The sequence below is a fragment of the Nocardia pseudobrasiliensis NBRC 108224 genome (assembly GCF_001613105.1).
In the GTDB taxonomy this organism is placed as follows: Bacteria; Actinomycetota; Actinomycetes; order Mycobacteriales; family Mycobacteriaceae; genus Nocardia; species Nocardia pseudobrasiliensis.
On record NZ_BDBS01000067.1, the window covers coordinates 1 to 53940 of the forward strand.

Here is a 53940-nt window from a genome sequence, read left to right on the forward strand (position 1 = left end):
CTAGACCACGCGAGCGACGCTGCGGCACAACGTCGTTACGGACCCGCGACGGTGGGCGCCTCGATCGCGTCGAAGGCGATCAACTGCCGGATCGGATCGTGATAGGTCGCCCATTCGGCGATCCGGCCGTCCCTGAAGCGCAGGATCGTCAGATAGTCGTTGCGATAGTCACGCCCGGTGCTGAGCACCGTCAGATCTCCCTTCACCGAGACCAGCCAGGAATTCGGATCCAGCATCGGCTCGATGCGGGTCACGATCTGCCGGTAGGAGCCGTACGCCTCGAGCGCCGCCTTGCCCGCGACGCGCACGATTTCCTTTCCGACGACCTCCCGCACCTCTTCGACCGGATCGAACGGAATGCGCATCCGCAGATCGTCGGTGCACAGTTCGAGCACACCGTCGATATCTTTCGCGGAGGTGCGCTCGTAGAACGTTTCGATGACCGCACGCATCCGCGCCCGATCATCGGCGAGTGTCGTATCGGTAATGGTCATGATCCGAGCGTAGACAATAAATGCGACCAGTCGGTCATATTGTTGCACAGGTCACTCCCGATCCTCTCGAATCAGCCCGCCACGATTTCGAATTCGACGAAAACACGTGCCGCGAAACGCTTTTCGTAGTGACATGGTCGACATGTTCACTTACACCGTGATCGCGGATTTCGCCGACGACCAGGCCCGCGAGGACTATCTGACCTGGATGCGAGACGGCCACACGGCCAAGGTGATCGAACTCGGCGCGGCCGTATCGGGCCAGGTCGCCCGCCTCGACGACGGCAGGGTCGAGAGCCGGTACATCTTCCCCGACCGGGCCACCTTCACCGCCTACGAATCCGGTCCGGCGATCGAACTGCGCGCCGAGGGCGCTCGGTTCACCGTGGCCGGGAAGGTCACCCTCACCCGCCACACCGGCGAGATCGTCTTCGACGGCTGAAAACCAGTTGCCCCTACGAGCATTAGTTTTTAACCTAATATTCGTAGGAAGGAGACGGTAGTGAACCCCATTACCGAACACGACATCAGAGCGTCGTTCGTCAACTGTTCCAAGGGAGAGGCCAAGCGCCTGCACCTACCGCGCGGGCTGCGCGATCTGCCCTGGGACGATCTGGATTTCCTGGGCTGGAGTGATCCATCGTTCGCCGGACGCTGCTATGTGGTCGTCCCCCAACATGATCGGCTCGTCGGGATCGCCATGCGCTATCAGCCCGGCGGATCCGGCCGCGCCCAGATGTGCACCATTTGCCTGACCACCCACACCGGCCACGGCGTCTCCCTCATGACCGCCGCCAAATCCGGTGAGGCGGGCCGCCAGGGCAATTCGATCGGCACCTACATGTGCACCGACCTGGACTGCTCGCTCTATGCCCGCAACAAGAAACGACCCGCCCTGGGCGTCCGCTATCGCGAGGACCTGACCACCGAACAGAAATCCGACCGCGTGCTGTCCAATATCGGAGCCTTCATCACCAGGCTGACCGCCGACTATTCCGGACTGTAGACCTGCGTTCCGCCGACAAAGGTGCGCAGCACCTGGATGCGGGACAGTTCGGCAGGGTGGGTGGTGAGCGGATCACGGTCCAGGACAACGAGATCGGCGGTCTTGCCTACCGTGAGACTGCCCGCGATGTCGGCGACGCCCAGGGCGGCGGCCGAACCCATGGTGTAGGCGCGCAGGGCCTGGGTGACGGTGATCGCCTCGCCGGGGGCGTGCACCGTGCCGTCGGCGGCGCGGCGGGTGGCCGCGGCCTGGAGGGCGGGCAGGACCTGGTATCCGGCGCTGGGGTAGTCCGAACAACCCGCAAGGGTCACGCCCGCGGCGGTCAGGGTGCGCAGCGGGATCGGTCCGAGATTCGGCAGCGGGGGCACGGGTTCGAACGCGGCGCTGAGATCGTCCAGCCAGATCGGCGAGACCACCGCGATCGCACCGAGATCCGCGATTCGGGCCGCGAGCGGCGGTTCGCAGAACACGGTGTGTTCCAGCCGCGGCCGCCCGGGTAACGGATCCAGGCGCGCGCGAACGCGGTCCAGCGCCCGGCAGGCCTGCTCGATCGCCTCGTTGCCGAACGCGTGCTGTGCGACCTGCAGTCCGTGTTCGGCGGCATCTGCGATGGTCGCCTCCAAACGCGGCTGCTCCCAGAACAGCGTGCCGCGATGAAACCTCAGATCCAGCCCCGGCCGCACCGACTCCCCCTGTGTGACAGCGCGAATGGCGGCCAGTCCCGCACCCGACACCGCCCGCCCCAGCACCGCGCGCGCCACCCGGACCAGATCACCCACCGACAGGCACACGGCGCAGGATTCCCCGCCGTCGAGGAACAACTTCGCCGCGCCGACCGGACTGCGGGCCGGACCCGAACCGGTGGCCGGACCGGAGGTCCGGGGTTGTAACAGCGTCCGACCGCCGATCGGCATGCGGTGCACCGTGATCGGCAGCAGATCCGCCGCGACGGCCCGCTCGTAGAGCGCGTCGAATTCCGGCGCCACCGCCGCGTCACCGATGCGCGTGATCCCCGCGGCCGCCAGATCCAGTGCGTGCGCGTGGGCTTCGGCCAGCCACGCCTCGACCGCGTCGACGGTCAGCGATCCCCGGGACGCGGCCTCGGCCAGATACAGCGCCGCCTCGAACACCTCGCCGCGCGGTAACCCATTGCGCTCCAGTGGGATTCGCCCGTGTTGCGGCGGCCGCACCGGGGGCAGCCACCCCATCGCGTCGAACGCCGCGCTGTTGAGCGCTCCGGAATGCCAGCCGTGCGCGGCCACCAGCAGCGGTCGATCCGGACACGCCGCGTCGAGTTCCCGGCGGGTCGGATGCCGTCGCTCCCGCAGCGTGATCGGCGAATAACCGAACAGCCGCACCCAACCGTCACCGGGCGTCTCGGCCGCCTGCGTGGCCACCGCCGCCAGCACCTCGTCGATTCCGGTGTTCGGCGGCAGGGCACGCAGATTCGGGCCGCGGCGATCCAGTGCGGCCCACAGGAAATGGTGGTGGGCGTCGATGAATCCCGGCAACAGCGCCGCACCGGCCAGATCGATCTCGACCACATCGTGCGCGTGCGCGACGCTGCGCAGCCACGGCTCGGTGCCCATCGCCGCGATCCGACCGTCGGTGACGAGCACACTGTCGGCCCCGGGCGTCGAATCGTCGCAGGTGACAATCGTTCCGCCGAAGAACAGCAGCGACTCGGCCATGAGTCCCCTCCCACCACCGCACCGGACGCGCACGGCGGCCCCATGCTCTCACGCCGGATGCCCCAGGTATAGGGGTCCGCGGCCGGATCCTCGGACACGGACTCGCATTGTGCGCGACCATCGAGATACCCGTGTGGTAGGGAGTGTCGTTATGCCGCGGTCGAACAGCTCGTGCGAACGTCCCAGCCGCCGCCATTTCCTGGCAGCGGCGTCCGCAGGTCTGCTGGTGTCGGCGGGGGTTTCACTCACCCGCGCACACGCCCAGCCCATGGACCCGGATCCGCTGCGGCTGGCCGGACAGCGGGTGATCTACTCCTATCCGGGTCCCACACCCCCGCCCGCGCTGTTCGAACACATTCGGGCGGGCCGCGCGGCCGGGGTGATCTTCTTCGGGGAGAACATCACCGATATCGCGCAGATCGCCGGGGTGGTCGCGCAACTGCGACAGGCGCAGGCGCAGAGCCCGATTCGGGTTCCGCTGCTGCTCATGACCGATCAGGAGGGCGGCCTGGTGCGGCGGCTGCCGGGTGAACCGGTGCTGTCGGCCAAACAGGTCGGCCGTTGCGCCGATCCGCTCGGCGCGGCGCTGGATGCCGGACTCGGCGCGGGGCGCACACTGCGCTCGGCCGGTATGAATGTCAATCTCGCTCCCGTCCTGGACGTCTTCGACACTCCGGGCAATTTCATCGATCGCACCCAGCGCTCGTTCAGCGACAATCCGGCCCTGGTCACCACCCTCGGCGCGGCGTTCATCGCCGCCCAGCAGAACACCGGCGTCGCGGCCACGGCCAAACACTTTCCGGGCCTGGGTAAAGCGCCCGCCGGGCAGAACACGGATCTGGGCCCGGTGGTGCTCGATACCGATCTGTCCACCCTGCGCGCGGTCGACGAGGCGCCCTATCCCGCGGCCGTATTCGCAGGGGTGAAATTGGTGATGCTGTCCTGGGCGGTCTATCCGGCCCTGGATCCCGATCGTCCCGCCGGACTCTCGCCGACGATCGTGGGCCGGGAATTACGCGGCCGCAACGGTTTCCGCGGTATCACGATCACCGACGCGCTGGAGGCCGGTGCGCTCGGCGCGTTCGGTGACACCGGTCAGCGCGCGGTGGCCGCCGCCGCGGCCGGAATGGATCTCATTCTGTGCTCCGGTCGCGACCTCGCCCAAGGTGAGGCCGCCACCGCCGCCCTCGCCGCCGCCTATTCCGGCGGGCGGCTCGACGCCGCGAGCTTCACCGACGCCGTCACCCGAATCACATTGCTGCGCACCGGCCTGTTCTGAAATACCGCGGCCTCGTCTTGCTTTGACATCGGTGACAAGGTTTAGCGTCGCCGACGTCGGTGTGAGGAGGAGTCGCATGCTGATCGGGGAATTCGCCGATCGCGCCGGAACCAGTGCGCGCATGTTGCGGTACTACGAGCAGCGCGGGCTGGTCCGGGCGCGCCGGTCGGCCAATGGCTATCGCGTGTACGACGAGGAGGAATTGCGCGTCGTGCACAAGATCCGGTCGCTGCTGGCGCTGGGTTTCGATATCGCCGAGATGGGCGCGTTCGTCACCTGCCTGCGCGACGGGTACCGCTCCGGCGACGAATGCCCGGATTCGGTGGACACCCTGCGGCGCAGACTGGCCGAGGTGACCGAGGCGATGGACGAACTCGCCGCGGTGCGGCGGCAATTGCTGCGCCGGCTCGGCGATTCGGCGGCCCCGATCTGCGAACTCACCGCACACTCGCACGTCCCGTCCGACGATCCCCGAGGAATTCCGTGAAGTTCGCGATCAACTACGCCACCCCGGCCCATGGCACCGATCCCGACCGACTGGTCGCGTTCGCCGAACATGCCGAGCGGTGTGGTTTCGAGGCGCTATATCTGCAGGACCATATCGCGCTGTATCCCGGCGCTGCCTACGGCGCGGGGGAATTGCCGCCCACCCTGCCCTATTTCGATCCGCTGGACGCGCTGAGCTTCGTCGCCGCGGCGACCCGGCGGCTGCTGCTCGGCACCGGCGTGCTGTTGCTGCCGTATCGGCATCCGGTGGTGCTGGCCAAACGCCTGGCCACGATCGATGTGCTGTCCAAGGGCCGAATGCGGCTGCTCACCGTTGGGCTCGGCGCACTGCCGGGTGAGGCCCGCGCGATGGGCGTCGATTTCCGCGGTCGCGGTCGCCGCGCCGACGAGGCGATCGATGTGCTGCGGCTGCTGTGGTCGGGCGGGCCGGAGGGGGTGAGTCATCGCGGCGAGTTCTTCGACTTCGACGAACTGTGCAGCTATCCGAAACCGGTTGGCGAATCGGTACTTCCAATTCATATCGGTGGATCCACCCGCGCGGCCGCGCGCCGCGCGGGCCTGCGCGGGGACGGCTATTTCGCGGGTGGCATGCTCACCGAGCACGAGCGCGACGCCCAGTTCGAGCTGGCGCGCAAGCTCGCCGCGGAGTCCGGACGCGATCCCGCCGCGCTCGAATACACCCGGTGGGGCTCGGTCGAGCTCACCGACGAACAAATCGGCGGGCTCGCCGAACACGGTGTCACCAGGATCGTGATCAACCCGACCGCGGCCACCGCCGACGAACAGCTCGACCAACTGTCCGCGTTCGCCGAGCGCTTCGGTTTGCCGGGCAGCTAGTGCCGCCGGGCCGCCGCGGCCTTCGCGCCCGCCACGGCGATCACCGAGATCACCAGGACCGTCATCATGCGCAATGGATTCCAGCCCGTGGGCAAGACGGGTCGTGGGGCGGGCTCGGAGGCGTGATAGCGCGGCCGCGGCGGCACTGGTGAGGGCGGTGCGGGCGGGGCCGGTTCGGGTGTGGCCACCGGAACCACCACCGGCGGCGGGGCCGGAACGGGCGGTGGCGGTGGCGGTGCGGGCGGCGGCCCGAGTTGCAGTGGCAACTCCGGCGCGGGCGGCGGCGCGGGCAGCAACAGCAGACACGTCAGCACCGCGCTACCGGTGACCGCGCTGCCCACCACCACACTGCCCAGACCCGAACCGCCCCAACCGATCACCACCGAACCGGGCCCGACCAGATAGCTGCCGCCGCCGCTGCCGGTCAGCAGCCCGAGCAGAATCATCGAACTGCCCGCGACCGCGCTGCCCGCGCATGCCGTCTGCACACTGCCGGTATCGAGCGACGGGGCCAGCGGCGGACCGTCGGCCACGGCGTCGGGCATTCGGCCCGGTATCGCGAGAGCGCCTCCGGTGGAAGGCGTTTCATCGAGGGCCGGCACGCGCGCCCGGATCGCCGGTTGCGGCGGATCCGGCGGACGCAGGGCGAGCGGGATTTCGGCCGAGGCGCTGCCGGTGTCGATCTCCGACCCGACGCTGCCGGGCGAGATATCGGGCGTGGCACTGCCGGACCCGAGTCCGAACGGTAGATCCAACGGCCCCGGATCGGCCAGTGCGGGCGGTCCGGACAGGAGTATCGCCGCGCTGCCCGCGACGAGCGCCGCGGCGGATCTTCGTATCACCATCACCGACCCGCTCAGGAGATTTGGTTGTAGGTCGCCACCGCGTTCTCGAAAGCGCTTCGGGGAACGTGGGTCTGGCCGGAGAACGGTCGCTCCAGATTGTGGATCTGCAGCAGTACCGAGCCGATGACGATGCCGAGCAGCCCGATCATCAGCACGCTCCCCCAGCTGATCCGGATACCCGACAGCACCGGGCTCAGCAGCACCAGGATCGTGCCGACATACAGCGCCAGCGTCAGGAAGCTCGGCACCCCGCGCCCGACATCCACCGCGCGATCCTGCCGCGCGTCGATCACGACCTGCAGACTGTCGAAGGCCTTCCCACGCAGATCTGCCACGGCCGCGTCGTCGGTGGGCAGCGCGGCCACGGTGTCGTGCAGTTCCGACAGGGTCTTCTGGGGCTCGGTGCCGAGCCGGTTCTGCTTGTCCATCAGCGTCCACTCCGAGCCGAGGACCTGATCGGTGTACTGCCGCACCAGACTCTGCACCTTCTGATGTTCGGGTTCGGGCAGATCGTGGGCGATCCAATAGGTGGCCACCAGCCCCTTGGCCTCGTTGATCGTATGGTTCTGCGCGTTGTCGTACTGCTGCCAGCACAGCACGACCACGAACGCCACCACCGCCACGAAGAAGGTGGTGATCAGATCCACTACCTGGTCCCCCGCCGATTCATCGCTGGCCCGCTGCCACTCCTTCGGCCAGAATTTAGCCCCCGCCACGAATACGACAACCGCCACCACCGCACTGACGACGGCGACAATCAAAGCCAGAACCACGTCGGTCTCACTCTCCGACAGCCATCACGATTTTCAACTATCCGAAACACGGGTGAACCGGCCGAGATACAATCTCGACCCTGAGCGCGCGAACCAAACCTGCTGTGATCGAACAGCATTCGTACTGAAGTATTCGTCACGGTCCCGCGCGCGGATGCCCCCGTCTTCGGATTTTCTTCGCGGTGGGCTAATCTGATCATCGTGACTGCCGGGTCGGCTACCAGCCGCACACAGACGGGTTCCCCGGCCGCGCGGTGAGCGCGGTGCGGGCCAGGGGCCCGCCCCTCCGAACGCATCCCAGTGAGATCGGGTATTGCGGAAGGAGGTGAAATCAATGTCCTCTCACGAGGTTTCCCTTGCCGTATGGCAGGAGTTCCAGGATGGCCACGCGGCCGGTTCCCTTGTCGAGGCGACCGTGGCGTCGGTCGTGCCGTTCGGCGCGTTCGTCGAGGTCGCTCCGGGGATCCATGCGCTGTTGCACAGGGATTCCTGGGACCATGTTCCGGAAGTGGGTGAGTCGATGACGGTCCGCATCGCGGAGTGGGGCCCGCCGCGACTGAGCGTCACGCCCGCGCGGTGATCGGGAGATGTGGGGCCAGGTTCAGGCTGGCCCCACATCGGCAATCGTAGTGTCGGCCACCGGTGTCGCGCGGGCGACCGTCAACAGATCCCGCGCCGGACCGACCGGTCGGCTCCCATGCGGCCAGATCGCGCGCAGCGGACGGCTCAGATCCAGATCGGTGAGCGCGGGTGAGATCAGCACGCCCTCGGCCAGCTCGGTGCGCACGGCCAGGGAGCTGAGGACCGCGGGCCCGATCCCCTCGGCGACGGCGGATTTGATGGCGGTGGTGGACGACAGTTCCAGCAGCACCTCCGGTCGCCAGCCGGGGCGGCGTCGAATCATGGCCTGTTCGAAGGCGATTCGTGTGCCGGAACTGGGTTCGCGGCAGATCAGCGGGGTCTCGGCCAGCTCGTCCGGGCCGATCGAGGCGCGCGTGGCCCAATGATGCGTGCGCGCGACGACCACGACCAGATGGTCGCGGGCCACCACCTCACCGTCGAGCTCCTCGGGCGGCTCGGGCACCTCGACGAACCCGATCGTCGCGCGGCCCTCGCGCACCGCACGCACCACCTCCGCGGAATTGCCCGCCTCGAGCGCGATCGCGGTGCCGGGCAAGCGGATTCGCAGGGCCATCAGCCACTTCGGGAACAGGTACTCCGCGACGGTCTGACTGGCCGCCACGCTCAACTGCGAATCCCGTTGCGCCCGTAGCGTTTCGATACCCGCGTCCAGCCGCGCCGCCGCGTCCACCACCGAGCGCGCCCATTCGGCGATCAGCGCACCCGCGGCCGTCGGCCGCGAGCCGAGCGTGCTGCGCTCGAGTACGGGCACCCCGACCAATTTCTCGAGATAGCGGATTCGCGAACTCGCCGAGGGCTGGCTGATGCCGTGCGCGTGCGCCGCCCGTCCGAGACTGCCCAGTTCGATCACCGACAGCAGCAGATCCAGGGCGGTCAGATCCGGCACGCGAGGAGACAGCGGCATAGAACGATTCTATGGACCCATCGATCCGTACCGGCTACCCGGCACGCCGACGCATCGCGAGGCTCTATATATGACCACCCTGACCGACCGACCCGCCACACCCGCGCCAGCCAGCCCGGCCCGTGCCGACACGTTCGCCTATATCGGGCCGAACTGGTTCGCGGCGGTGATGGGAACCGGCATCGTGGCGAACGCGGCGGTGAGTCTGCCGCTGCGGGTACCCGGTCAGCGCGCGTTCGCGACCGTGGTGTGGCTGCTGGCCGCGGCACTGCTGCTCGTGCTCGTCACCGCGTGGACGCTGCATTGGCGGCGGTACCCCGCGATCGCGCGCGGGCACGGCGCGCATCCGGTCATGTCGCAGTTCTACGGCGCGCCGCCGATGGCGCTGCTGACCGTCGGACTGGGTGCGCTGCTGGTGGGGCGCGATGTCATCGGTATGACCGCGGCCGTGACCGTCGACTGGGTGCTGTGGTCGGCGGGCACGGCGCTCGGATTGCTCAGCGCGTTCGCCATTCCCTATCGGATGATCACCCGGCACACCTACGAGCCGGACGCGGCGTTCGGCGGCTGGATCATGCCGGTCGTACCGCCGATGGTGTCCGCGGCCACCGGCGCGATGCTCGTCCCGCACACCCCCGCCGGACAGCTCCGACTGACCCTGGTGCTCGCATGTCTGGCGCTGTTCGGGCTCAGCCTGATCGCGGCGCTGATCACCCTCGCGCTGATCTGGTCGCGGCTGCTGCATTTCGGCCCGCCCGCCGCCGGGGCCGTGGCCACGGTGTGGTTGGTACTGGGCCCGCTGGGACAGTCGGTGACCGCGGCCGGGCTGCTGGCCGATACCGCGCCGCAGGCGCTCCCGTCCCTGTACGCGTCGGGCCTGGCGGTCTTCGCGGTCGTATACGGCGTCGCCGCATGGGGTTTCGCGATGTTGTGGCTGGGGCTGGCCCTCGCGGTGACGCTGCGCGCGCGAAAGGCCATGCCGTTCAACCTCACCTGGTGGGGCTTCACCTTCCCCCTCGGCACCTGCGTCACCGGCAGCACCGTGCTCTACGCCCGCACCGGCGCGAACGTCTTCGCCCTGGTCGCGGTCGCCCTGTACGTCCTGCTCGTTGCCGCCTGGCTGGCGGTCGCCGCACGCACCGCGCGCGGTGTGCGCACCGGCGCGCTGCTGCGGCCGCCGACTCGCTGATCAGTGTTTGCGGACGACGAATTCGCCGCGGCCGGGCTGCCAGATCAGGATGTCGAGATGATCGTCGCCGACCACGACGGCCGAGGCCAGCAGCCACAGATTGCGGGTGGCGGCGTGGCGGCGCAGAAAGATCTCGGCGATACGCGGCGCGGCGGCCGCGAATTCGCCCCAGGTACTCCCCCGTCCACCGTAGACACGAACACCGACAGAATTCGCCGCTCGGCACGCTCAGGTGCGGTCTGATTGAATGATCCGACGAATATCGGGTCGAGCCTGGAGGTTGATCTCGTGCAGATGTTCCGTCGTGCGATCGCGCTGGCGGCGGCCGCGTTCATCGGACTCGGCGTCGCGGGACCGGCGCAGGCGGTGGTCGGCGGCGCCGACGCCGACGCCGCGGCCTATCCCTGGCTCGCGGCGATCGGCTCACCGGCGTTCCCCCTGCGCCCGGGCGGCCAGTTCTGCGGGGGCGCGCTCATCGCGCCGGATCGGGTGCTGACCGCCGGGCACTGCGCGGTATTCGCCGCGGTCGCGCCCACGGCGCTGCGGGTCACCTTCGGCCGCACCGATATGGCGGCGGGCGGCGGAATCACGGTGGGGGTCAAGTCGATTCGGCTGCAACCCGGCTTCCGCCCGTCGCTGTCCGACGGCGATATCGCCTTGCATCACGATATCGCGGTGCTCACCCTGGCCCAGCCGGTGGACCTGCCGACCGTGGGAATCGCCGCGCCGCACGGTGATTCGGGCACGGTCCTGGGCTGGGGCCTGACCGCCAGCGGTGATCTGTCCGAGGCGCGGCTGCACGCGGCCGCGGTCCCGCTGCGCGCCGACGCGGACTGCGCGACGGCCTACGGCGACGCCTATGATCCCGCCGAGGCGCTGTGCGCGGGCTCGACCGACGCCGATACCGGCGAATTCGACAGCGGCGGCCCGCTTCTGGTCGACGGTAGGATCGTGGCCGTCACCTCGTGGGGCAAGGGCGCCGGTCAGCCCGGCTATCCGGGGGTCTACGCGCGCATTCCCCCACTCGACTTCTGACGGCACCGCACGATCGAGGAGAGATCATGTCCGGCGCTACCGAACCGGCCCAGGAATTCTTCGACGAATTCGTCGCGGCCGCCGATCATCCCATGGTCGTCGTCACCACCGAGGCCGACGGGCGGCGCGCGGGCTGCCTGGTCGGCTTCGCCACCCAGGTGAGTATCGATCCACGCCGCTATCTGGTCGGATTGTCCAAGGCCAACAACACCTTCCGGGTCGCCGCCGACGCCGAGGCGCTCGCGGTGCATCTGCTCGCCGCCGGACAGCTGCCACTGGCCCGGCTGTTCGGCTCCGAAAGCGGCGACGGGCTGGACAAATTCACCCACTGCGAGTGGTACCCGGGCCCCGGCGGCCTGCCCATCCTGGCCGCCACGCCGGGCTGGTTCACCGGAAACATCCTGGACCGCTACGATTTCGGCGATCACGTGGGCGTACTGCTCGAACCCGTCACCGGTGCGATGCGCGGCGATCACCCCACGGTCCTGCGCTACAGCGCGGTCGCCCACCTCATCCCCGGACATCCGAACTGACACCGACTCACCCGAATGCCCTCGCGTGACGACAACGGCGGGCCTAGCATTCGGCCGGTGACCGCACTCACCGATCCACCACCGGTTCCGATCGAAACCCGTGACGCGATACTCGATCAATATCTCGTCGACGAGACCGGCCGCCCGGGCCGCCGCCCCCGCGGCATCGCCGCGGTGACCAGCACCGACGATGTGGTCGCACTCGTCGACTGGGCGCGCCGCACCCGCACGCCGCTCATCGCCCGCGGCGCCGGCACCAGCCTCGAGGGACATCTGCTGGCGCGCGGGGACGAACTGATCGTCGACCTGTCCGCCGCCGACGCGATCGTCGACATCAGCCCGGACGATTTCACCGCGACCGTGCAGCCCGGCCTCACCCGCACCGCCCTCAATGCCGCCGCGGCCGAATACGGTTTGCAGTTCACCGTCGATCCGGGCGCGGACGCCTCGCTCGGCGGAATGGCCGCCACCAATGCCAGCGGCACCACCACCGTCCGTTACGGCGGGATGCGCGCGAATGTGCTTGCTTTGCAAGCGGTTTTCGCCGACGGCACCGCCGCCCGACTGGGCCGTCCGGTGCGCAAGACCTCGAGCGGCTACGACCTGAAGGATCTGCTGATCGGCTCGGCGGGGACGCTGGGCATCATCACCGAGCTGACGGTGCGACTGCATCCGATTCCGGAATGGCTGCGCTCACTGCGTATTTCGTTTCCGAGCGTGGCCGACGCGGTCGCGGCGGCAGTGGAGATGCTCGGGCTCGCGCTACCGGTGAGCCGACTGGAACTGGTCGATGCGGTCAGCATGGCCGCTATCAACGCGTTCCGGGACGCCGACTATGCCGAGGCGCCAGCGCTTTTCATCGATCTCGAAGCGGCCTCGGAGCCCGCGGCGGTCGCCGATGAGCGGGAGATCACCCGGGTCTGCCGCGCACACGACGCGATCGATATCGCCACCGCCCGCACCCACGGCGAACGCCACACTCTGTGGGAGGACCGCCACAACCTGTTCTTCGCCCTCAAGGCCGCGAGTCCCGGCCACCGCTTCATGGTGACCGATACCGCGGTTCCGTTCTCCCGCATCGCCGATGCCGTCGACGCCGCCACCCGGCTGGGCGGGCAGTTCGGGCTGGCGGTGAGTGTGGCGGGGCATATCGGCGACGGCAACGTGCACTCGATCGTTCCGTATACCGACGCGCAAGCCGAAGCCGCGCAACAGTATTCCGATCAGGTGGTGCGCCACGCGCTGGCCGTCGGCGGCACCGCGACCGGCGAGCACGGCATCGGGCTGGCCAAGAAGCGGTATCTGCCCGAGGAGCACGGGCCCGCGGTCGCGATCATGGCCGCGATCAAACGAGCACTGGATCCGGATAATCTGCTCAATCCGGGTAAGATCGTCGATCCGTGAGCGTTACAGGGTGATCGGATCGCTGTAGATCATCCGGGTGGCCTGTCCGGCCGTGGTCGCGACGGTCAGCTTCACATACAGCCGCAGATTCACCTGTCCCAGTGCCCCTTTCACGCTCAGATGCACATTCGACAGGTCGAGGTAGACCAGCGGACTGGTCAGGGTCAGGGTCGCGAAACTCTTCTCATCGATGCCGCCGGGGGTCACCGAGAACACCAGCTCCTGCGAGGGCAGCACGGTCGCCGTCGCCCCGGCCTGCGCGCCGACCTGCGGGCTGATGCCGATCGACGGCCCGGTCGGCCCAATGGTCAGCGGAACCGATACCCCGGCATTCACGCCGCCGTTGACCTGAAGGTTCGGGGTGTACACATCGACGGCGATGTTCTGCAGCGACCACGGCACGCCCACCTCGAAGCCGACATCGAGCGTCGCGCCCGCCAGGGTCGCGCCGACCGGTCCGTCGACCTGACCGATCGCGACGCTGGACAGAAACGCCTCACGGCTGAGCGGATTGCCGTCCAGCGGCGCGACACTGCGCGAGGATGTATTCGCCTCGGTCACCATGAGACGGAAACCGTCCATCGTCGAGGCCGAATCCTGATGCAGAATCCGCAGTCCGTACGCGGCCGGATCGACGAATTCCGCCGACGCGGGTTGCGTCGCGGCCAGTCCGATCACCGCGGCAGCACCGAACACGCCGATCGACCGCCGCCCGATCGATAGCAGCTTGACAGTATTCACAGGCACTCCCCGGCTCGAGATATGCGCTTTGTTGCTAACGATTAGCCGGAGTTTAGGACCTTTGCCCAATTTCGCCCATGACGGCGGTCACACCCGTCGAATCACCATGGCCGCCACCAGCGAGGAGGACGGCGGCCGCCACCAGCCGGGCCACGGTCGCGGACCCTCGTCACCACGCAGGCACGACAGCCGGTAGAGGGCCTGGGCGCGGTAGTTCGGATGGGTGCGCGCGGCCCGCGCGGCGCCGGTCACCAGGGTCAGTTCGCGGATGTCACGCAGCAGGAAGTAGCCCGGCCAGCGCAGCACGTCGCGGCCGTAGGCGCGGGTGAATTCGGCGTACTGATGGGTGGTGGTCCAGCCCAGCGACATCAGGTCCAGGGCGCTGGGCACCAGATCCCATTCCGGCGGTCCGACCGCGAGCTGATCGAGATTGCGCAGCAGCACGCGGCCGTCGCGGGTGACGATCACCGAATTCGCTGTGGCGTTGCCGTGGATGACCGTCCAGGGTCGTCCGCCGGGCAGCGCGGTCCAGCGGTCGCGCAGGGCGGCCACATGATCCAGCAGCCAGGCGCGGTCGGCCTCGCCCAGTACGCGCACCTGCCGGATGCGCAGTTCCAGCGGGCCGAACGGATCGATCAGGCCCAGATCGAGATCGGTCGTATGCGGCCGTTGATGCAGGCGCGCCAGCGTCGCGCCCAGTTCGGCGGGCGTGGCGGGTCGGTAGGGCGGTAGTTCGTGCCAGAAGGTGACGGCGTGATCGTGACTGGGCACGGGCTGTTCGATATCCGAAACCGGTTGTACCGCATCGATTTCCGAGTCCCGCAACCAGCGCGCCCCGACCACCGCCCGCTCGGCGGCCGCCATGCGCCGATGGATTCGCGCGATCAGGCCGTCGGACAATCGGTAGATCGCGCCCGAACCCAGCCGCAACGGCTCACGGTCGGCAGGTATTCCGGCCTGCAGGCACGCCGCCCGCAATACCGCGCGCATATCGCTCATACGACCCCCACCGTCCGTACCGTGGTCGTGCTCGAGGTCGAACCGCTTCGCTTTCATGGTCGCACAGCGGGCCGGATTACGAAGCGGAGCAAGCGGATTCGCCGGAGGTTGGCTGACGCGGACCGCCTGGTCGGAACGTCAGCGCGCGGTCGACAGCGCGCGCTCGAGCCGAGCCGCCAGCGCGCGCAGGGCGGCCGCCAGTTCCGGGGAGTCGCGGATCTCGAAATCCACGCCGAGTGAAATCAGGCGCGCGGCAAGCCAATTGGGGTCGTCGTCGCGTTCACCGCGCAGTCGGCAGCGTCGCGTGTCGAGCGTTTCCAGCCCGTCGGCGCGCTCCCCCAGCCGCCCCGAGATTCGATGCGCCGGGGCCGCGATGGTGAGGTCGACCCGGTACCGCGGTGTGCCCCAATCGGATCGGTCACCCGATACGAAGGCCGCGGCATCGGCGGCGGGCAATGTGCGGGCAACACAGCGGGCTCCGGTCGGAAGCGGTTCGGCCATCCGATCCACCCGAAAGCTTCGCCAATCCGACCGGTCCAGATCGAATCCCACCAGATACCACCGCCGCCCCGCCACGGCCAGGCCCTGCGGCTCGACATGCCGCCGCGTGACCTCTTCCCCGCGCCGATACGTGAACCGCAGCCGCTCCCGATTAGTCACCGCCGCAGCGATATTCGCCAACACCTCCGGATCCGCCATCGCCCCCTCCCCGCCCACCGCACTGGTGGCCCCCGCCACCACCCGAACCCGCCGCCGCAACCGCCCCGGCAACACCTGCTCCAATTTCGCCAGCGCCCCCACCGCCGCCTCCTCGATCCCCGCCACCGCCTGCCCCGCCGCCACCCGCAATCCCACCGCGACGGCCACCGCCTCCTCATCCTCGAACACCAGCGGCGGCAGCGCCGCCCCCGCCGCCAACCGATACCCACCCCCGGCCCCCATACTCGCCTCCACCGGATATCCCAACTCCCGCAACCGCTCCACATCGCGCCGCACGGTCCGATCCGTCACCCCGAGCCGCCGCGCGAGCTCACTACCGGGCCATTCACGCGGGGTCTGCAGCAGCGACAGCAGCCGAAGCAGCCGGGCGGGGGTATCGGTCATGCGCCCATGGTGCCCGAGGTATAGGACAGGATCGGTCCTGGAAGTCGATCAGCTCGGCGGCGCGGGCACATCGCGATCCGGAAGATGCACCAGGACCAACCCGATCCCCGCGATGAGGAAGTTCTGCAGTGCCGCCGAGGAGGCGTTGACCTCCTTGTTGGCCCACATGCGGAACCACTCGCCGCCGATCGTGAGGAATCCGCCCACGAACAGCACGATCACCATCGTCCAGCCGAGGGTGGACAGCTTGGTGGCCAGGGCCTGGGCCGGGCGGCCGCGCAGGGTTCGGATCCAGGCGACCGCGGCGGACAGCAGGACAAGGGCGATCAGGAATTCCCAGATCACCACGAGGACGTAGGCGATCCAGACGGCCGTGCCGTTGGTGATGGCGTGCCAGTCGACCGAGGGGTGGTGAATGGTCTGGCGCATCGACAGCACCGCGGACACGCCGCGGCGGTTGGTGTCGGTGTCGGTGCAGTTGGTGATGGCGACTATCAGGTAGTAGATGCCGGTGATCGTGGCGAGGACCGTGACCGCCATGCGGCGGCTGCCGACCACATCCAGGAAACGCATCGAGCCTCCAGCTTGCTGCCGTCGGAAAGTGTGGTGTCACAGGCTAGTTGCGATGGGCTCAGCGTGGGGTGCCCAGGGATGGCAGGTGGCCCTCGGCGGGAACCACCACCGCGTGGGCGGGGCGGTCGGAGCCGGGAGTGGCGGGCTGGGCGTAGCCGAGCCAGCCGGTGCCGACGAAGACGGCCAGCAGCAGGGCGGTCGGCAGTTCCAGCAGCAGCCAGCCGGGCGGGCAGTACGCGCGGAAACCGACGGCTATCGGTTTGCACGCCTGGTCGGGGTGAACCGCGCCGAACGGCACGGACCACTCGATCGCCCCAGTAACCCGCTGTCCCACTCGAACCCTCCGTCGTTTTCGAGCGCCCGGCCGTATACCGAGCTACCGCCAGCACAACAGAATGCCGAACACCGGACCCGAAAGCATGGATTCCAGGGCGGACAATCGGCGTGTCCGCAAAAGTTTGCTGGGTGAGCGCCTCCAGCTACCGTTCGCTGGCGTCGGGCAGCCGCGGCGGACATGTGCCGCCGGGTGTGGTCGCCAATTCGAAATGCCAGTACTCGTTCTCGTAGGTCCGGCACAGACCCCAGCGGGCGCCGTTCGTCTCGAGCCAGCGCGCGCCCTGTTCGGGACCCACATCGATCGCACGCCCCTGGACATGGGTCGACTCCCCGGGCGGCAGCACCCACCGCCGCGCCGCCTCGGGACTGCCGTAGGTGCGAATACCGTCCTCCCACAGCGCCTGCTGATCGGCGTAGCTGCGATAACCCGAGGTGACCGACATCGGCACGCCCGACGCGTGGGCCTCCTGCTCGGCGAGGGTGTAGGCGGCGGCCAGCAGCGGATCCAGACCCGCGGTCCCGGCGGCCGATTCGAGCGCACCGGCGGCCGGTCCGGACAGCGCCGGACCCCATACGGCGACACCCACCAGAACCGCTGATCCCGCTATTTCTCGCAGCACGCCGCCGATCGTAACCATTGCTGCCGATCCGATCGCCCCAGGCCCGGCCGCCTCGTCGTGTCCCGGCCCGCCGCCGCCGGTGGCCCGCGACGCCGCGCGCCGGGCCGTCGGGCGACCCGACCGCGCGTATCCCGGTTGTGTCACAGGCACTTTGATGCACGCGTCGCTTTCTACAATGAATCGCGATGACCGACTGCGGAGAACTGGGCAGATATCTGAGAGCGCGACGCGAACAGGTACGACCGGCCGAGGTGGGCCTGCCGACGGCCGGAGCGCGGCCGACGCCGGGTCTGCACCGCGAGGAGGTGGCCACCCTGGCCGGGGTGAGCGTGGACTACTACGTGCGTCTCGAGCAGGGTGGGGAGACCGATCCCAGTGCGGCCGTGCTGAGCCGGATCGCCGAAGCGCTGCGGATGACCGAGGCCCAGACCACACATCTGAAAGCCGTGGCCGCCCGTGTCTCCGGACACCGACCCGCCCGGCACACCGTCGATCGCGCGGTCCGCCCGACCGCGCTGCTGCTCCTCGAGACCATGCGCCCCAGTCCGGCGTTCATCGTCAGCCATATCAACGATCTACTCGCCGCCAATCCCGCCGGACTGGCCGTCTTTCCGGGCATCACCGATCTTCCGCCCCTGCGGCGCAATCTGATTCGCTACCACTTCCTGCACCCGGCCGCGCGCACCCTCTGGCCCGATCGCGACGATCTGCTGACCCACCACATCGCCCGGTTGCGCGCGAGGGCCGTGGCGGCCCCCGACGATCCCGAACTCGCGTCCCTCGTCGGCGAATTGTGCGTCAAGAGCCCGGAATTCGCGCGCCGTTGGCACCGCGACGACGAGGTGCGCCCACGCGACCGAGCGGGGACCAAGCTCTACCACCACCCGACCGTCGGTCGCATACACCTCGACGTCGAAAACCTCCCTCTCGCCGAGAACAACGGCCAGCGCATGGTCGTCTACCTGGCCCGGCCCGGCACTCCCGATCACGACGCGCTGGTCCTGCTCGACCTGTCCGCCCAGCCCGTCGCCGCCCACCCGGCCGAATCCGGCTGATCCGCCGAGTTGCGGCCGCCCGCAAGGGTTGGTTGTGGGCGCTCATCGGGGTGCGGCCGAATCGCAGACCTCCGCACTCGTGGATCTGACCCTGGTGGTGACGACCGCGATCGCCTATGTGCTGTGCCGAGCGTGGTACGGCTGGTATGGATTCGATCTCCGAGCGCGTGTCCGCCGGGAAGAGGAGCAACGCACCGGCTAACGTCGTGGCGTGGCACTTCCGATTTCGACGAGTGCGCTGATTCCGATCGCGGCCGCACTCGGCGCGGCAACGCTGGTGGTACTCACCGCGATCGCTCCGCAACGGAAATATCTGCGACCCGACGACACCGAACAGCCGGAAACCAGCGCCAGGCCGCCGAAATCGGCGACGGCCCCGGAACCGGTGCGACCGCACGGGCGGCCGGTCCGCCGGACCTCCACCCGGATACCGCGCCGGGGCCGGACCCGACCACCGCATCGAGAACAGGACCGGCCCTAGCGGCAACCGAATCCGACACCGCGGGAATCCGATTCGCAATGGGAGCAACGGGTAGATCGAGGCGTATGGGACACGATCGGACGGAACCGTCGCGGCGGCTTCTCCTCGCCGGGATCGGCTGGGCGGCGGCCGCGGGAGTACTGTCCCGCGGCGTGGCACGAGCGGACGCAATCGATGACCGGGCCTGGGACGATCTGCGGCGGCGGCTGCGCGGAACGGTCGTATCGCCGGGCGACAGCGAATTCGATTCGGCCAAGGCCGTATTCGAGCCCCGATTCGACGAATCCGCACCGCTGGGCGTGGTTCGGGCCGCCGACGCCGCCGATGTCCGCAGCGCGGTCGTATTCGCGCGCGATCACGAACTGCCGGTGGCGGTGCGGGCCGGTGGGCATTCCTATGTCGGGGCCTCGGCCACCTCGGGCGCGTTGGTCATCGACCTGCGCGCGCTGTCGACTGTCGCACGCCACGGCGATCTGGTCACCGTCGGCGCGGGCACGACGATCACGGCCGTCCAACAGGCCCTCGCTCCCTCGGGCGTCACGCTGGCGCTGGGCACCTGTCCGACCGTGGGCGTCGCGGGGCTGACCCTCGGCGGCGGACTCGGTGTCGAATCGCGCCGCTACGGCCTCAGCTGCGATCGGCTGGTGTCCGCGGATCTGGTCCTACCCAACGGAAGTGCCGCGACGGTCTCGCAAGATCGGTTCCCCGGCCTGTTCTGGGCCCTGCGCGGCGCGGGCGGCGTGATCGGCATCGTCACCTCCCTGACACTGCGCACCATCCCGGCCGTAGCCAAAGATATTGTGCGCGTGCGTTTCCCCGGCGCCGCCGCCACCCAGGTCCTCACCGGCTGGGCGCGCTGGATGCCCGCCGCCGATCGCACGGTCTGGGCCAATATCCAGATCTCCACCGCCACCGACGGACTCGACTGCGCGGCCCTGATCGTCTGCCCGCCGGGCCGGGGCGAGGCCGCGACCGCCGAATTGTCCACCGCCGCAACAGTCGCGCCGCTGTCGGTGGATCGCCGCACGCTCGCCCCCTCGGCCGCCGCCGCGGATCTGGGCGGCGGCGCGAGGACCCCGCGCTCGAACAAGGCCGCCGGATCCGACGTCCTCACCGAACTTTCCCCCGCCGCGGCCCAGACCATCACCGATCTCGTCGCGGCCCGATCCCGCAGCGGCGCAACCGGTTACGTACTCATCGACCCGCTCGACGGCGCGATCCACGACACCCCGCCCGACGCCACCGCATTCCCCTGGCGCACCCACGCCGCGACCCTGCAGTGGCTGGCCGACAACCCCGCCGACCCGCGCGCCGCCCGCGCCTGGATCGCCGACGCCCATCGAGCCGTCGCCTCGACGGGCGGCTACGTCAACTACCTCGAACCCGACGACGACCCGCGCCGCTACTACGGCCCGAATCTGAACCTGCTCCGCACCCTGCGGGCCACCGTCGACCCCGGCCGCCGCCTGCGACCGGGCCTCGCGGTGTGACGGTGTGACCTAGACCCGTTCCTTGGACCGCGTCCGCACCCGCAGCGCGATCGGCTTCTGCGTCTCGGCGAAGAAGTCGTTGCCCTTGTCGTCGACGACGATGAAGGCCGGGAAGTCCTCGACCTCGATCTTCCACACCGCCTCCATGCCGAGCTCCTGATATTCGAGGACCTCGACGGATTTGATGCAGTCCAGGGCGAGCCGGGCCGCCGGGCCGCCGATCGAACCCAGATAGAAGCCGCCGTGTTCCTTGCACGCCTTGGTGACCTGCGCGGACCGATTTCCCTTGGCCAGCATCACGAATGAACCGCCCGCGGCCTGGAACTGGTCGACATAGGAGTCCATCCGGCCCGCGGTGGTCGGGCCGAACGACCCGGAGGCGTATCCGTCGGGAGTCTTGGCCGGACCCGCGTAATAGACGGCCATATCGCGCAGGTACCGCGGCATCTCCTCGCCCGCGTCGAGGCGCTCCTTGATCTTGGCGTGCGCGATATCGCGCGCCACCACCAGCGGCCCGCTCAGCGAAAGCCGGGTCTTCACAGGATATTTCGACAGTTCGGCGCGGATCTCCGACATCGGCCGGTTCAGATCGATCTTCACCACGTCGCCGCCGAGGATCTCGTCGGTCTGCTCCGGAAGATACTGCGCCGGTTCACGTTCCAGCTGCTCGAGGAACACGCCCTCGGGGGTGATCTTGGCCAGCGCCTGCCGGTCCGCCGAACAGGACACCGCGATGGCCACCGGGCAGCTCGCGCCGTGGCGCGGCAACCGGATCACCCGCACGTCGTGGCAGAAGTACTTACCGCCGAATTGCGCGCCGATGCCGAAGGACTGGGTGAGCTTGAACACCTGCTCCTCGAGCTCGAGGTCCCGGAACCCGTGCGCCGCCATGGAACCCTCGGTCGGCATATTGTCCAGATAGTGCGCCGAGGCGTATTTCGCCGTTTTCAGGGCGAATTCGGCCGAGGTGCCGCCGATCACGACCGCCAGATGATAGGGCGGGCAGGCCGCGGTGCCCAGCGAACGGATCTTCTCGTCCAGGAACTCCAGCATCCGATCCGGATTCAGGATCGCCTTGGTCTCCTGGTAGAGGAACGACTTGTTCGCCGAACCGCCGCCCTTGGCCATGAACAGGAACTTGTACGCCGGATGCGCGGGATCGCCAGCGGCGGAATACAATTCGACCTGTGCGGGCAGATTCGAGCCGGTGTTCTTCTCGTCCCACATGGTGATCGGGGCCAGCTGCGAATACCGCAGATTCAGCTTGGTGTAGGCGTCGTAGACGCCGCGGCTGATCCACTCGGCGTCGTCGACGCCGGTCAGCACGCCCTCGGATTTCTTACCCATCACGATCGCGGTGCCGGTGTCCTGGCACATGGGCAGAATGCCGCCCGCGGAGATGTTGACGTTCTTGAGCAGATCCAGCGCCACGAACCGGTCGTTGCCCGAGGACTCCGGATCATCGATGATCTTGCGCAGCTGGGTCAGATGCGCCGGGCGCAGATAGTGGCTGATGTCGTGCATCGCCTCGGCGGTCAGCAACCGCAGCGCCTCGGGATCGACCTGCAGGAAGGTGCGCCCGCCCGCGGTGAAGGTGCTGACCCCCTCGGTGGTGAGCAACCGGTACGGGGTCTCGTCGGCCCCGGTCGGCAGCAGATCCGAGTAGAGGAAATCAGGCGCGGTCACGATCGCACTCCTATGGGCGGGTTCAGGGTCAAGCTCGAATCGCACTGTAAACACCGCCCGCCGCGCGGTTGATCTCAGGCAAGCCTAATCTTGCCGGTACGAGCCCCAGGTTGCACCTTCAACTCAGGCGGTGTACCTGTCGTTTGAAGTGGTGGTCGACAACACGGAGGCAATAGCATTGACAGAGCAGGGACCTGGAGAGGAATCGTGACCGAACCCCGTTGGCTCGACGACCTCGAGATGCGCGCCTGGCTCGGCTTCGTGTTCACCCGCGACCTGATCGCCGCGGCGGTGGGACGCGATTCGCTGCGCGCCTCCAATCTCACCTATGTCGAGTACACGGTGCTGGCCCGCCTCGCCGACGCCCCCGAGCATCGCCGCAGCTTCGCCGACCTGGCCGCCGTACTGGAATGGTCGCAGAGCCGGTTGTCGCATCAGATCACCCGGATGGAGAAGCGCGGACTGGTTGCGCGCGAGTCGATTCCGGACGATGCCCGGCGGACCGCGGCGGTACTCACCGCCAAGGGCTCCGAGGTCCTGGGCACCGCCGCCCCCGCGCATGTCGACAGCGTCCGACGCAATATGATCGATGTCCTGGATCGCGAGCAGCTCTCCAGCCTCGCCGATATCTACGACACCCTGCTCGCCCACCACCGCAAGGATGTGGGCGCCGGTGTGTCCGAAATGCGGCGACAAGCCTGAACGGACAGGTTTGGTTTGTGCCCCATCGGGTATGGGGTAAGACTAGGCTCGACAATGGCAAGCGATGAGCAGCCGTGTGCGAGCCTTACCCTGACGAGCAACCCGACCTACCCTTAACGAAAGGGGCAGGAGATTCCAATGTCCGACGTGTCCATCGGCCTGTCGCCGGATTCACGGCCGGCCGGCCCGGTCGACAACCTCCTTCCGGAGCTGGTCGAACACCTGCGTCAGAATCGCACCGAGCTGCGCGAGGAATGGGCCCGGCGCATCACCGACGCCCAGCTGCTCACCGCGATGACGCCGGAGGAGATCTTCTCCGAGGCGACCTCGATCTTCGACAACTACGTCGAGGTGCTCGAGACCGGTAGCGTCGAGGCGCTGCAGGCCTACGCCCGCGACCTGTCCGAACGCATCATTCCCCGAGGCGTGGAGACCGAAGAGGTCATCGGCATCGTGCTGCTGCTGCGAGATGTGCTCGCGCGCAGCCTGTTCGAGAAGTACCAGTCCAATTTCGATCTGCTGAAACGGGTTCTGGACGCCTACGAGCCCGCGGCGAACCGGATCGCCAACACCGTGGCCGTATCCTTCGTCCAGGAGCGCGAGCGCGTCATCCGCCAGCAGCAGGAAGCCATTCGCGAGCTGTCCACTCCGGTGCTGCAGGTGCGCGAGCAGTTACTGATTCTCCCCATCATCGGCGTGCTGGATTCCCAGCGTGCCCGCCAGCTCACCGAGCAGCTGCTGCGGGCGATTCGCGCCAATCGCGCCAAGGTCGTCGTGGTCGACATCACCGGTGTCCCGCAGATCGACTCGACTGTCGCCAACCACCTTGTGCAAACCGTGGACGCCTCGGGCCTGATGGGCGCGAGCGTCATCATCACGGGCCTGTCCTCGGAGATCGCGCTGACCCTGGTCACCATCGGCCTGGATCTGACGAAGATGAACGCGGTCGGCGATCTGCAGGGTGGTATCGAAGAGGCGGAGCGTTTGCTCGGCTACGAGGTTTCGCGACTGACTGATCGCGACGGACGGTAAGCCAGGGTGGGGTAAATGCCGGTACCCATTCTGAAACAGGGCACCTATCTGATCGCCTCTGTGCAATCCGCCCTGACCGACGCCGATACCGAGCGGTTGCAGGACGACCTGATGACGTTCGTCAGCAAATACCGCGCACAGGGGATCATCGTGGACGTCACCGCGATCGATGTGATGGATTCCTTCGCCGCGAGATCGCTACGTACCATCGCGCATATGACCAAGCTGCGCGGTGCGGAGACGGTCATCGTGGGCCTACAGCCCGAAGTCGCTTTCGCCATGGTGCAATTGGGCCTCACCTTCGAGGACATGCACACCGCGCTGGACCTCGAGGAAGGGCTGGCCTGGCTCAACAGACAGCTCCCCGCCCGCCGACAGCAAGACGGTCGTGATCGTGACCGCTGACAATGTGGTGATCGCGGTGAAGATGTCCAACGACATCGTGACCGCACGTCAGGCCGGGCGAGAACTCGCGGCGAAACTCGGGTTCACGCTCACCGACATCACCATGATCTCCACGGCGATCTCCGAAGTGGCCCGCAACATCACCAGTTACGCGGGCACGGGCGAGGTACGGATCACCGTGGAAGATCGCGAGGGGCGGCGAGCGCTTGTCGTGCAGGCACAGGATCAGGGCCCGGGCATTCTCGACATCACCCGGGCGCTGGAGGACGGGTATTCCACCGGACGCGGGCTCGGTTTGGGCCTGCCCGGCGCGCGGCGACTGATGGATCGACTGCTGATCGAGTCGGCTCCCGGTCAGGGGACGCTGGTGGAGATGTGGAAGTGGGTGCCCACCAGTGCATGAGGACGGTCACATCGGCGCGATCGAATGGGCCGTCGCGGGCCGCGCGCTTCCGGGACAGCGGATTTCGGGCGATCGCTCGCTCGTACTCGACGCGGGCGGCGGTTCGGCCCTGTTCGCCGTGCTCGACGGGCTGGGCCATGGCGCCGCCGCGGCCGAGGCGGCGGACCGCGCGATGCAGGTGCTGTCGGAGAATCGCGCCGAACCGTTGGATGTGCTGATGGTGCTGTGTCATCGGGCGATGGCCGATACGCGCGGGGCCGCGGTCTCGCTGGCGCTGTTCGACTCCGCCGATCGACTGCACTGGCTCGGAGTCGGCAATGTCGATTCCCGCGTCGTCGCGGCCGGGCCGGTCAAACCGATCGTGCGGGCCGCGGCGCTGCTCACCGGCGGTATCGTCGGCTATCTGCTGCCGCCGAATCTGCAGACCCAGACGGTGGTCGTGCGCCCGGGTGATCTACTGCTGATGTCCACCGACGGCATCGTCAGCGATTTCGTGGACGGTATCGATCTGGCCAAGCCGATCGCCGACGTCACCAGCGGCATCCTCGACACCCACGCCAAAACCACCGACGACGCGCTGGTCCTGGCCGCGCGGCATCGCGGGCACACCCACGGTGAGGTTTCACCGTGAGCGCGGTGCTGGCCGCGTTTCGGGAGGCGTATGCGAATGCGCTTCGGTCACACCTGGATTCACCCGGCCAGAACACCCTCGCCGAGGGTTACGAACTGGGCCGGCGCGCGCTCGTCGAGGGTGTGAGCATTCTCGACCTGACCGAGCACCACTTCCGGCTGCTGGACCGCGAGGACATCCTCGATACCGAGGCGGCGCTGGAATTCCTGTTGCAGACTCTGGCCGCGCTCGATGTGGCCACGCGCGGATTCCTCGACAGCACCCGCAGTTACGAATTGCAGCGGCTGCGCGCGGAGGATCTCGCCGATCGCGACGCCTTCCGCGCCGCACTGGTCGAATCGCTGCAGGACGGCTTCTTCGTCGCCGACGCGCGCGGCGCCATCACCGAGGTGAACTCCGCCTTCGGCGCGCTGACCGGCTATGGGCCGGACGGTGTTCCGTACAAACTGCCGCATCCGTGGGCGCTGCCAAAATCCGGACAGTATCCGGATCTGGGCACCGAGGCGGCCCGCTTCGTGCTCCCGATCCGTCACCGTGACGGGCGCCAGCTGTGGTTGGCGGTGAGCACCTCCTCGGTGGTCAAACCCGAGGACGAGGAACGGGTCTATGTCGGCACCATTCGCGACGTGACCTCCGAACACGACGCACAGGCCCGCGATCAGGCGGTCTCGCGGCTGGCGACCGCGGTCGGCGCGGCGACCAGTGTGGCCGAGGTGCTTTCGGTCGGACTCGAGGAGCTGCGCCGGGCGATCGGCGCGGAGACCGCCGTCGTCTCGGTCTGGCCCAATCGGCAGGGTCCGCCGGATCTGTATGTGTCCGGGCCGGTTTCGGGTTCGATGAACGGTTCGGGCCCCACCTCGGTCGAATCCGAGGCGGTCTCGCGGCAGGTGCTCGACGCGCGGGCGCGGGCGCTGCTGGATCGGGTGCGCACCCGGCCGGGTCGCGCGGTCTTCGCGATCCCGGAGGGCACGGCCAGTTCCGAGGGCCTGGTCGCGCCGCTGGGCGAGGCTGCCGATGCCGCGCTGTGGATGCGCTTCGCCACCCCGCGCGTCGTCAGCGCCGCGGATCGGGCGCTGTTCTCACTGCTGGTGGGACATCTGTCGCTGGCAGTGCAGCGCGCCCGCAACTTCGATCAGGCGCGCGCGACCTCGCTGACGCTGCAGCGGGCCATGCTCGGCCCGATCGAACTGCCGCCGGGCTTCTCGGTCCACTACGAACCCGCGCTGCCGCCGCTCGAGATCGGCGGTGACTGGTACGACGTGGTGCGCCTGCGCGACGGCCTGATCGGCGTCGTGGTCGGTGACTGCGTCGGCCGTGGCCTGTCCGCGGCGGTGGTGATGGGCCAATTGCGTACGGCCGCACGGGCTCTGCTGCTGCGCGGCGCGGGCCCGGCCCAGCTGCTGGCCGAACTGGACACTGTCGCCGCGCGCATACCGGGCGCGATGTGCACGACCGTGTGCGCGGCGATCCTGGATCCCGCGCACGGGCTCGTGCGCTACTCCAGCGCCGGGCATATGCCGCCGGTGCTGGCCGAGCCCAACACCAAGGGGCAGTTGCTCGAGGGCGGCCGCGCGGTGCCGCTGGCCACCTTCGATCCGCCCAGCCGCCCCGAGGCGACCACCACCCTCGAGCCCGGCTCGACCCTGGTCCTGTTCACCGACGGCCTGGTCGAACAGCGCGGTATCGATATCGACACCCGATTCGACGAACTCGCCGACGAATTATCCGACGCCGCACCGTATCTGCCGCGCGAGGTGGCCGACGCGGTGCTGTCGCGACTGCGCCCGGCGGGTGGCTACGACGACGATGTCGCGATGGTGGTGTACCGCCAGCCGCCGGGCGCGCTGCACGTGGACGTCCCGGCCGAACCGCAGCGCCTGGCCGGTATGCGCCGCGCGCTGACGGCCTGGCTGACCACCGCGGCCGTCCCGCACGAACTCGCCGCCGATCTCGTCGCCGCGGCGAACGAGGCGTGCAGCAACAGCATCGAACACGCCTATCTGGACGGCTCGTCCGGGCGCGTCGAACTCACCGCCACCAGCACGATCGACCAGGTGGTCATCGACGTCTCCGACGCGGGCGTCTGGCGTCCGCAGCCCGAGGATCCGGGCCATCGCGGCCGCGGCATCGCCATGATGCGCGCGCTCAGCGACGAACTCACCATCGATAACGTCGGGGTCGGCACCCGGGTGCGCATGGTCGCGCAGCTGCCCGCGGTATCGGTGACTCCGGCCGGACGGGTGTAAACCGCCCCGCGGGCCGGTCTGCCGCTACGCTCGCATCGTGCAGACTCCCGCCGACTGGTCGCCGGACGATATCGACCCGACGATTCCCAGCGCCGCGCGCATGTACGACTATGTCCTGGGCGGTTTCAACAACTTCCAGGTCGACCGCGAGCTGGCCGACTGGGTGGCCCGAACCATGCCCGAGGTGGCCCAGGGCGCGCGCGACAATCGGGCATTCCTGCGACGGCTGGTCGAATACCTGGTGATCGACGCGGGGATCGACCAGTTCCTCGATCTGGGCTCGGGCATCCCGACCGCGGGCAATGTGCACGAGATCGCCCAGCGGCTGCGGCCCGGCGCCCGGGTGGCCTACGTCGATATCGATCCGGTCGCGGTGAGCGTGAGCCGTCGCCTGCTCGCCGACAATCCGGACGTCACCGCCGTGCGCGGCGATCTCACCGACATCGAACCCATCCTCACCGACCCCGAAGTCGTTGGCCTGCTGGACTTCTCGCGGCCGATGGCGGTCCTGCTGGTTTCGGTGCTGCATTTCGTCCCCGAGGCTGCCCAGCCGCACGAGGTGCTGGCCAAGGTGCGAAACGCGTTGGCGCCGGGCAGTTATCTGGCCATATCGCACTTTTCCGACAAACAACGCGACAATGCCGACCGCATCGCCGCCATGTCCGAACGCACGGCCAACAAATCCACGCCGCGTTCGCGCGCGCAGATCCAGGCCCTGTTCGAGGGTTTCGCATTCGTCGAACCCGGACTCGTCGACGTCTGCGACTGGCGTCCCGACGATCCCGAAGACGCCGCAAGGGGTTCGGGGTGGTACGGCGGCGTCGGCGTGCTCGCATAACGGTATGAAGTGATCGAAAACACCGGATTCACCATCAATCCGGGCCACGATGCAGCGCGCGGCGCGGGTTCATGGCAGATTGGTTCGATGTGACCAATACTTCCGGAGACGCGTATCCCCTCGCCGACACGATGACCACCTCGGTGGCGGTGCACGACGAAGCGACGGTGCTGACGGTGGCCGGTGAGGTCGACCTTGCGACTGCTCCCGCCTTGGAGAGCGCCATCGAGGCGACGCTGGGCGGCAAACCCGCCGCACTGATCATCGACCTGTCGCAGGTGACCTTCCTGGCTTCCGCGGGCATGGCCGCCCTCGTCGCCGCGCATCAGCGGGCCGGGACCCAGACCCGAATCGCGGTGGTCGCCGACGGCCCCGCCACCGGCCGTCAATTGAGGATGACCAACCTCGATCAGGTCTTCGCCCTGCATCCCACGCTCGACGAGGCCCTCGCCTCGCTGCGCTAGACCAATTCGCGCAACTGCTCGACCAGCTTGACCCGCTCGGCCGGGGTGGCGGCGATCGGCAGCACGTTGAGGACCGTCACACCGGCCTCGCGGAACGCCGCCACCCGCTCGGCGACGAATCCGGCCGAACCGATCAGCGAGACATCGCGAACCAGCTCGTCGGGCACGACCTTGGCGGCCTCCTCCTTCTTGCCCGCCAGATACAGCTCCTGAATGCGATCGGCCTCGGCGCCGTAGCCGTATTTGGTGGCCAGGGCGTGGTAGAAGTTCTTGCCCTTGGCGCCCATACCGCCGATGTAGAGCGCCAGATGCGGTTTCACGAATTCGCGCAGCGGCTCGACATCCTCACCGATGGCCAGCGTCGGGGAGGCGTACACCTCGAGCTCGCCCAGGGCCGGATCGCGCTTGGCCTTACCCGCGGCCAGCGCCTCGCCCCAGACGTCGTTCGCCTTCTCCGGCAGATAGAAGATCGGCTGCCAACCCTCGGCGATCTCGGCGGCCAGCTCCACATTCTTCGGTCCCAGCGCCGCCAGCAGCACCGGAATACGTTCGCGCACCGGATGATTGATGAGCTTGAGCGGTTTGCCCAGGCCCGTGCCCCGATCGGCGGGCAGCGGCAGTGTGTAGTGCTTGCCCTGGTATTCGAGACGCTCGCGCCGCCACACCTTGCGGCAGATCTCGACCACCTCGCGGGTGCGCCCGATCGGCGCGTCGTAGGCCACCCCGTGGAAGCCCTCGATCACCTGCGGCCCGGACGCGCCCAACCCCAGGATGTAGCGGCCGTCGGAGACGTAGTCCAACCCCGCCGCGGTCATCGCCGTGAGCGTGGGCGTGCGGGTGTAGAGCTGCAGAATGCCCGACGCCAGCTCGACTCGCTCGGTCACCGCGGCCAGATAGCCCAGAGCGCTCACCGCGTCGAACGAATAGGCCTCGGGCACGAAAACGATGTCCACCCCGGCCCGCTCCAAATCGGCGACCTCAGAAGCCACCTCTTTGAACCCACCCGCATAGTTGATGCCCAATCCGATACGCATGTATCGAACCTAACTCACCCTCTCAGATCCGTGGGTGTTCGGTGGCCCCGGCTGAACATCGAGTTCCTCCTCATTTGCGGCGATTCACGCACGTGTTCGCGGCCGTCTCAGGGCCGCGAACACCCGCCGGAGCGAAGCGGAGGCCGAAGACACAGTACGGTTGTCGGCGAACGGTATTTCGATCATCGCCCCGGGAGGCCCCACCCCAATGTCCGCGGACACCTTCGGAACCTCGACGATCGGCCGGTATCTCGACGATCTCGCCGCCAAGATTCCGGCTCCCGGCGGCGGCGCGGTCGCGGCGCTGCACGCGGCGCAGGGCGCGGCGCTGGTCGCGATGGTCGCCCGCTACACCACCCGCGCCAAGGATGCCGACAATCGGCCCGTGATCGACCGCATCATCGCCGCCGCCGACGTCGCCCGGGAGCGTTCGCTTGCCCTGGCCGATGCCGACGCCGCCGCGTTCACCGCCGTCGGCGCGGCCTACAAGCTGCCCAAGGACAGCGATACCGAGCGGGCCGCGCGCGAGCAGGCCATCGCCGAGGCGCTGCTGCAGGCCGCCCGCGTCCCGGCGGCCGTGGTCGCCGAGGCCGACGAAATCCTTTCCCTCGCGGCGGATCTGCTGCCCATCGGCAATCCGAATGTGGTCACCGACATCGGCGCGGCCGCCGATGCCGCGCGTTCGGCCGCCGCGAGCTCACAACTCAATATCGCGATCAACGTGGCCTCGCTCAGCGATCATCACGGCGCGGAGTTCGCGCCGGTGCTGAAGCGGATCGAGGAGATCCTCGCTCGCGCCGACGCACTGCACGACGACGTGGTCGCCGCGATCACCCGCTGAGCCGGGCGTCGTAGCGGCGCAACCAGTCCAGCACCGCCTCGCGTCCCACCTGGGCGCCGAGATTGAGCACACCGTCGTAGCCGTGGTCGTAGAACGGCAGTTGCAGATAGCGATTCGCGATGCCCGCGGCGGTGAGCTTGTCGGCGAAAGCCTTAGTGCGCGTGGCGAATACGAGGTGATCGGCCTTGCCCTGCAGCAGCAGCGTGGGCGGGGAGTTCGGGCCGATCTGAGGCGCGGAGTCGGTATAGGCGTAGCGCTCGGGGAACTCCGAGGCGGGGCCGCCGAGATATTCGCGGCCGACCCGCTGCCCCTCGGCGGTATCGCCTTCCGAGCCGGTCAGATCCACGGCCGGATAGTCGGCCATCACCGCGCGCACCCGCGGTAGTTCCGCGGCGGTACCGCAGCTGGGCCGCAGCGTGCCATTGGCGATCTTGTACGCCACATTGATCGCGAGATTGCCGCCCGCCGAATCACCGAAGGTGGCCAACCGGCTCAGATCCCAGTTGTACTCCTGCGCGTGCGCCGCGACCCAGGTCAGCGCGCAGCCCACATCGGCGTCCTCGGTATTCCAGCGCGGCTGGGCGGCGCTGGAGAGCCGATAGTCGACATCGACGAAGGCATACCCCTGAGCGGCGAGCCAGCTGTTGTAGGGCGTGGGCCCGCGCGTGCCGGAGACGAAGCCGCCGCCGTGAATGCGCACCACCACCGGCACCGGGCCCGAAACATGTTCGGGCAGATACAGATCGGCGCGCTGCTGCGCACCGTCGAGGGTGGCGTAGGTGACGGTCTTGTCCGGACCGTGTCCGTCCACGATCATCGGCAGCGGCGGACCGAACAGAATCCAGCGCCCGGTCTCCCGATGCGCCGCCAGCGCCAGCCCGGTCGAGGTGATCAGGGTGAGCACAAGACCGAGCGCGGTCACCGCGCCGACGGTCACCGACGCGCGAGTTCGCCTGCCGCGCACTACGATCAGCGCCAGCGCCACCGCGACGAGCGCCAGGACCAGCGTCCACGAACCCCATACATCGCGCAGCCAGTCGAAGGCCATGATGAGCGACTGCAGCAGATGTACGCGCAGCAGCGGTTCGGTCCACGACACCGGCGTCACCGCGAAGATCTGCGCGAGCACCAGCGCCACGCCCAGCAGCGCCGCCACCGTCAGCAGCAGCGTCCGCCCGGGCGACCAGCGCGCCGGTTTCGACGGCGTCTCGGATTCGGTCGGAACGGTCACACTCGGCCTCCATCGCTTCACCCATCCACAACCCCGCGCTCCGATGCTACGGGCGCGACCGCCCGGACCTGCGGTGAGTTCACCCACCGATGTCCGCAAAGTCCGATTGACCGGCCGCCGAACGGGTACGGCGATAGCACATACGTTGTCGCTATAACCGGCGCGACATGCGACGTTTTGGTCACGAAGCCGCCACTGTACGGACGGCGGCGTGATCATGAACCGAGAATGTAAATCTGAAAATCTCACCACTCGAAGGGGTGGAAGCCATGCGGAACATGATTCGGCATGTGTTCCTGGCGCTCGTGATCGCGGCACTGGCCGCCCTCACGACCGGCACAGCAGCGGCGGCGACCGTCTCGCCGCAAGTCAACTATCCGGTGGAAGCCATTTCCCCGGCAGACGGCTCCCTGGTCGGCATCGCGTATCCGGTGACGATCCGATTCGCCTCCTCCGTCCCCGACCGGGCCCGCGCGGAACGCTCGGTGAACGTGAGCGTGCCCGGCGGGTCCTTCACCTGGAACGGCGATCGCGAACTGCGATGGCATCCGGACGGGTACCTACCCGCGAATGCCAGGCTGACGATCACCGCCGGCGATGCCCGCTCGGACTTCCGGACCGACGCCGGGACCACCGCCGAGGCCGATATGTCGGCGCACACCTTCACGGTGTTCATCCCCGGCGCGCCGCCGCGGGTGATCCCCGCGTCGATGGGTAAGCCCGGGCGCGAGACGCCGGTCGGCACCTTCCCCGTCATGGAGAAGGATCGCTCGATCATCTTCGATTCGCGCACGATCGGCATCCCGCTCAGCTCGCCCGAAGGCTATTACCTCCAGGGCGAATTCGCCGAACGCCTGACCACGGGCGGTGTCTTCGTCCATTCGGCGCCCTGGTCGGTGGACGATCAGGGCTACCGCAATGTCAGCCACGGCTGTATCAATCTTCCGCCACAGGAGGCGGAGTGGTACTTCGATGTCGTGCGCGTCGGCGATCCGGTGACCACCCACTGGTGAGTCAGGCGCGGGCCGCCTCGGCGGCCCGCACCACGTGGCGCATCAGCAGCGCGGTCGTGACGGGTCCGATCCCCCCGGGAACCGGGCTCAGCGCGGCCGCGCGGCCCTGCACCGAGGGCGCGTCGACATCGCCGACGATGCTGCCGTCGGGGCCCTCGTTGGTTCCCACATCCAGCACAACCGCACCCTCGCGCACGTGCGCGCCGGTGATCAGGCCCGCGCGCCCGGCCGCGGCGACCACGATATCGGCGGCCGAGGTGACCGCGGGCAGGTCGGCGGTGCGCGAATGACACACCGTCACCGTGGCGTTCTCGGCCAGCAGCAGCTGCGCCAGCGGCTTGCCGACCACATTGGACCGGCCCACCACCGCGACATGCCTTCCGGCCAGCGGGATTTCGTGGAACTTCGCCAGCTCCACCACGGCCTCCGAGGTCGCGGGCGGGAAGCCGGGCAGACCCGAGGCCAGCAGACCGAGCGAATGCGGGCTCACGCCGTCGACATCCTTGGCCGCGACGATGGCCGTGCTGACCTCGGCGAGCCCCACACCCTTCGGCAGCGGCGTCTGCAGCATGACTCCGTCGACGGCCGGATCCTTCGACAGCCGGTCCAATTCGGCGCGGATCGCGTCGGCGCTGGCGGTGGCGCCCAGATCGACCGTGTCGCAGGCGATGCCGAGGCGTTCGGCGGCGCGCTGCAGCGACTTCACATACCACCCGCTGGCCGGATCGTCATTGGCGACCACGAGCACCAACCGGGGCGCGGCGCCGTTTTCGGTGAGCGCGGCGGCGCGAGTCCTGGTGTCGGCGTTGAGGTCGGCGGCGAGCTGTTTGCCGGTCAGCGAAGTCGTGTCCACAATGTCACACCCTATCGGGCGCGATATAACGGCTGATCGTCGGCGCGGATAACTCGCTACCTGTCCGCTATCGGGCGCGTGCCCGAATTGGCCAGCACGAAATCCTGGGTCGACACACCTGCGGGCCTTATCGTGGTCTTGATCGTCCTCGAGCCAATTACCAGCAACACGTGCGGAACCCGGTTACCGGGGAAAGGTGTCGACTGCTGTGAAGATCGCAAGGCGTGTCAAATATCTGGTCGCGGCCACCTCGGCCGCGCTCGTCGTCGCCGGGCCGCTCGCATCGACCGCGAGCGCCGATCCCCTCATCCCCCTCTACAACTCCGCCCAGGCCAGCTTCCTCGACGGCAACGAATCCGCAGGCCTGGCCGCCCTGGCGCAGTTGCTCGTGCAGAACCCCACCGACGCGCAGGCGCTGTCGCTGCAGGCCGTCTGGTCGGATTACGTCGGCGACGTCATCACCCGCGAGGTGGCCCTGACCCGCCTGGACAATATCAATCCCGCCATGGCCGCGGGCACCCGAAACGTGCTGGGCGCCATCGGCGCGGCTATCGGCACCCTGCCCAATCCGCTGCCCGCCCTCATCGGTCCGCATACCGGCATCGTGGTCCTGGGCTACGGGCTGCTGCCCGACGGCGCGATGCGCCCCGAACTGGTCGGCCGCCTGACGGCCGCCTGGGTCCAGGCCATCGCCGCGCCCTGGGCGCCGGTCGTCGTGACCGGCGGCAATCCGCAGAACGGCGTCCCCGAGGCCGCCGCCATGGCGGGCTGGCTGATCTCCCACGGCATTCCCGCCTCCCGCGTCATCGTCGAGGATCGCGCCAATTCGACCGTGCAGAACGCGCTGTTCAGCACGGCCCACCTGCGCGACGCGGGCGCCGACAGCGCGGTCGTGGTCACCTCCCCCAATCACATCCGCCGCGCGGTGGCCGATTTCATCGTCGCGGGCACCCATGTGGTCGGCGCGATGACCTCGCTGGACCAGCTGGTCTCCCAACTTCCCCCGCCCACTCGCACCTCCCAGCGTGGCATCTACCTCGACGCGACGCGGACCTTCCTGCTCCCGGCCGCGCGATAACCGGGTCCGCCCAGCCACAATGGGTCGGTGATCGTTGCGGATATCGACGCTCTGGTGGCGCGACTGCGCCGGGCCGGATGCGTCTTCGCCGAGGACGAGGCGGCGCTGCTCACGGCGGCGGCCGCCTCACCCGGCGAGTTGGAAAGCCTTGTAGTACAACGCATTTCCGGCGTGCCGCTGGAACATCTGTTGGGCTGGGCGGAATTTCGCGGCCTGCGGGTCGCCGTCACCCCCGGCGTATTCGTTCCCCGCCGCCGCACGGAGTTCCTCGTCGAACAGGCCCTCACCCGCGGCCGCGACCACGACCGCGCGGTCGTCCTCGATTTGTGTTGCGGCTCCGGAGCGCTCGGCCTCGCGGTGGCCCACGAGCTCACCGCCGCGGGCATTCCCGTCGAGCTTTTCGCCAGCGATATCGAACCCGCCGCGGTCGCCTGCGCCGAGCGCAATCTCGCCCGTCTCGGCGCGCGCATCCACCGGGGCGACCTGTTCGCACCCTTGCCCGCCGACCTCGCGGGCCGTATCACCCTGCTGTTGGCCAATACCCCGTACGTGCCCAGCGAGATGATCGCCCACATGCCTCCCGAGGCCCGCGACCACGAACCCCGAACCGCCCTCGACGGCGGGCCCGACGGCCTCGACACGGCCCGGCGCGTGGCCACCGAGGCGCCCCGCTGGCTGGCCCCCGGCGGCCACCTGTTCATCGAGACCAGTCAATCCCAGATCCCCACCGCCACAGCGCACTTCGCCGCCAGCGGCCTGACCCCCACCATCGCCGAATCCGACGAGTACTACGCGACGGTGGTGATCGGCACCCGCCGACTCAGCCCTTACGGCCGGTGAATTCGTCCATCGAGTGGTAGACCCCGACCGCGTTGAGGTACAGATCGCGGATCTTCAGCGGAAGCAGTCCGGAGATGGCGCGGTTGAGCCGCGAGGTCCAGGGCATGACGACCAGGGCCGCGCCCTTCTTCATCTCCGACCAGGCGGCCTCCACCGCCTCGTCCTGTTCGATGATGGGCGTGAACAGAAAACCCTTGGCGCCGTCGAACATTCCGGTGTTGATGTAGGTCGGGCAGAAGGTGGTGAACTTGACGTGGGTGTTGCCGGACTGTTCCAGTTCCAGACGCACCGAATCCGACCAGCCCAGGGCCGCCCATTTGGAGGCGGCGTAGACGCTCATACGCGGATTGGCGACCAGCGCGGCCGACGAAGCGATATTCAACACCCGCGCCGGGATGCGGCGCTCGACCATGGCGGGCAGGAACTCCAGCGTGATGTACATGGGCGCAAGGGAATTGATCGCGACCGTCTTATCGATATCGGCGGGGTCGGTGGTCTCCCAGAAGTATCCGTTGCCGCGCACGATACCCGCGTTGTTGATCAACACATCGATCGCGCCGACCCGCTCGCGCACCGCGGCGGCCGCGGCCGCGATCGCCGCGCGGTCGGAGACGTCGACGACGTGGGAATGAATTCGACTATGGCCCAATGCCTCCAGCTCGGCCGCGGTCTCCTTCAGCGCCTTGTCGTTGACATCCCACAGCACCACATCGGCCGCCCGCTCGCGCACCGCGCGCTCGGCGAACGATTTACCCAGCCCCATCGCGGCACCGGTGATCAGCACCGTCCGACCGGCTACCGTGTCCATACCCGCATCCTTTCCCACCGCGACATCACTTCTGCCGCAACGCTTTCATCACACCGAAGTACAGGGTCATGGTCTTGGCCCACAGCGCCTCCGACATTCCGGGCAGCGGGGCGATCGGCAGCGCGCGCTGTACGGCGATGGTCTGGGTGTCGATGTACTTCAGCAGCCCCTCCGGGCCGTGCCGTCGCCCGCCGCCGGAGATTCCCAGCCCGCCCGAGGGCGCGGCGACGCTGCCCCAGGCGGCGATGAAGCCCTCGTTCACATTCACCGATCCGGCCTCGATGCGCGCGGCCACCTCGCGGGCCCGCGCCGTATTCCGGCTCCACACACTGGCATTGAGGCCGTAGGCGGAGTCGTTGGCCTGGTCGACCGCCTCATCGTCGCTGTGCACGCGGTACACCGATACCACCGGGCCGAAGGTCTCCTCGCGGTACACCGTCATACCGGGGCGCACCCCCTCGAGGATCGTCGGCTCGTAGAAGTACGGACCCAGGTCCGGACGCGCCCGCCCGCCGGTGAGCACCGTCGCGCCCTGGGCCACGGCGTCGTCGACATGCGCCGCGACCGTGTCGATCTGGCGAGGGAAGGTCAGCGAACCGATCTCGTAGGAGTAATCCAGCGCCGTGCCCAGCCGCAGCGCCCGGGTCCGGTTGACGAATTCCCCCACGAACCGCTCGTACACCGCGTCGTGCACATAGATCCGCTCGATCGACTCGCACAGCTGCCCGGCCGAGGCGAAGCACGCCCGCACCGCGATACGCGCGGCCGCGGGCACATCGGCGTCGGCCAGTACCAACAGCGGATTCTTCCCGCCCAATTCGAGCGAACAGCCGATCAGCCGCTCCCCGGCCTGCCGCGCGATCGTGCGTCCGGTCGCACTCGATCCGGTGTAGTCGACATAGTCCGCCCGCGCGATCACCTCGCCGCCGATCACCGAACCGCGGCCGAGCACCCCCTGCCACAAACCCTTCGGCAGGCCCGCGCGTTCGGCGGTATCGATGGCCCACAGTGCGGTCAGCGCGGTCTGATTGTCCGGCCGCGCGATCACGGCATTACCCGCGACCAGGGCGGGCAGCGCGTCGGAGGCCGCCAGCGCCAGCGGATAGTTCCACGGCGAGATGACCGCCACCACGCCCTTGGGCCGATTGCGCACCTCGACGCGGGTCAGCATCGGCAGCACGCCGCGCGGCGTGCGGGGGGCCAGCAGCTTTTCCGCCACGCCCGCGTAGTAGCGCGCGTTGACCGCCACATCGCCCACCTCGTCGAAGGCGTGCACGCGCGATTTACCGGACTCGAGCTGCACGATGTCGAGAATGGCGTCCTGTTCGGACAGCACCAGGTCGTGGAATCGGCGCAGGATCGAAACCCGTTCGCGCACCGGCGTCTTCGCCCATTCGCGCTGCGCGCGCCGGGCCGTCTCGAAGGCCCGGTCCAGATCGGCGGTCGAGGACTGCGGCAGATCCACGATCTTGCGCCCGGTCGCGGGGGGCGAGGATCTCGACCGCGGGCGCGCCACCGGCCACGGCGTGCGCGAGCAGGGACTGCACCAGCGCGTGCGGCAGCGCGTCGGCGGCGGCCAGTTGGGGGGCGGTCGGCATTGGTCGGCCCTCTCGATCCGGTGAGGTATCCAATTTAATTGAACACCAGTGTTAGATTAACACCGGTGTTAGATTAATAGCTCGAGCATGCGATCTGTCAAGACGTCGAGGAGGATCCACAGATGCCCGGCGATGCGGTGGTCACCTCTCACAGCGCCGGCCCGCGCCGGGGCCGCCCACCCCAGACCCCCGAGCAAGCCGACGAGGTGCGCGCCCGCATCGTGCTGGCCGCGGCCGCGGTGTTCACCGAACACGGGTCGCGTGGGCTGAGCGTCGCGCGCATCATCGAGCGCGCCGGAATCTCGCGACCGACCTACTACCGCTACTTCGGCAATGCCGAGGAGCCGCTGCATGCACTGCTCACCACCTCCAACGAGGGCCTGGTCGGCGGAATCCGCGCGGCCCTGGACGCCTCCGATGAACCGGTGCGGCTGGGCATCGGCATCATCGACGCCTATCTGGACTGGGCGCACGGCCACGGGCCGATGCTGCGACCGGTCTTCGCCGAACTGCACGATCCCGCCTCGCCGGTATCGTCCTATCGCGAGGACGCCTTCGACGACATCCGCGGCCTGGTGCGCACCAAATTCGTCGCCCTCGGCCGCCCCGCCCCCACCCCGCTCGACCTCGACACCGCCCTGCAGGCCTGCGAATTCGTCGTCTACCGGCTCTCGACCAGCGACCCGAATCCCGACGAGCTGGCCGCGGCACGGCTGACCATGATCCGCAGCGTCCTGGTCACTCTAGGCCGCCGCGAGGACGTCGAATTCGCCCTGACCATCCCCGGAATCTTCGACAGCGCGGGCTGATTCGCGATTACGCGCGCAGACCGCTGGCCCGCAGCACGCGCCGCCCGATGCCCGCGCGAATGGCGTCCTCGGTGCCGATGATCCGCACACGGTGGCGGGCGCGCGTGATGGCGGTATAGAGCAGTTCGCGGGTCAGCAGCGTCGATTCCGGGCCGGGCAATACCACCGAGACGATGCCGTACTGACTGCCCTGGCTGCGATGGATCGTCATGGCGTACACGGTGGTGACGCCCGGGAATTGGGTGGGGTGCACCAGATACGGTTCACTGCCGCGCTGTAGCGCCGCGCGCAGCGAGCCGTCGGGGCCACGCACGATCACGCCGGTGTCGCCGTTGTAGATGCGCGCCTCGTGATCGTTGGCGGTCACCAGCAGCGGTTGACCCGGAAACCACTGCCCCGCCGCGGTTTCCGATCCCACACCGGCCGCGGCCACCCAGCCCGCGGCCAGCCGGTCCCAGTATTCGACGCCGAAATGACCCTGCCGGTGCGCGCACAGCAGCCGATGCGATTCCATCGCCTCGAGCGCCCCCGCGGCATCGCCGCGTTCGGCCGCGGCCGTCGCGGTGCGCGCGGCGGTCACGACATCGGCACGCACGCCGGTGATCTCGTCGGGATGACACAGCGACAGTTCCGCGCCGCCGTCGGCCAGCAGCGCCAGCGCCGCATCGGCGTCACCCGCGCGCACGGCCACCGCCAGTTCGGCGATGCGGCCGCCGAAGCGGCGACCGCGAGTCAGGCGAATGATGCCGCCGCGCAGTCGATCTCGTTCGCGCGTCGTCAGGGCGTCGGGATGCGCCGCCGCGGCGTGCTGTTCGCCGAGAATCTCGTCGAGGACCGGATTGGGTTCGGCCACCACGGGTCCGGCCACCAGATCGGCCAGTACCGCGCCCGCGTCGACCGAGGCCAGCTGGTCCGGATCGCCGACGAGTACGAGCCGGGTGTCGGGTCGCACCGCGGGCAGCAGTCGGCTCATCATGGTCAGCGAGACCATCGAGGTCTCGTCGACCACGATCACGTCATAGGGCAGCCGGTTGAATTCGTGGTGGCGGAACCGGGTCGCGCCGCCGCGCTGCCAGCCCAGTAGTCGGTGCAGGGTGGCCGCGGTCAAATCCGGCAGTCGAAGGTCCCCGGCCTGTTCGCGCACAGATTCCTGTAGGCGCGCAGCCGCTTTGCCGGTCGGTGCGGCCATGGCGATCCGCGGTGCGGGTGCGCCCGGGACCGCCTCCTGCAGCGCCACCAGCAGGGCCAGGATGCGGGCGATCGTATGGGTTTTGCCGGTACCCGGACCGCCCGCGACCACGGTGGTCCAGTGGGTGGCCGCCAGCGCCGCCGCCACCCGTTGGCGGTCCGGCGGTTCGCCCGGGCGGTGCGAATCCGGGAACAGTCGATCCAGTTGCCGCCGAACGGTTTCGGCATCGATCAGCGGATGACCCGCCGCCCGCGCGGTCAGGGCCTCGCGGATGGTCTGCTCCTGCCGGAAGTAGCGGTCCAGATACAGCAGCGGACTGCCGCCGTCGGGCTCGACCAGCCGCAGCGGACGCAGCGGTCCGGCCGGGCTGCCCTGCACCAGCGGACTCGCGCGCAGCGCCGACAGCACGGCATCGACCTCGGGCCAGGGCAGGGTGGCGGGATCGATCGCATCGGGATCGTCGGCGTCGAAACCCTCACCGTCCACGCCGATATCGCGCATGCGCGGCAGCTCCAGGCATACCGATCCCGATCGCACCGCGCGCACCGCCAGGGCCGCGGCGAACAGCACCGGCTCGGACTCCTCGCGGCCCAGCCGGCCCAGCCGCAGCGCGACATGGACATCGGCGGCGGACAGGATTCCGGCGGCGTTGAAGATGCGCAGCAGCCCGGTCGCCCGCTGCGCCAACTGGATCGCGGTCAACGCGCCACCCGCCCGGCCAGCAGTTGCGACAGCTCCTCGACCAGGGCGACGGGCGGATCCCAGTCGAATACGCCGCAGCCCGAAGGGGTTTCGGGGCCGATCATGCCGCGCACGAACAGATATCGGATGCCGCCCAGATGCCGAGCCGGATCGTAATCGGGCAGCCGCCAGCGCAGGAAGCGGTGCAGCGCCGCCGAATACAGGATGGCCTGCAGCGGATAGTGCGAGCGCATCATCTCCGCGGCCATTCGGTCGCGGGTGTAGTGGGCGACGGTGAGATCGCCCACGCCCAGGCGATTGGTCTTGTAGTCGACGACCACGAATCGCGGGCCGGGCAGGCGCAGGACGGCGTCGATACTGCCGGTCAGATAGCCGCGCAGGGGCAGATCGTCGAGCGTGTCGATGTGATCGGCATAGGCGGCGAACGGATCGTCGGCGGGTAGATGGGCGCGCAGCAGAGTCGCGATGCGGCGCAGCGTGATTCGCTGGCCGTCCTCGTGCTCACCGGCCAGCGGGAGTTCGAAGTCGAGTTCGTTGAGGCGATCGCGATTCGCGACGGCGGCCAGGCTGCCGGAGTCGATCGGGGTGTGCATGACCGCGAGCAGGGCGTTGCTCAGCACCTGGGGATCGATATCGGCCAGCAGTTCCTCGATCGCGTGTTCGCAGCGGGTGCGCACCTCGGCGGCCAGATCGGCGGCGTCGGTGTTCACGTGTTCCAGTACACCGTGCACCAGGGTGCCGAAGTCCGCGCCGTAGGGCAGGTCGTTCATCAAAGACCTTGCGGCACCCTCGAACTCGGATGCGGCCGCCTCGAGTTCGGCGGCGGGTTCGGCGGGTTCGTCGGAGTTGCCGGGGGTTTCGTCCGCGCGTGGGGCGTGCAGGTCGTGGGCGGCGGCGGTGAGCGCGGAGTAGGAGGTGCGTCGCCACTCGTGGTCGATCTCGCGGTCGAAGCGGGCGGCGGCGAGGTCGCCGACCTCGGTGTGCTCGCGGTCCCAGCGCGGGCGCACGGGTGCGATCTTGCGCACTTCCTCGACCGCGATCACCTTCGATACCGCGGCGGCCCATTGCGAAAGCTCCTCGGCCACAGCCTCGTCCACCGGCACCTCCGCGCGGGCGGGCACTTCGGCGCTGTGCGGTTCACGGCCCACGATCATGCGGTGCAGGGGCGCGAAGGTGGTGCCGTAGGCCGGGGCCCACCAGGCGACCACCTGGCACTGCGCGCGGGTGAGCGCCACGTACAGCAGGCGCAGTTCCTCACCCGCCTCCTCGGCCTCGCAGCGACGCTTGCGCTCGGCGTAGCCGGGGGCCTCCGCGCCGCCGACATCGAGTACGCGGTCGGGGCCGTCGTGGAACAGCAGCGTGGCCGGGGTGGGATTCTTGGCGCTGTCCCAGGCGAAAGGCAGGTACACGACCGGGAATTCCAGGCCCTTGCTGGCGTGGACGGTCGCGATCTGCACCGCGGCCGCGTCGCGATCGAGGCGGCGGCTACGGTCGGCGACCGCGCCGGAGGCGGGATCGCGCACCCGGTCGGCCAGCCAGCGGGTCAGCGCGGTCAGGCCCAGCGATTCGCGCAGTGCCACCTGGTCGAGCAGCTGGGCGATATGGCGCAGGTCGGTCAGGCGTCGCTCGCCGCCCGCGACCGCGAGCAGCCGGGGAGCCAATTCGGTTTCCGCGGACAACTTTTCGAAGACCGCGGCGAATCCCGCGCGGGTGAACAGCCGCGCCGAATCGCGCAGCTGAGCACTGAGCCGGCCCACCAGATCCGCTCCGCCGGAGTCGATCTCGGCCGCCGACAGGCCCAGCAGCGGGGTTCCGGCGGCCAAGCGCACCCGGTCGCCGCGATGCGGCTGCTCGAGTGCGCGCAGCAGCCACAGCCAGTCGGTCGCGCTCTGGGTGGCGAAGACGCTCGCGCCGCCGGTGAGTACCGAGGCGACGCCGACGCGGTCCAATGCCGAGCGCACGATATCGATCTGAGAGCGGGTGCGGACCAGCACCGCGATATCGCCCGGGCCCAACGGTCGATCGTCGATGCGGGTGCCCGAGTCGAGCAGGCGGACGATATCGGCGGCCAGATCCTCGGCAACCCGGGAGCGCTGACGGCCGACGGCCGGGAAGCCCGCGCCGTTGAGGGGGCCAGCGCCGCTGCGTCGGAAACGCCTCAGCCGCAATGGGGTTCGCTGTTCGGCGGGGCCGTCCAGGCGAGTGTCCGGGCGGACCGCGTGCACGCGTTGCACGGCGATCTCCTTGTGCCCCAGCGCCGCTCCGCCCATGACATGATCCAGCGCGGTGAGCAGGCCCGCGTCGCTGCGCCGGTTGGTGGTCAGTTCGCGACGGGAGTCGGCGTGGGCGACGGCGTCGAGGTAGCTGAGCACCTCCGCGCCGCGGAAGGCGTAGATGGCCTGTTTGGGATCGCCGACCAGGACCAGGGTGGCGTGGCCATGGAAGGCGCGGCGCAGGATGTCCCACTGCAGCGGGTCGGTGTCCTGGAACTCGTCGACCAGGGCCACGCGGTAGCGTTCGCGAATGCGACGGCTCGCGCGTTCGCCGTGTACCGGATCGGCCAGCGCCTCGTGCAGCAGCACCAGCAGATCGTCGAAGTCCCGGATACCCGAAAGCCGTTTGCGCCGTTCGGTTTCCGCCCGCACCGCGAGCGCGAAGGCGACCCGTTCGGCGGCCGGATGATCGCCGATCTCCTCATCGGGCACCAGCCGAGCGTGCCGATCGCCCACCGCCGCGGCGGCCAGCTGATGGGCGTCCTTCAGCGAGAACGGCGCTCCCCCGCGCGCGTAACGCGCGAGATACAGATCATCGGCGACGGTCGCGACCAGATCGTCGATCCCGTCGACCAGTCGCACCCCCGGATCGTGCTCCCCCGCCAACCCCAACTCGTCGAGCATGCGCTGACAGAAACTGTGCGTGGTGACGATGGTCCCCGAATCGAAATCCGACAGCGCCGCCACCAACCGTGCCCGCCGCCGCGCCACCTCCCCCGAACCCCCCTGCGCCAGATGCCGAATCAACTCATCCGAACTCCCGCGCGCCCCGTCGACATCCGCCAGCCCGGCAGCCACCGCCACGAACCGATCCCGAGTCCGCTCCCGCAGCTCCTGCGTAGCCGCCCGACTGAACGTCACCAACAGCAGCTGGGAGACATCCACCCCCACCTCGGCCACGAACCGCACCGCGAGCCCCACGATCGCATAGGTCTTCCCGGTCCCGGCACTGGCCTCGAGCACAGTGGTTCCTGTCGGCAAGGCGCCGCACAGCTGAAAGACGCTCTCCCCGACCTGTTCCGGAGCACTCGCGAGGAGCTGTGCCCCCTCCGGGGACTCGGGCGCCTGCTCGGCGATCTCGAAAAGCTCGTCCGCGACAACGGTATCGGCCCCCGCGGACGACGCGTCGTCGCCGACGGGATCCGGGGCCGTATGCTCGGTTGCCTGCGATTCCGCGAGGTCGGGAGAACCGTTGAGCGAGAACAGGTCCGCGGGTTCCGCTTCGGCGTGGGTGTGGCGGACGCCGGGTTCGGTTGTGCGGCGGCGAGGCTCGGCTGGTTCGAGATCGGTGAGGGAGAACAGTTCGTCGGTCATGGTTGCCCCTGGGATTCGTTGGCCAGCAGTGGGTTCCACAGGCGGCGGGCGAGGACGGCGAAGCGGGTGGGCTCGCCGGTCGGATCGGGGTCGGGCAGGGGGGATTCGAGGTGCTCGAGGCGCAGGGTGGGGCCCCAGACGTAGCGCAGATAGCGGTCGGTATGGTCGCCGAAGGCCCGGGGGCCGTTGGGGCCGCCGAGGAATTCCTGATCGGCGGACAGGCGGGCGTCCTCGACGCTCGCGCCCTGGCAGCGGCGTTCGGCGTAGACCGCCGAGGCCGTGGGGGTGATGGGCAGTGGTTCGGTCAGGCCCTCGTCGCGCAGATCGGCCAGATCGCGCAGAATCGCCTGGGCGGTGGCGGCATTGGGCGCGGTGAGCGTGGAACGCCAGGCGGGACGGTTGAACTTGCCCCGGCCGATGGTGATCGCGCGCCAGCCCTGATTGCGTTCGGTGGCCGCCAGCGCCAGCAGCCGCACCCAGGCCGCGAGGCGATGTTTGGGTGCGAGCCGGGAGAAGGTGGTGCGCACCACCGCGTCGTCGTGCACATCGGGCACGGTACCGCTGAGCAACCGGCCCTCGCCGAGATCCACCGCGATATCGAGTGTGCGCGCGGGCAATTCGTGTATCGGCCGGGCCACCCGCACCAGCCGATCGACGGTGTCCTCGACATCGGTGAGCACCGCCGCGCCCATTCCGAACGGCGGCAGCGTGCCGCGCCGCCACTCGGCCGCGCGCAGGGCGGCCGGATCGGCCCCATTGAGCCGCGCGGCCAGCATGCGCTCGCCCATATTCCACTTGGTCAGCCCGTCGAGTTCGATGGGCAGCCGCTCGTCGATCTCCTCCTCTTCCTCCGGCACCCGGATTCCGAGGCGCTGCCACAGGAAGGCGCGCACGGGATGTTCGGCGAACGAGATCAGTTCCGCCAGTTCCACATCCACCCGCGCCGCGGTGGCGAGCGGGCCCGGCAGGAAGGCGGGCTGCTCGCGCACGGGCCCGGTCGCCGCCCGCGCGCCCGCCAGGGCGACGGTATCGAAACTGAACGGCTCGCTCGCGATGAAATTGCGAATATCGTACGGCTGCAACGGATGCCGCGTCACGACGCCGTCCAGCGAACCGGTCAGCGCGCGCAGCGTATCCAACAGCTCGGCGACCGGGATCGCGGGTGGGCGATGCGCGCCGGTGACCGGATCCGCGCCGGTGTGCAGCACCACCAGTCGATCCCGCGCGGACATGATCGCGTCGAGCAGCAGCTGTCGATCCTCACTGCGCGGATCGCGTTCGCCCACCAGGGGTTCACGGGAGAGCACATCATCGCCGTCGACACCGCTCGCGCGCGGGAACACCTCGTCGTCCAGGCCCAGCAGCACCACGACCCGATGCGGCACCGACCGCAGTGGCGCGAGCCCGCACACGGTCAGCTCGCCGGTGCGGAAATTGGCCCGCGCGCTGCGCCCGGCGAGCCGATCACGCAGCAGCGCGGCGATATCGGGCAGTCGCAGCGGCGTCGACCCCGCGTGTTCGAGCGCGGCCGCCACCTCGCGGCGCGCCTCGACACCCTGCCAGGACTGCGCGTAGGTGGTGTCGGTGAGCAGATCCAGCGCCCGCCCGAGCACCTGCGCCCACTCGTGCGCCGGACGCTCCGATCCGGCCGGTTCCGCCGCTGTCGGCCCGCGCAGATCCCGCACACACACCGCGAGCCGGTCGGTGAATTCGGCGAACCGTCCCGCCAGATCCACATCGGCGGAATCGACATCCTCGAGCGGCAGCGCCAGATCCAGCCAGTCCTCGGAGGATTCGCCCGCCGCGACGCCGAGCAGAATCCGGTCGACGGCCGCGTTCAGGGTGTTCTGCGCGAATTCGGCGAGTCCGAAGGCCTGCCGCTGCCGCTGCCCGATGCCCCACCGCGCCCCGGTCTCGGCCGCCCAGTCCCGCAACCGCTCGATATCGTCGTCGTCGAATCCGCAGCGCACCCGCACCGGTTCGGCCGCGGCGAGATCGAGCACCTGCGTAATCGTCACCCGCCCGTCGGCCAGCCCGAGCAGATCCTCGAGCACGCCGAGCACCGGATTGGCCTCGCCGGAGGACCGATCGGCCATCCGCACCCGCAGCCCGTGCGCCGGATGCGCGGGCCGCACACCCGGCTCGCCCTGCCAATGCCCGAACGCCGCGCGCACCAGCGGCCCGTAGTTCTCCACATCCGGGCAGAGCACGACCACATCGCGCGGTTGCAACTCCGGGTCGGCGGCGAAGATCCCCAGCAGCACATCCCGCAGCACCTCGACCTGCCGCGCGGGGCCGTGGCAGGAGTGGACCGATACGGTGCCGTCGGCGCGGACCGAATCGCCCCCAGGCGGCCAACGATCGCAGCGAATGCCGTCCTGCAATGCGGAAAGCAATGTGGCCGAAGGGTTCTCGCCACCGCGATGATAAGTGTCGACGACCTCCCCGAGCCCACCCGATCGCAATCGCAACTCCCGCGCGTCCCGCCCCAGGGCGGCCAGCAGCGGGTGCGCCACGCGCAGGGCGCTGTGGTCGGCGCTACGCGGGAGCGACGCGGCGGCAGCCGTCGGATCGAGGCAGTCCCACAGCGCCGGACTCGCATGCGGCAGCCAGAGGTGAACATCGCGATGCTCGGCCAGCGCCGCGCACACCGCCAGTTGATCGATGGTCGGCCGAGCCGGGGCGAACAGGGAAATACGCTGGGGCAGATCGACCATCGACGCATCGGCGCGCAGCGCGGCGCAGGTGGCCGGGAGCCGTTCGGCCGGGCCGGGAGTGCCGACCCGGGCGCGCAGCCGACGCCAGAGTTCCGGTTGCCAGCGCAGGTCCTCGGGCAGCGGGTTGTCGCAGCCGTCGGTATCGCGCCCCGCGGACCAGTCGCCGATCAGCGTCGGGCGCTGGGCGGCATAGCCGTCGAACAGTGCCGCGATCCGAGCGGCCGTGGCATAGCGCCGGCCCGCGCGGTGGGTGCGGCGGCCGTCGGCGGTATCGGCGCCGAGGTGGCGAGCCAGCAGGGCCGCCCACGGTTCGTCCAGGGCCTCGTCGATCACCTGCAGCAGCGTCCAAACGACTCGACCGGATGCCCACGGATCCTCGTCGGCGGCGATGCCGCTCGCGGCGGCCAGGACGTCGGCCACCAGCGCGGCGGGTGTCGGGAACGCGATATTCGCCGAGATCCCGTCTCCCGCAACCGCACCCAGCGTGCCCGCGAGGCGCTGATTGAGCCAGCGCTCCACACCCTTGGCGGGCACAGCCACCACCTCGACGGCGAACGGGTCGGCCAGCGGCCGCGCCAGCACCGCCGCGAGCTCGTCGGCGAGCGTCTCCGCCCGCTCGGCTCGGTGGATGTGCAGCGCCATCGGCCGCCTCTCTCCCCTCGCTCGATATGGTCGGTGAAACCGCCCGCCGGATGCCTCGTGGTTGCCTGTCGTCGGCCGATCCTACAAACTCGGCGGGCCCGAACCGCGCCACGACTCGGACTTCCGACGACATACCGTGTGGTATGAGACCGGCTACCGATCCGCAAGAGGTGTTCACCACACATTTGACCGAATTGCCGCACATTTACCAAATTTCCAGCAACACAATCGAATCCGCCCATCAGACCACGCCGGGAAACTTGGCCGCAATTCGCCACCGCGTGTCATACCGAATGCGCGGGTGCGGTGTGCCACAGTGCTCTGCGGGGAGGGATGGGAGCAGAGTTTTTCGAAAGGCTGGTTCGGTTCATGACAGCGACGGTGACGCCCCTTGTACCCAGATCAGGGTTCACGGTCCGCCGAGTCGGAGACCGGTGGGAGTTGGTGAACTCCCGCCACTACGGACGCACCGCCGTTCTCCACACCTGGCCCCGCGACGGCCACACCGAGGCGTTCGAACACTGCTACCGCCTCAACGGCCGTAGCGTCGAGGAATTACAGGCCGCCTTCCACTGAGCCGCGATGTCCGAAAACCGCTGCGCCGCAACAATGTCCGATTCGATGGCGGTGTGTTCGCGAGCGAAGGGCATAGCGTGCGAAATCGGATCTTTTTGCTAAGGTGCGTGCGTGCGTTATCCCCGCAGCGCCGCGCGCGCCAACCGACCCACGCGCATGGCCGCAGGCGCCTGCGCCTTCGCCGCCACCGTGCTCATCGCGGGCGCGCCCGCCCTGCAGGCCGGCCCGGCCTCGGCCGTCCCGGTCCGCACCGAGGGCTGCGCCGACGGATTCGACTGCGATATGAGCGCCCGCATCAAGAAGGTGGACGCGTACCTGTCCGGCCGCCCGGGCGTGGTCGGCTACGTCGTGCGTGACCGCGTCACCGGCGCGGTGCACAGCAACGGCAATGCCGACACCCCGTTCTGGACCGCGTCGACCATCAAACTCGCCATCGCCGAGGATCTGCTCAACCGCGCTCGCGTCGGCGCGATCGCGCTCACCCCGCAGGATCGCGGGCTGCTGGAGTCCATGCTGGCGACCTCCAACGACAATGCCGCCGATGTGCTCTGGGCCAAGTTCTCCGGCCCGGACCACCGCGCGTTCAACAACGCCTTCGTCGCCAACGGCATGGCCTCGCTGGATCCGAAGCCGACGCCGCCCGGACGCGCGTTCCCGGACTGGGGTTTCCAGCAGTGCACCCCCGCCGATCTCGATCGCCTGATGAACAACGTGCTCGATCACATGCACCCCGACGATCGCGGCTACCTGCTCGATCGCATGCGCAATGTGGACGCCAATCAACACTGGGGCGTCTGGGGCGCGGGCGCGGCCATGCGCCCGGGCCTGAAGAACGGCTGGTCCGACGAGCAGGGCGGCTGGGTGGTCAACTCGGTCGGCTTCGCGGGTCCGGACGAGCGCTACACACTGGGCATCATGAACTACCTCGGCGATCAGGGCGGCTACGCCGACGGTGAGCAGACCACCACGCGCGTGGCGGAAATCCTGTTCAGCGGACGCTGATTCTCACCTGCGGCGCAACAGCATCGGCGCGCCGTCGCGCGGGAACGGGATCGTGGTGAATCCCCACGGCATGAGATAGCCGTCGGGGATTCGCCATTCGTAATCGCGGACCATCGCGGCGATGATCACCTTCACCTCGTTCACGCCGAAATGCATGCCGATGCATTTGTGCGCGCCCGCGCCGAACGGCATCCACGCCAGCCGATGCGATTTGTCCTCCCGGCGTGGCTCGGCGAAGCGTTCGGGATCGAAACGCGCGGGATGCGACCATAATTCGGGTAGTAGATGGTTGACGCCGTAGGCCACGTCCACATGTGTGCCCGCGGGCACATAGTGTCCGGCGATCTCGGTATCGCGCACCGCCCGGCGCACCAGCCCGGGCACCGGCGGCACCAACCGCAGGCTCTCCTTGATCACCAGATCCAGATCGCGCAGCCGGTCCAGATCCGCGATGGCCGGTGTGTCGCCGACCTCCTCGCGCAGGGCCAGCGCCTCCGCCCGCACCCGCTGCTGCCAATGCGGATGTCGGCCCAGGTAATACGCGACGGCGGTCGCGGTGGTGGTCGTCGTATCGTGCGCGGCCATGATCAGGAAGATCATGTGATTGACCACGTCGGCGTCGGAGAACACCTCGCCGTCCTCGGTCCGGGCATGGCACAGCGCGGAGAAGAAATCGGCCCCCTCGGAACGACGCTTGGCCGGGATCATCCGAGTGAAGTACTCCTCCAGCACCTTTCGCCCGCGCAGCCCGGCCCGCCACGCACCGCCGGGCACGGGATGGCGAACCATCGACAGCGCCGCGTGCGTGCAATCGAGGAAGGCCGCGCCGAGGCGCTGGCGTTCCGGTCCGGCCTGCACGCCCATGAACGTCTCGGCCGCGATCTCGAGGGTGAGATCCTTGATCGTCGGATACAGCCGCACCCGGCGGCTCGAATCACTCACCCAGCGCGCGATGGCGGTGTCGACCACCGGAGCCAGATGCGCCAGATGAGTTTCCAGGCGTTCGCGGGTGAACGCCTGCTGCATGATCCGTCGGTGGAACATGTGCTCGGAGAATTCGAGCAGCAGCAGACCGCGGCCGAAGAACGGACCGATGAAATAGTCCCAGCCCTGACCGAAATCGGCTCGCCGCTTGCCGATCACCTCGTCGGTGGCCTGCGGTCCGGCCACGAAGATGTGGTCGATGCCCAGGGCCGGGCTGTAGCTCACCGGGCCGTAGCGGTGATAGCGATGCAGCAATTCGGCTGGGCCCCACCGCAGATACTGCAGGGTGCGGCCGATATAGGGCAGACCGCCGTCGCCGCGGACCGGACGCAGTCCACTGCCGGATCGCGGCTCGGCGAGGATCTGCTCGCGCTCGGGCATCAGCCGCAACAGTCGATCGAGCGGATGACGGCCGGTGACCTCGAGAAATCCGATGTTCTCGCGGTCGGCTCGGGGGTCGACGCTGACCATGACCTCACCCTCCCTCTAAAAAGTACACCTTGTACTTTAACGGTAGAGTGGGCGCTGTGACAAGAGACACAGTGCGTCCGCGTCGGCGCGGACGTCCGCCGGGCCCGCCCCTGGACCCGGCTCGGCGGCGCACCGAAATCCTCACGGCCGCAGAACGAGTCGTCGCGCGCACCGGGACGCCACTGACCGTCGCCGAGATCGCGACCGAGGCCGGATACGCCCGCACCGCGGTCTACGCGGTCTTTCCCGATATGACCGCGTTGGTCGACGCGCTCGCCGAACGTCATATGGAGGCGCTCATCGGCGCGGCCGACGCGATCCTGGCCCAGCCGCTGCCCGGGCGCGATCTCGTTCGCGCCCTGGTCCAATTGATCTGCGACTTCGTCGACGGCAATCCGAATCTGCACCACCTGCTCATGCAGCGCCTGCAATCCGACGATCCGGCCGGACATCGCCGCCCGTTCTTCGCCCGCGCCGCCGACTGGGCGGCCTCGGTGCTCGCGCGACTGCTGGTCGCCGTCGACGCCGATCCCGCCCCGGCGCGGGTGTGGGCGACGGCGACCGTCGGCGCGATCCTGATGTCCGCCGAGGACTGGGGCAGCCGGGCCGATCGCGATCGCGGCGAATTCGTCGATCGGCTGACCGCGTTCCTGTGGCCGCCGCTGGCCGAGGTGGGCGCCGATCGGTTCGTCGGCCCGTTGCCATGAGACGCGCCGAATGGAGGTCGAAGTGACCGGAATTGGGTAAGCCGACTACCGTTAGCCCTGTTGTAGACCGAATTGCGCGGCGGAGGAGCGAAAATGACGGGAGCGGCTGTCGAGAAGCGGCGCCATCGAGTGGTGGTGATCGGATCCGGCTTCGGCGGCTTGTTCGCCTGCAAGCATCTGAAGAACGCCGACGTCGATGTCGTATTGATCTCCAAGACCTCCACCCACCTGTTCCAGCCGCTGCTGTATCAGGTGGCCACCGGCATCCTGTCCACCGGTGAGATCGCCCCGGCCACCCGCATCGTGCTGCGCAAGCACCACAACACCCAGGTCATCCTCGGCGAGGTCACCCATATCGATCTGGCCGCGAAGACGGTCACCTCGCGATTGCTCAACGAGGACACCGTCACCGAATTCGACAGCATCATCCTCGCCACCGGCGCGCAGCAGTCCTACTTCGGCAACGACCGCTTCGCCACCTACGCGCCGGGTATGAAGACCATCGACGACGCGCTCGAACTGCGCGCCCGCATTCTCGGATCCTTCGAGGAGGCCGAGGTGGCCAAGACCCAGGAGGAGCGCGATCGCTTCATGACCTTCGTGGTCGTGGGCGCGGGCCCCACCGGCGTCGAATTGGCCGGGCAGATCGCCGAACTCGCCGATCGCACGCTGGTCGGCTGCTTCCGCAACATCGATCCGCGCGACGCCCGGGTGATCCTGCTCGAGGGTGCGGGCGCGGTGCTCGCGCCGATGGGCCCCAAACTGGGCAGTATCGCGCAGCGGCGACTCGAGAAGATGGGCGTGGAGATTCAGCTCAACGCCATGGTCACCGATGTCGACGCGCGCGGTGTGGTCGTCAAGGACAAGGACGGCAGCCAGCGACGCATCGAGGCGGCGTGCAAGGTGTGGTCGGCGGGTGTGCAGGCCAGTTCGCTGGGCAAGCTGGTCGCCCAGCAGTCCGACGGGACCGAGGTCGATCGGGCCGGACGCGTGATCGTGGAGCCGGACCTCACCATCAAGGGGCATCCGAACGTCTTCGTGGTCGGCGATCTGATGTCGGTGCCGGGCGTACCCGGCCAGGCGCAGGGCGCGATCCAGGGCGCGACCTACGCGGCCAAGCAGATCAAGGCCGAGGTCGCCGGTAAGCAGACTCCCGAGCAGCGCAAGCCCTTCCACTACTTCAACAAGGGTTCGATGGCCACCGTGTCGCGGTTCTCCGCGGTGTGCCAGATCGGCAAACTCGAGTTCGGCGGCTTCCTCGCCTGGCTCATCTGGCTGGTGCTGCATCTGTACTACCTCATCGGCTATCGCAGCCGCGTCGTCACCGTGTTCCAGTGGTTCGTGGCCTTCCTGGGCCGCAACCGCGGTCAGATGGCGGCCACCGAGCAGTGGGTGTTCGCCCGCCTTGCCATGGAGGCGATGAACGGCAACGAGGAGGATCGCCGCGAAGTCCGCGGCGAATTGGGCGAAAATGCCGCGGATGCAGGCAAATCCGGGGCGAACCAAACGCCCAGTCCGTCGGCGGGCCGCAGCGCCGTCTGAATTTGTTGCAATTGTCCTGGTGACCCGACCCATCCACGGTAGTGGGTGGGTCCGAATGTTCGACGTTGGTTGGATATTCGCGAAGAAAGGTCCCACATGGGCAAATGCCAACCGGTGCTGCCGGTTTCGCGCCCTCGTCGACTTCTCACCGGGGCGGTGGCCGGTGCCTTACCACTCCTGGTCGTCGCGGCCGCCGGTGGTTCGGCCGCGGCGACCCTCCCCCTCGACGAGACCACGCCCATCGCATTCGAGTCCGCCGCCGCGATCGCTCCGGCCGCGTCGGCTCCGATCGGCGCGGCCCCCGTCGGTACAACCGCCTTGGAAGCGACGTCGCCCGGTCCCGCATCGGCCGACTCCGCGCCGGTCGATACGAATCCGGCCGATTCGGCCGCATCCGTCGATCCCGCTGTGGTAGAGCGTAATTCGCCCGCCGGAATGCGACTCGAACCGCCCCGCGCCCCGCTGGCCGGGGTCGAGGTCGAGGCGCTACATCTGCCCGATCCGACCCGGTTGGCGACCGTCGCGCCCATCCAGGCCCCGGCGGGCAAGCTGCGCTTCGGCGATACGCGGGTCGACATTCCGGGCTGGCTACCGCCGGAGGCCGCGACGACCGTCAACGATGTCTCCGCCCAGGCCGAGGCGCAGTTGGCGAGCACGCTCGACGCGGCCGGATTCGCACCGAGCCGGTCGGATCGGATCGCGGCCGAGACCCTCGGCACGGCGGCGGTCGGCGCGGCCGTGGGCGCGGCGGCGGCGAGTCCGCTGGCCGTG

The 53940-nt window shown here is 68.8% G+C and carries 53 protein-coding genes and 1 pseudogene; 33 read left to right on the top strand and 21 right to left on the bottom strand.

Features of this window, described 5'->3' with window-relative positions:
- Positions 1-35: 35 nt before the first annotated feature.
- Positions 36-494, bottom strand: coding sequence for a nuclear transport factor 2 family protein (locus tag NP4_RS36790; protein ID WP_114755485.1), 459 nt, complete (start codon positions 492-494; stop codon positions 36-38).
- A 142-nt stretch (positions 495-636) separates the two neighbouring features.
- On the opposite strand from NP4_RS36790, the gene NP4_RS36795 reads away from it, so the two are divergent.
- A complete protein-coding gene (locus NP4_RS36795) occupies positions 637-936 on the top strand; it encodes a hypothetical protein (RefSeq protein WP_068008374.1) in 300 nt (99 codons plus the stop codon).
- 60 nt (positions 937-996) lie between these two features.
- Positions 997-1500 (top strand): FBP domain-containing protein, encoded by a 504-nt coding sequence (locus NP4_RS36800; protein ID WP_068008254.1) that lies wholly within the window; start codon positions 997-999, stop codon positions 1498-1500.
- Here the strand turns inward: NP4_RS36800 and NP4_RS36805 are convergent.
- On the bottom strand, positions 1485-3191 hold the full coding sequence (locus NP4_RS36805; protein WP_068008257.1) for an amidohydrolase: 1707 nt from the start codon (positions 3189-3191) through the stop codon (positions 1485-1487). The genes NP4_RS36800 and NP4_RS36805 overlap by 16 nt on opposite strands.
- Positions 3192-3342: 151 nt before the next feature.
- Here NP4_RS36805 and NP4_RS36810 point away from each other — a divergent pair, with 151 nt between their 5' ends.
- From NP4_RS36810 to NP4_RS36820, 3 genes are all read left to right on the top strand, one after another.
- A complete protein-coding gene (locus NP4_RS36810; protein ID WP_068008260.1) occupies positions 3343-4470 on the top strand; it encodes a glycoside hydrolase family 3 N-terminal domain-containing protein in 1128 nt (375 codons plus the stop codon).
- Between the two features lie 76 nt (positions 4471-4546).
- The gene (locus tag NP4_RS36815; RefSeq protein ID WP_068008263.1) at positions 4547-4957 is read left to right on the top strand and encodes a MerR family transcriptional regulator; all 411 of its coding nucleotides are present in this window, start codon (positions 4547-4549) and stop codon (positions 4955-4957) included.
- Positions 4954-5814, top strand: coding sequence for a TIGR03619 family F420-dependent LLM class oxidoreductase (locus tag NP4_RS36820; protein WP_068008265.1), 861 nt, complete (start codon positions 4954-4956; stop codon positions 5812-5814). Before NP4_RS36815 ends, NP4_RS36820 begins: the two co-directional genes overlap by 4 nt.
- Here the strand turns inward: NP4_RS36820 and NP4_RS36825 are convergent.
- Entirely contained in the window at positions 5811-6659 is an 849-nt protein-coding gene (locus tag NP4_RS36825; protein ID WP_068008268.1) for a hypothetical protein, read from the bottom strand. The genes NP4_RS36820 and NP4_RS36825 overlap by 4 nt on opposite strands.
- A gap of 11 nt (positions 6660-6670) precedes the next feature.
- Complete coding sequence (locus tag NP4_RS36830) at positions 6671-7432, bottom strand: bestrophin-like domain (protein ID WP_068008271.1); 762 nt, start codon at positions 7430-7432, stop codon at positions 6671-6673.
- A 334-nt stretch (positions 7433-7766) separates the two neighbouring features.
- Between NP4_RS36830 and NP4_RS36835 the strand changes: the two genes are divergently transcribed.
- Positions 7767-8012, top strand: a complete 246-nt coding sequence (locus NP4_RS36835; RefSeq protein ID WP_068008274.1) for a S1 RNA-binding domain-containing protein — start codon at positions 7767-7769, stop codon at positions 8010-8012.
- A 21-nt stretch (positions 8013-8033) separates the two neighbouring features.
- Here the strand turns inward: NP4_RS36835 and NP4_RS36840 are convergent, their stop codons facing one another.
- Positions 8034-8978, bottom strand: a complete 945-nt coding sequence (locus tag NP4_RS36840) for a LysR substrate-binding domain-containing protein (protein ID WP_068008276.1) — start codon at positions 8976-8978, stop codon at positions 8034-8036.
- A 70-nt stretch (positions 8979-9048) separates the two neighbouring features.
- Between NP4_RS36840 and NP4_RS36845 the strand changes: the two genes are divergently transcribed.
- From NP4_RS36845 to NP4_RS36865, 5 genes are read left to right on the top strand one after another with little or no spacing between them, the layout of a single operon-like run.
- On the top strand, positions 9049-10167 hold the full coding sequence (locus NP4_RS36845; protein ID WP_068008279.1) for a TDT family transporter: 1119 nt from the start codon (positions 9049-9051) through the stop codon (positions 10165-10167).
- Positions 10168-10170: 3 nt separating this feature from the next.
- On the top strand, positions 10171-10410 hold the full coding sequence (locus NP4_RS36850) for a hypothetical protein (protein WP_068008281.1): 240 nt from the start codon (positions 10171-10173) through the stop codon (positions 10408-10410).
- The gene (locus NP4_RS36855) at positions 10411-11202 is read left to right on the top strand and encodes a serine protease (protein WP_245997070.1); all 792 of its coding nucleotides are present in this window, start codon (positions 10411-10413) and stop codon (positions 11200-11202) included.
- 26 nt (positions 11203-11228) lie between these two features.
- A complete protein-coding gene (locus NP4_RS36860) occupies positions 11229-11735 on the top strand; it encodes a flavin reductase family protein (RefSeq protein ID WP_068008284.1) in 507 nt (168 codons plus the stop codon).
- Between the two features lie 57 nt (positions 11736-11792).
- Positions 11793-13139: an FAD-binding oxidoreductase gene (locus NP4_RS36865; protein WP_068008287.1), complete on the top strand. Its 1347-nt coding sequence runs from the start codon at positions 11793-11795 to the stop codon at positions 13137-13139.
- A 3-nt stretch (positions 13140-13142) separates the two neighbouring features.
- Here the strand turns inward: NP4_RS36865 and NP4_RS36870 are convergent, their stop codons facing one another.
- The 6 genes from NP4_RS36870 to NP4_RS36895 all read right to left on the bottom strand — a co-directional run bounded on the left by NP4_RS36870 (position 13143) and on the right by NP4_RS36895 (position 17521).
- Positions 13143-13880 carry an MspA family porin gene (locus NP4_RS36870; RefSeq protein WP_068008290.1) on the bottom strand — a complete coding sequence of 246 codons (738 nt, stop codon included), beginning with the start codon at positions 13878-13880 and terminating at the stop codon, positions 13143-13145.
- 87 nt (positions 13881-13967) lie between these two features.
- Positions 13968-14936: a phosphotransferase gene (locus tag NP4_RS36875; protein ID WP_082876550.1), complete on the bottom strand. Its 969-nt coding sequence runs from the start codon at positions 14934-14936 to the stop codon at positions 13968-13970.
- An 81-nt stretch (positions 14937-15017) separates the two neighbouring features.
- A complete protein-coding gene (locus NP4_RS36880) occupies positions 15018-15983 on the bottom strand; it encodes a helix-turn-helix transcriptional regulator (protein WP_068008293.1) in 966 nt (321 codons plus the stop codon).
- 48 nt (positions 15984-16031) lie between these two features.
- Complete coding sequence (locus NP4_RS36885) at positions 16032-16556, bottom strand: DUF2165 domain-containing protein (RefSeq protein WP_068008296.1); 525 nt, start codon at positions 16554-16556, stop codon at positions 16032-16034.
- 58 nt (positions 16557-16614) lie between these two features.
- Positions 16615-16890, bottom strand: coding sequence for a hypothetical protein (locus NP4_RS36890; RefSeq protein ID WP_147287844.1), 276 nt, complete (start codon positions 16888-16890; stop codon positions 16615-16617).
- Between the two features lie 145 nt (positions 16891-17035).
- Entirely contained in the window at positions 17036-17521 is a 486-nt protein-coding gene (locus NP4_RS36895) for a M15 family metallopeptidase (RefSeq protein ID WP_373863898.1), read from the bottom strand.
- A gap of 176 nt (positions 17522-17697) precedes the next feature.
- Between NP4_RS36895 and NP4_RS36900 the strand changes: the two genes are divergently transcribed.
- The 4 genes from NP4_RS36900 to NP4_RS36910 all read left to right on the top strand — a co-directional run bounded on the left by NP4_RS36900 (position 17698) and on the right by NP4_RS36910 (position 20538).
- Positions 17698-18567, top strand: a complete 870-nt coding sequence (locus tag NP4_RS36900) for a helix-turn-helix domain-containing protein (RefSeq protein ID WP_068008303.1) — start codon at positions 17698-17700, stop codon at positions 18565-18567.
- A gap of 34 nt (positions 18568-18601) precedes the next feature.
- Complete coding sequence (locus NP4_RS41395) at positions 18602-18769, top strand: hypothetical protein (protein ID WP_156524971.1); 168 nt, start codon at positions 18602-18604, stop codon at positions 18767-18769.
- Positions 18770-18778: 9 nt separating this feature from the next.
- A complete protein-coding gene (locus NP4_RS36905) occupies positions 18779-19048 on the top strand; it encodes a hypothetical protein (RefSeq protein WP_068008306.1) in 270 nt (89 codons plus the stop codon).
- A 152-nt stretch (positions 19049-19200) separates the two neighbouring features.
- Positions 19201-20538 (top strand): FAD-binding oxidoreductase, encoded by a 1338-nt coding sequence (locus NP4_RS36910; RefSeq protein WP_169813857.1) that lies wholly within the window; start codon positions 19201-19203, stop codon positions 20536-20538.
- Positions 20539-20547: 9 nt separating this feature from the next.
- On the opposite strand, the gene NP4_RS36915 is transcribed toward NP4_RS36910, so the two are convergent.
- Positions 20548-22224, bottom strand: coding sequence for a fumarate hydratase (locus tag NP4_RS36915; protein ID WP_068008312.1), 1677 nt, complete (start codon positions 22222-22224; stop codon positions 20548-20550).
- 207 nt (positions 22225-22431) lie between these two features.
- Here NP4_RS36915 and NP4_RS36920 point away from each other — a divergent pair, with 207 nt between their 5' ends.
- The 8 genes from NP4_RS36920 (at position 22432) to NP4_RS36955 (ending at position 28945) form a co-directional block, all read left to right on the top strand.
- Positions 22432-22926 carry a MarR family winged helix-turn-helix transcriptional regulator gene (locus NP4_RS36920; RefSeq protein WP_062506680.1) on the top strand — a complete coding sequence of 165 codons (495 nt, stop codon included), beginning with the start codon at positions 22432-22434 and terminating at the stop codon, positions 22924-22926.
- Positions 22927-23064: 138 nt separating this feature from the next.
- The gene (locus tag NP4_RS36925; RefSeq protein WP_068008318.1) at positions 23065-23958 is read left to right on the top strand and encodes an STAS domain-containing protein; all 894 of its coding nucleotides are present in this window, start codon (positions 23065-23067) and stop codon (positions 23956-23958) included.
- A 15-nt stretch (positions 23959-23973) separates the two neighbouring features.
- Positions 23974-24363 (top strand): STAS domain-containing protein, encoded by a 390-nt coding sequence (locus NP4_RS36930; protein ID WP_068008321.1) that lies wholly within the window; start codon positions 23974-23976, stop codon positions 24361-24363.
- A 22-nt stretch (positions 24364-24385) separates the two neighbouring features.
- Positions 24386-24766: an anti-sigma regulatory factor gene (locus tag NP4_RS36935; protein ID WP_068008385.1), complete on the top strand. Its 381-nt coding sequence runs from the start codon at positions 24386-24388 to the stop codon at positions 24764-24766.
- On the top strand, positions 24759-25397 hold the full coding sequence (locus NP4_RS36940; RefSeq protein WP_068008324.1) for a SpoIIE family protein phosphatase: 639 nt from the start codon (positions 24759-24761) through the stop codon (positions 25395-25397). The genes NP4_RS36935 and NP4_RS36940 overlap by 8 nt, the downstream gene beginning before the upstream one ends.
- On the top strand, positions 25394-27643 hold the full coding sequence (locus NP4_RS36945; protein WP_068008328.1) for a SpoIIE family protein phosphatase: 2250 nt from the start codon (positions 25394-25396) through the stop codon (positions 27641-27643). Before NP4_RS36940 ends, NP4_RS36945 begins: the two co-directional genes overlap by 4 nt.
- A 37-nt stretch (positions 27644-27680) precedes the next feature.
- On the top strand, positions 27681-28481 hold the full coding sequence (locus NP4_RS36950; protein ID WP_068008332.1) for an SAM-dependent methyltransferase: 801 nt from the start codon (positions 27681-27683) through the stop codon (positions 28479-28481).
- 131 nt (positions 28482-28612) lie between these two features.
- The gene (locus NP4_RS36955; RefSeq protein ID WP_068008389.1) at positions 28613-28945 is read left to right on the top strand and encodes an STAS domain-containing protein; all 333 of its coding nucleotides are present in this window, start codon (positions 28613-28615) and stop codon (positions 28943-28945) included.
- On the opposite strand, the gene NP4_RS36960 is transcribed toward NP4_RS36955, so the two are convergent.
- Positions 28942-29979 carry an LLM class F420-dependent oxidoreductase gene (locus tag NP4_RS36960; RefSeq protein WP_068008335.1) on the bottom strand — a complete coding sequence of 346 codons (1038 nt, stop codon included), beginning with the start codon at positions 29977-29979 and terminating at the stop codon, positions 28942-28944. The two genes, NP4_RS36955 and NP4_RS36960, sit on opposite strands and share 4 nt — an antisense overlap.
- A gap of 208 nt (positions 29980-30187) precedes the next feature.
- Here NP4_RS36960 and NP4_RS36965 point away from each other — a divergent pair, with 208 nt between their 5' ends.
- Positions 30188-30820, top strand: coding sequence for a cyclodeaminase/cyclohydrolase family protein (locus tag NP4_RS36965; protein ID WP_068008337.1), 633 nt, complete (start codon positions 30188-30190; stop codon positions 30818-30820).
- On the opposite strand, the gene NP4_RS36970 is transcribed toward NP4_RS36965, so the two are convergent.
- Positions 30810-32051 (bottom strand): alpha/beta hydrolase, encoded by a 1242-nt coding sequence (locus NP4_RS36970; RefSeq protein WP_068008340.1) that lies wholly within the window; start codon positions 32049-32051, stop codon positions 30810-30812. The genes NP4_RS36965 and NP4_RS36970 overlap by 11 nt on opposite strands.
- A 269-nt stretch (positions 32052-32320) precedes the next feature.
- Between NP4_RS36970 and NP4_RS36975 the strand changes: the two genes are divergently transcribed.
- Positions 32321-33064: a L,D-transpeptidase gene (locus NP4_RS36975; protein ID WP_068008343.1), complete on the top strand. Its 744-nt coding sequence runs from the start codon at positions 32321-32323 to the stop codon at positions 33062-33064.
- A 1-nt stretch (position 33065) separates the two neighbouring features.
- Here the strand turns inward: NP4_RS36975 and NP4_RS36980 are convergent, their stop codons facing one another.
- Positions 33066-33917, bottom strand: a complete 852-nt coding sequence (locus NP4_RS36980; RefSeq protein WP_068008345.1) for a bifunctional 5,10-methylenetetrahydrofolate dehydrogenase/5,10-methenyltetrahydrofolate cyclohydrolase — start codon at positions 33915-33917, stop codon at positions 33066-33068.
- A 208-nt stretch (positions 33918-34125) separates the two neighbouring features.
- Between NP4_RS36980 and NP4_RS36985 the strand changes: the two genes are divergently transcribed.
- Positions 34126-34995 carry a YdcF family protein gene (locus NP4_RS36985; protein ID WP_114755490.1) on the top strand — a complete coding sequence of 290 codons (870 nt, stop codon included), beginning with the start codon at positions 34126-34128 and terminating at the stop codon, positions 34993-34995.
- Positions 34996-35022: 27 nt separating this feature from the next.
- Positions 35023-35835, top strand: a complete 813-nt coding sequence (locus NP4_RS36990; RefSeq protein WP_068008348.1) for a putative protein N(5)-glutamine methyltransferase — start codon at positions 35023-35025, stop codon at positions 35833-35835.
- Here NP4_RS36990 and NP4_RS36995 read toward each other — a convergent pair.
- The gene (locus tag NP4_RS36995; protein ID WP_068008351.1) at positions 35816-36643 is read right to left on the bottom strand and encodes an SDR family NAD(P)-dependent oxidoreductase; all 828 of its coding nucleotides are present in this window, start codon (positions 36641-36643) and stop codon (positions 35816-35818) included. The two genes, NP4_RS36990 and NP4_RS36995, sit on opposite strands and share 20 nt — an antisense overlap.
- A 25-nt stretch (positions 36644-36668) precedes the next feature.
- Complete coding sequence (locus NP4_RS37000) at positions 36669-38159, bottom strand: succinic semialdehyde dehydrogenase (RefSeq protein WP_211335767.1); 1491 nt, start codon at positions 38157-38159, stop codon at positions 36669-36671.
- A gap of 204 nt (positions 38160-38363) precedes the next feature.
- Between NP4_RS37000 and NP4_RS37005 the strand changes: the two genes are divergently transcribed.
- Complete coding sequence (locus tag NP4_RS37005; protein ID WP_068008353.1) at positions 38364-39050, top strand: TetR/AcrR family transcriptional regulator; 687 nt, start codon at positions 38364-38366, stop codon at positions 39048-39050.
- Between the two features lie 7 nt (positions 39051-39057).
- Here the strand turns inward: NP4_RS37005 and recD are convergent, their stop codons facing one another.
- Genes recD through recC form a run of 3 tightly spaced genes read right to left on the bottom strand, consistent with a single transcriptional unit; the run spans position 39058 to position 47887 of the window.
- Positions 39058-40941, bottom strand: a complete 1884-nt coding sequence (gene recD, locus NP4_RS37010; RefSeq protein ID WP_068008357.1) for an exodeoxyribonuclease V subunit alpha — start codon at positions 40939-40941, stop codon at positions 39058-39060.
- Entirely contained in the window at positions 40938-44528 is a 3591-nt protein-coding gene (locus NP4_RS37015; protein ID WP_082876553.1) for a UvrD-helicase domain-containing protein, read from the bottom strand. Before NP4_RS37015 ends, recD begins: the two co-directional genes overlap by 4 nt.
- Positions 44525-47887: an exodeoxyribonuclease V subunit gamma gene (recC, locus tag NP4_RS37020; protein ID WP_068008362.1), complete on the bottom strand. Its 3363-nt coding sequence runs from the start codon at positions 47885-47887 to the stop codon at positions 44525-44527. The genes NP4_RS37015 and recC overlap by 4 nt, the downstream gene beginning before the upstream one ends.
- Positions 47888-48331: 444 nt before the next feature.
- Here recC and NP4_RS43000 point away from each other — a divergent pair, with 444 nt between their 5' ends.
- Entirely contained in the window at positions 48332-48463 is a 132-nt protein-coding gene (locus NP4_RS43000) for a hypothetical protein (protein ID WP_255285628.1), read from the top strand.
- A 156-nt stretch (positions 48464-48619) separates the two neighbouring features.
- Positions 48620-49465 carry a serine hydrolase gene (locus NP4_RS37030; protein WP_114755538.1) on the top strand — a complete coding sequence of 282 codons (846 nt, stop codon included), beginning with the start codon at positions 48620-48622 and terminating at the stop codon, positions 49463-49465.
- A gap of 3 nt (positions 49466-49468) precedes the next feature.
- Here NP4_RS37030 and NP4_RS37035 read toward each other — a convergent pair whose 3' ends face one another.
- Positions 49469-50920: a cytochrome P450 gene (locus tag NP4_RS37035; protein ID WP_068008365.1), complete on the bottom strand. Its 1452-nt coding sequence runs from the start codon at positions 50918-50920 to the stop codon at positions 49469-49471.
- Between the two features lie 56 nt (positions 50921-50976).
- Here NP4_RS37035 and NP4_RS37040 point away from each other — a divergent pair, with 56 nt between their 5' ends.
- From NP4_RS37040 to NP4_RS37050, 3 genes and pseudogenes are all read left to right on the top strand, one after another.
- Positions 50977-51627 (top strand): TetR/AcrR family transcriptional regulator, encoded by a 651-nt coding sequence (locus tag NP4_RS37040; RefSeq protein WP_169813858.1) that lies wholly within the window; start codon positions 50977-50979, stop codon positions 51625-51627.
- A gap of 93 nt (positions 51628-51720) precedes the next feature.
- The gene (locus NP4_RS37045; RefSeq protein ID WP_068008370.1) at positions 51721-53169 is read left to right on the top strand and encodes an NAD(P)/FAD-dependent oxidoreductase; all 1449 of its coding nucleotides are present in this window, start codon (positions 51721-51723) and stop codon (positions 53167-53169) included.
- Between the two features lie 156 nt (positions 53170-53325).
- Positions 53326-53940 (top strand): annotated as a pseudogene (locus tag NP4_RS37050) (hypothetical protein); the annotation flags it as partial.

What these genes read in the sequence shown, in the direction of transcription:
- NP4_RS36845 (WP_068008279.1), top strand. Translation starts at nt 9,049, where the DNA reads ATGACCACCCTGACCGACCGACCCGCCACACCCGCGCCAGCCAGCCCG.
- NP4_RS36965 (WP_068008337.1), top strand. Translation starts at nt 30,188, where the DNA reads ATGTCCGCGGACACCTTCGGAACCTCGACGATCGGCCGGTATCTCGAC.
- NP4_RS36975 (WP_068008343.1), top strand. Translation starts at nt 32,321, where the DNA reads ATGCGGAACATGATTCGGCATGTGTTCCTGGCGCTCGTGATCGCGGCA.
- NP4_RS36885 (WP_068008296.1), bottom strand. Translation starts at nt 16,556, where the DNA reads ATGCGTTTCCTGGATGTGGTCGGCAGCCGCCGCATGGCGGTCACGGTC.
- NP4_RS37045 (WP_068008370.1), top strand. Translation starts at nt 51,721, where the DNA reads ATGACGGGAGCGGCTGTCGAGAAGCGGCGCCATCGAGTGGTGGTGATC.
- NP4_RS37035 (WP_068008365.1), bottom strand. Translation starts at nt 50,920, where the DNA reads ATGGTCAGCGTCGACCCCCGAGCCGACCGCGAGAACATCGGATTTCTC.
- NP4_RS36930 (WP_068008321.1), top strand. Translation starts at nt 23,974, where the DNA reads ATGCCGGTACCCATTCTGAAACAGGGCACCTATCTGATCGCCTCTGTG.
- NP4_RS37015 (WP_082876553.1), bottom strand. Translation starts at nt 44,528, where the DNA reads ATGACCGACGAACTGTTCTCCCTCACCGATCTCGAACCAGCCGAGCCT.
- NP4_RS36995 (WP_068008351.1), bottom strand. Translation starts at nt 36,643, where the DNA reads ATGGACACGGTAGCCGGTCGGACGGTGCTGATCACCGGTGCCGCGATG.
- NP4_RS36960 (WP_068008335.1), bottom strand. Translation starts at nt 29,979, where the DNA reads ATGCGTATCGGATTGGGCATCAACTATGCGGGTGGGTTCAAAGAGGTG.
- NP4_RS36795 (WP_068008374.1), top strand. Translation starts at nt 637, where the DNA reads ATGTTCACTTACACCGTGATCGCGGATTTCGCCGACGACCAGGCCCGC.
- NP4_RS36815 (WP_068008263.1), top strand. Translation starts at nt 4,547, where the DNA reads ATGCTGATCGGGGAATTCGCCGATCGCGCCGGAACCAGTGCGCGCATG.
- NP4_RS36875 (WP_082876550.1), bottom strand. Translation starts at nt 14,936, where the DNA reads ATGAAAGCGAAGCGGTTCGACCTCGAGCACGACCACGGTACGGACGGT.
- NP4_RS36860 (WP_068008284.1), top strand. Translation starts at nt 11,229, where the DNA reads ATGTCCGGCGCTACCGAACCGGCCCAGGAATTCTTCGACGAATTCGTC.
- recC (WP_068008362.1), bottom strand. Translation starts at nt 47,887, where the DNA reads ATGGCGCTGCACATCCACCGAGCCGAGCGGGCGGAGACGCTCGCCGAC.
- NP4_RS36900 (WP_068008303.1), top strand. Translation starts at nt 17,698, where the DNA reads ATGACCGACTGCGGAGAACTGGGCAGATATCTGAGAGCGCGACGCGAA.
- NP4_RS36955 (WP_068008389.1), top strand. Translation starts at nt 28,613, where the DNA reads ATGACCACCTCGGTGGCGGTGCACGACGAAGCGACGGTGCTGACGGTG.
- NP4_RS36790 (WP_114755485.1), bottom strand. Translation starts at nt 494, where the DNA reads ATGACCATTACCGATACGACACTCGCCGATGATCGGGCGCGGATGCGT.
- NP4_RS36840 (WP_068008276.1), bottom strand. Translation starts at nt 8,978, where the DNA reads ATGCCGCTGTCTCCTCGCGTGCCGGATCTGACCGCCCTGGATCTGCTG.
- NP4_RS36935 (WP_068008385.1), top strand. Translation starts at nt 24,386, where the DNA reads ATGTCCAACGACATCGTGACCGCACGTCAGGCCGGGCGAGAACTCGCG.
- NP4_RS37005 (WP_068008353.1), top strand. Translation starts at nt 38,364, where the DNA reads ATGCCCGGCGATGCGGTGGTCACCTCTCACAGCGCCGGCCCGCGCCGG.
- NP4_RS36925 (WP_068008318.1), top strand. Translation starts at nt 23,065, where the DNA reads ATGTCCGACGTGTCCATCGGCCTGTCGCCGGATTCACGGCCGGCCGGC.
- NP4_RS36835 (WP_068008274.1), top strand. Translation starts at nt 7,767, where the DNA reads ATGTCCTCTCACGAGGTTTCCCTTGCCGTATGGCAGGAGTTCCAGGAT.
- NP4_RS37030 (WP_114755538.1), top strand. Translation starts at nt 48,620, where the DNA reads ATGGCCGCAGGCGCCTGCGCCTTCGCCGCCACCGTGCTCATCGCGGGC.
- NP4_RS36880 (WP_068008293.1), bottom strand. Translation starts at nt 15,983, where the DNA reads ATGACCGATACCCCCGCCCGGCTGCTTCGGCTGCTGTCGCTGCTGCAG.
- NP4_RS36825 (WP_068008268.1), bottom strand. Translation starts at nt 6,659, where the DNA reads ATGGTGATACGAAGATCCGCCGCGGCGCTCGTCGCGGGCAGCGCGGCG.
- NP4_RS36810 (WP_068008260.1), top strand. Translation starts at nt 3,343, where the DNA reads ATGCCGCGGTCGAACAGCTCGTGCGAACGTCCCAGCCGCCGCCATTTC.
- NP4_RS36805 (WP_068008257.1), bottom strand. Translation starts at nt 3,191, where the DNA reads ATGGCCGAGTCGCTGCTGTTCTTCGGCGGAACGATTGTCACCTGCGAC.